This is a genomic window from Exiguobacterium sp. SL-10, assembly GCF_004337025.1.
GTDB lineage: Bacteria > Bacillota > Bacilli > Exiguobacteriales > Exiguobacteriaceae > Exiguobacterium.
In genome coordinates this window covers 113,929-170,835 of record NZ_SJUP01000006.1, presented here as the reverse complement: position 1 = coordinate 170,835, position 56,907 = coordinate 113,929, and the positions used below count along the sequence as shown (strand labels likewise).

General features: G+C 52.6%; 60 protein-coding genes (2 of these 60 cut by a window edge). 51 read left to right on the top strand and 9 right to left on the bottom strand.

Features of this window, described 5'->3' with window-relative positions:
• A protein-coding gene (locus EVJ33_RS09110) for a C40 family peptidase (protein WP_131436418.1) crosses the window boundary here: on the bottom strand, positions 1-456 show its 5' portion. Its footprint begins 246 nt before the window's first position; 456 of the gene's 702 nt are visible here — the first part of the coding sequence; the start codon lies at positions 454-456; its stop codon lies beyond the left edge, outside the window.
• A gap of 377 nt (positions 457-833) precedes the next feature.
• On the opposite strand from EVJ33_RS09110, the gene rho reads away from it, so the two are divergent.
• The 10 genes from rho to EVJ33_RS09060 all read left to right on the top strand — a co-directional run bounded on the left by rho (position 834) and on the right by EVJ33_RS09060 (position 9,054).
• Positions 834-2,174 carry a transcription termination factor Rho gene (gene rho / locus EVJ33_RS09105; RefSeq protein WP_021066108.1) on the top strand — a complete coding sequence of 447 codons (1,341 nt, stop codon included), beginning with the start codon at positions 834-836 and terminating at the stop codon, positions 2,172-2,174.
• 82 nt (positions 2,175-2,256) lie between these two features.
• Complete coding sequence (locus EVJ33_RS09100) at positions 2,257-2,499, top strand: type B 50S ribosomal protein L31 (RefSeq protein ID WP_021066109.1); 243 nt, start codon at positions 2,257-2,259, stop codon at positions 2,497-2,499.
• A 99-nt stretch (positions 2,500-2,598) separates the two neighbouring features.
• A complete protein-coding gene (locus tag EVJ33_RS09095) occupies positions 2,599-3,822 on the top strand; it encodes a cation:proton antiporter (protein WP_131436416.1) in 1,224 nt (407 codons plus the stop codon).
• Between the two features lie 116 nt (positions 3,823-3,938).
• Entirely contained in the window at positions 3,939-4,550 is a 612-nt protein-coding gene (locus EVJ33_RS09090) for a thymidine kinase (protein WP_131436414.1), read from the top strand.
• Positions 4,551-4,628: 78 nt separating this feature from the next.
• Positions 4,629-5,699, top strand: a complete 1,071-nt coding sequence (gene prfA / locus EVJ33_RS09085) for a peptide chain release factor 1 (RefSeq protein ID WP_114165369.1) — start codon at positions 4,629-4,631, stop codon at positions 5,697-5,699.
• On the top strand, positions 5,699-6,571 hold the full coding sequence (gene prmC, locus EVJ33_RS09080; protein WP_131436440.1) for a peptide chain release factor N(5)-glutamine methyltransferase: 873 nt from the start codon (positions 5,699-5,701) through the stop codon (positions 6,569-6,571). Before prfA ends, prmC begins: the two co-directional genes overlap by 1 nt.
• A complete protein-coding gene (locus EVJ33_RS09075; protein WP_131436413.1) occupies positions 6,537-7,547 on the top strand; it encodes an L-threonylcarbamoyladenylate synthase in 1,011 nt (336 codons plus the stop codon). The genes prmC and EVJ33_RS09075 overlap by 35 nt, the downstream gene beginning before the upstream one ends.
• 22 nt (positions 7,548-7,569) lie before the next feature.
• Positions 7,570-8,070 carry a low molecular weight protein arginine phosphatase gene (locus EVJ33_RS09070; protein WP_131436411.1) on the top strand — a complete coding sequence of 167 codons (501 nt, stop codon included), beginning with the start codon at positions 7,570-7,572 and terminating at the stop codon, positions 8,068-8,070.
• A 4-nt stretch (positions 8,071-8,074) separates the two neighbouring features.
• Positions 8,075-8,515 (top strand): ribose 5-phosphate isomerase B, encoded by a 441-nt coding sequence (gene rpiB / locus EVJ33_RS09065; protein WP_071398367.1) that lies wholly within the window; start codon positions 8,075-8,077, stop codon positions 8,513-8,515.
• A gap of 5 nt (positions 8,516-8,520) precedes the next feature.
• Positions 8,521-9,054: a TIGR01440 family protein gene (locus tag EVJ33_RS09060; RefSeq protein WP_131436409.1), complete on the top strand. Its 534-nt coding sequence runs from the start codon at positions 8,521-8,523 to the stop codon at positions 9,052-9,054.
• Positions 9,055-9,089: 35 nt separating this feature from the next.
• Here the strand turns inward: EVJ33_RS09060 and EVJ33_RS09055 are convergent, their stop codons facing one another.
• Positions 9,090-9,875 carry an alpha/beta hydrolase gene (locus EVJ33_RS09055; RefSeq protein WP_131436407.1) on the bottom strand — a complete coding sequence of 262 codons (786 nt, stop codon included), beginning with the start codon at positions 9,873-9,875 and terminating at the stop codon, positions 9,090-9,092.
• 129 nt (positions 9,876-10,004) lie between these two features.
• Between EVJ33_RS09055 and glyA the strand changes: the two genes are divergently transcribed.
• The 10 genes from glyA (at position 10,005) to EVJ33_RS09005 (ending at position 20,465) form a co-directional block, all read left to right on the top strand.
• Positions 10,005-11,258 (top strand): serine hydroxymethyltransferase, encoded by a 1,254-nt coding sequence (glyA, locus tag EVJ33_RS09050; RefSeq protein ID WP_131436405.1) that lies wholly within the window; start codon positions 10,005-10,007, stop codon positions 11,256-11,258.
• Positions 11,259-11,261: 3 nt separating this feature from the next.
• Positions 11,262-12,197, top strand: coding sequence for a hypothetical protein (locus EVJ33_RS09045; RefSeq protein ID WP_131436403.1), 936 nt, complete (start codon positions 11,262-11,264; stop codon positions 12,195-12,197).
• 108 nt (positions 12,198-12,305) lie between these two features.
• Positions 12,306-12,575, top strand: a complete 270-nt coding sequence (locus tag EVJ33_RS09040; RefSeq protein ID WP_131436401.1) for a hypothetical protein — start codon at positions 12,306-12,308, stop codon at positions 12,573-12,575.
• Between the two features lie 70 nt (positions 12,576-12,645).
• A complete protein-coding gene (locus EVJ33_RS09035; RefSeq protein WP_021066121.1) occupies positions 12,646-13,323 on the top strand; it encodes a response regulator transcription factor in 678 nt (225 codons plus the stop codon).
• Between the two features lies 1 nt (position 13,324).
• On the top strand, positions 13,325-14,563 hold the full coding sequence (locus EVJ33_RS09030; RefSeq protein WP_131436399.1) for a HAMP domain-containing sensor histidine kinase: 1,239 nt from the start codon (positions 13,325-13,327) through the stop codon (positions 14,561-14,563).
• A gap of 116 nt (positions 14,564-14,679) precedes the next feature.
• The gene (locus EVJ33_RS09025; RefSeq protein WP_236634582.1) at positions 14,680-15,369 is read left to right on the top strand and encodes a hypothetical protein; all 690 of its coding nucleotides are present in this window, start codon (positions 14,680-14,682) and stop codon (positions 15,367-15,369) included.
• Between the two features lie 128 nt (positions 15,370-15,497).
• Positions 15,498-16,727 (top strand): hypothetical protein, encoded by a 1,230-nt coding sequence (locus EVJ33_RS09020; protein ID WP_131436395.1) that lies wholly within the window; start codon positions 15,498-15,500, stop codon positions 16,725-16,727.
• Positions 16,728-17,089: 362 nt separating this feature from the next.
• The gene (locus EVJ33_RS09015; protein WP_161566925.1) at positions 17,090-18,385 is read left to right on the top strand and encodes an endo alpha-1,4 polygalactosaminidase; all 1,296 of its coding nucleotides are present in this window, start codon (positions 17,090-17,092) and stop codon (positions 18,383-18,385) included.
• Between the two features lie 143 nt (positions 18,386-18,528).
• Entirely contained in the window at positions 18,529-19,158 is a 630-nt protein-coding gene (gene upp / locus EVJ33_RS09010; protein WP_021066126.1) for a uracil phosphoribosyltransferase, read from the top strand.
• A gap of 155 nt (positions 19,159-19,313) precedes the next feature.
• Positions 19,314-20,465: a GGDEF domain-containing protein gene (locus tag EVJ33_RS09005; protein ID WP_236634581.1), complete on the top strand. Its 1,152-nt coding sequence runs from the start codon at positions 19,314-19,316 to the stop codon at positions 20,463-20,465.
• Positions 20,466-20,528: 63 nt separating this feature from the next.
• Here the strand turns inward: EVJ33_RS09005 and EVJ33_RS09000 are convergent, their stop codons facing one another.
• The 4 genes from EVJ33_RS09000 to EVJ33_RS08985 all read right to left on the bottom strand — a co-directional run bounded on the left by EVJ33_RS09000 (position 20,529) and on the right by EVJ33_RS08985 (position 26,149).
• Positions 20,529-22,115, bottom strand: a complete 1,587-nt coding sequence (locus EVJ33_RS09000) for an ABC transporter permease/substrate-binding protein (protein ID WP_131436389.1) — start codon at positions 22,113-22,115, stop codon at positions 20,529-20,531.
• A complete protein-coding gene (locus EVJ33_RS08995) occupies positions 22,112-23,236 on the bottom strand; it encodes an ABC transporter ATP-binding protein (RefSeq protein WP_131436387.1) in 1,125 nt (374 codons plus the stop codon). Before EVJ33_RS08995 ends, EVJ33_RS09000 begins: the two co-directional genes overlap by 4 nt.
• A 193-nt stretch (positions 23,237-23,429) precedes the next feature.
• Positions 23,430-24,752, bottom strand: coding sequence for a (Fe-S)-binding protein (locus EVJ33_RS08990; RefSeq protein ID WP_236634580.1), 1,323 nt, complete (start codon positions 24,750-24,752; stop codon positions 23,430-23,432).
• The gene (locus tag EVJ33_RS08985; RefSeq protein WP_236634584.1) at positions 24,749-26,149 is read right to left on the bottom strand and encodes an FAD-binding oxidoreductase; all 1,401 of its coding nucleotides are present in this window, start codon (positions 26,147-26,149) and stop codon (positions 24,749-24,751) included. The genes EVJ33_RS08990 and EVJ33_RS08985 overlap by 4 nt, the downstream gene beginning before the upstream one ends.
• Before the next feature lie 645 nt (positions 26,150-26,794).
• Between EVJ33_RS08985 and EVJ33_RS08980 the strand changes: the two genes are divergently transcribed.
• From EVJ33_RS08980 to EVJ33_RS08905, 16 genes are all read left to right on the top strand, one after another.
• On the top strand, positions 26,795-27,022 hold the full coding sequence (locus EVJ33_RS08980) for a hypothetical protein (protein WP_114165157.1): 228 nt from the start codon (positions 26,795-26,797) through the stop codon (positions 27,020-27,022).
• Entirely contained in the window at positions 27,019-27,447 is a 429-nt protein-coding gene (locus tag EVJ33_RS08975; protein WP_114165156.1) for an ATP synthase subunit I, read from the top strand. Before EVJ33_RS08980 ends, EVJ33_RS08975 begins: the two co-directional genes overlap by 4 nt.
• Positions 27,447-28,184 (top strand): F0F1 ATP synthase subunit A, encoded by a 738-nt coding sequence (gene atpB, locus EVJ33_RS08970; RefSeq protein WP_021066134.1) that lies wholly within the window; start codon positions 27,447-27,449, stop codon positions 28,182-28,184. Before EVJ33_RS08975 ends, atpB begins: the two co-directional genes overlap by 1 nt.
• A gap of 78 nt (positions 28,185-28,262) precedes the next feature.
• Positions 28,263-28,475, top strand: coding sequence for a F0F1 ATP synthase subunit C (gene atpE / locus EVJ33_RS08965; RefSeq protein ID WP_024370837.1), 213 nt, complete (start codon positions 28,263-28,265; stop codon positions 28,473-28,475).
• Between the two features lie 71 nt (positions 28,476-28,546).
• Positions 28,547-29,074, top strand: a complete 528-nt coding sequence (atpF, locus tag EVJ33_RS08960; protein WP_131436383.1) for a F0F1 ATP synthase subunit B — start codon at positions 28,547-28,549, stop codon at positions 29,072-29,074.
• Positions 29,074-29,607, top strand: coding sequence for a F0F1 ATP synthase subunit delta (locus EVJ33_RS08955; RefSeq protein ID WP_021066137.1), 534 nt, complete (start codon positions 29,074-29,076; stop codon positions 29,605-29,607). The genes atpF and EVJ33_RS08955 overlap by 1 nt, the downstream gene beginning before the upstream one ends.
• Before the next feature lie 18 nt (positions 29,608-29,625).
• A complete protein-coding gene (atpA, locus tag EVJ33_RS08950; RefSeq protein WP_131436381.1) occupies positions 29,626-31,134 on the top strand; it encodes a F0F1 ATP synthase subunit alpha in 1,509 nt (502 codons plus the stop codon).
• Positions 31,135-31,170: 36 nt separating this feature from the next.
• The gene (gene atpG, locus EVJ33_RS08945; protein WP_021066139.1) at positions 31,171-32,028 is read left to right on the top strand and encodes an ATP synthase F1 subunit gamma; all 858 of its coding nucleotides are present in this window, start codon (positions 31,171-31,173) and stop codon (positions 32,026-32,028) included.
• 34 nt (positions 32,029-32,062) lie between these two features.
• Positions 32,063-33,481, top strand: a complete 1,419-nt coding sequence (atpD, locus tag EVJ33_RS08940) for a F0F1 ATP synthase subunit beta (RefSeq protein ID WP_021066140.1) — start codon at positions 32,063-32,065, stop codon at positions 33,479-33,481.
• Between the two features lie 28 nt (positions 33,482-33,509).
• Entirely contained in the window at positions 33,510-33,920 is a 411-nt protein-coding gene (locus EVJ33_RS08935) for a F0F1 ATP synthase subunit epsilon (protein WP_021066141.1), read from the top strand.
• A 172-nt stretch (positions 33,921-34,092) separates the two neighbouring features.
• Positions 34,093-35,289 (top strand): EAL and HDOD domain-containing protein, encoded by a 1,197-nt coding sequence (locus EVJ33_RS08930; protein WP_131436379.1) that lies wholly within the window; start codon positions 34,093-34,095, stop codon positions 35,287-35,289.
• A gap of 200 nt (positions 35,290-35,489) precedes the next feature.
• Positions 35,490-35,708: a DUF1146 family protein gene (locus EVJ33_RS08925; RefSeq protein ID WP_114165150.1), complete on the top strand. Its 219-nt coding sequence runs from the start codon at positions 35,490-35,492 to the stop codon at positions 35,706-35,708.
• 243 nt (positions 35,709-35,951) lie between these two features.
• Positions 35,952-37,253 carry a UDP-N-acetylglucosamine 1-carboxyvinyltransferase gene (murA, locus tag EVJ33_RS08920; protein WP_131436378.1) on the top strand — a complete coding sequence of 434 codons (1,302 nt, stop codon included), beginning with the start codon at positions 35,952-35,954 and terminating at the stop codon, positions 37,251-37,253.
• Positions 37,254-37,330: 77 nt separating this feature from the next.
• A complete protein-coding gene (gene mreB / locus EVJ33_RS08915; protein WP_131436376.1) occupies positions 37,331-38,317 on the top strand; it encodes a rod shape-determining protein in 987 nt (328 codons plus the stop codon).
• 148 nt (positions 38,318-38,465) lie between these two features.
• Complete coding sequence (locus EVJ33_RS08910; protein WP_131436374.1) at positions 38,466-38,570, top strand: DUF4275 family protein; 105 nt, start codon at positions 38,466-38,468, stop codon at positions 38,568-38,570.
• Positions 38,571-39,332, top strand: coding sequence for an SDR family oxidoreductase (locus tag EVJ33_RS08905; protein ID WP_131436372.1), 762 nt, complete (start codon positions 38,571-38,573; stop codon positions 39,330-39,332).
• 133 nt (positions 39,333-39,465) lie between these two features.
• Here EVJ33_RS08905 and EVJ33_RS08900 read toward each other — a convergent pair whose 3' ends face one another.
• Positions 39,466-40,245: a response regulator gene (locus EVJ33_RS08900; RefSeq protein WP_131436370.1), complete on the bottom strand. Its 780-nt coding sequence runs from the start codon at positions 40,243-40,245 to the stop codon at positions 39,466-39,468.
• Positions 40,226-42,037 carry a sensor histidine kinase gene (locus EVJ33_RS08895; RefSeq protein WP_131436369.1) on the bottom strand — a complete coding sequence of 604 codons (1,812 nt, stop codon included), beginning with the start codon at positions 42,035-42,037 and terminating at the stop codon, positions 40,226-40,228. The genes EVJ33_RS08900 and EVJ33_RS08895 overlap by 20 nt, the downstream gene beginning before the upstream one ends.
• A gap of 181 nt (positions 42,038-42,218) precedes the next feature.
• On the opposite strand from EVJ33_RS08895, the gene EVJ33_RS08890 reads away from it, so the two are divergent.
• From EVJ33_RS08890 to EVJ33_RS08875, 4 genes are all read left to right on the top strand, one after another.
• Positions 42,219-44,150, top strand: coding sequence for a sensor histidine kinase (locus EVJ33_RS08890; protein WP_131436368.1), 1,932 nt, complete (start codon positions 42,219-42,221; stop codon positions 44,148-44,150).
• Positions 44,151-44,269: 119 nt separating this feature from the next.
• Complete coding sequence (locus tag EVJ33_RS08885) at positions 44,270-45,043, top strand: flagellar hook-basal body protein (protein ID WP_131436367.1); 774 nt, start codon at positions 44,270-44,272, stop codon at positions 45,041-45,043.
• Positions 45,044-45,054: 11 nt separating this feature from the next.
• Complete coding sequence (locus tag EVJ33_RS08880; protein ID WP_131436366.1) at positions 45,055-45,834, top strand: flagellar hook-basal body protein; 780 nt, start codon at positions 45,055-45,057, stop codon at positions 45,832-45,834.
• A 65-nt stretch (positions 45,835-45,899) separates the two neighbouring features.
• Entirely contained in the window at positions 45,900-46,775 is an 876-nt protein-coding gene (locus EVJ33_RS08875; RefSeq protein WP_236634579.1) for a glycerate kinase family protein, read from the top strand.
• Between the two features lie 27 nt (positions 46,776-46,802).
• On the opposite strand, the gene mscL is transcribed toward EVJ33_RS08875, so the two are convergent.
• Positions 46,803-47,180, bottom strand: a complete 378-nt coding sequence (mscL, locus tag EVJ33_RS08870) for a large-conductance mechanosensitive channel protein MscL (RefSeq protein ID WP_131436364.1) — start codon at positions 47,178-47,180, stop codon at positions 46,803-46,805.
• Between the two features lie 206 nt (positions 47,181-47,386).
• Between mscL and EVJ33_RS08865 the strand changes: the two genes are divergently transcribed.
• The 11 genes from EVJ33_RS08865 to fdrA form a co-directional block, all read left to right on the top strand.
• The gene (locus EVJ33_RS08865; protein WP_029594701.1) at positions 47,387-47,638 is read left to right on the top strand and encodes a DNA-directed RNA polymerase subunit beta; all 252 of its coding nucleotides are present in this window, start codon (positions 47,387-47,389) and stop codon (positions 47,636-47,638) included.
• Between the two features lie 13 nt (positions 47,639-47,651).
• Positions 47,652-48,074, top strand: coding sequence for a 3-hydroxyacyl-ACP dehydratase FabZ (gene fabZ, locus EVJ33_RS08860; RefSeq protein ID WP_131436363.1), 423 nt, complete (start codon positions 47,652-47,654; stop codon positions 48,072-48,074).
• A 12-nt stretch (positions 48,075-48,086) separates the two neighbouring features.
• Positions 48,087-48,536 carry a hypothetical protein gene (locus EVJ33_RS08855; protein ID WP_131436362.1) on the top strand — a complete coding sequence of 150 codons (450 nt, stop codon included), beginning with the start codon at positions 48,087-48,089 and terminating at the stop codon, positions 48,534-48,536.
• 97 nt (positions 48,537-48,633) lie between these two features.
• A complete protein-coding gene (locus tag EVJ33_RS15615) occupies positions 48,634-49,587 on the top strand; it encodes a HAMP domain-containing protein (protein WP_236634578.1) in 954 nt (317 codons plus the stop codon).
• A gap of 12 nt (positions 49,588-49,599) precedes the next feature.
• A complete protein-coding gene (locus EVJ33_RS15610; protein WP_236634577.1) occupies positions 49,600-50,373 on the top strand; it encodes a methyl-accepting chemotaxis protein in 774 nt (257 codons plus the stop codon).
• 63 nt (positions 50,374-50,436) lie between these two features.
• Complete coding sequence (locus EVJ33_RS08845) at positions 50,437-51,486, top strand: C45 family autoproteolytic acyltransferase/hydrolase (RefSeq protein ID WP_131436361.1); 1,050 nt, start codon at positions 50,437-50,439, stop codon at positions 51,484-51,486.
• Between the two features lie 111 nt (positions 51,487-51,597).
• On the top strand, positions 51,598-51,876 hold the full coding sequence (locus tag EVJ33_RS08840; RefSeq protein WP_201739687.1) for a hypothetical protein: 279 nt from the start codon (positions 51,598-51,600) through the stop codon (positions 51,874-51,876).
• Positions 51,877-52,010: 134 nt separating this feature from the next.
• Entirely contained in the window at positions 52,011-54,548 is a 2,538-nt protein-coding gene (locus tag EVJ33_RS08835) for a sensor histidine kinase (RefSeq protein ID WP_161566924.1), read from the top strand.
• Between the two features lie 3 nt (positions 54,549-54,551).
• Complete coding sequence (locus tag EVJ33_RS08830; RefSeq protein ID WP_131436355.1) at positions 54,552-55,235, top strand: response regulator transcription factor; 684 nt, start codon at positions 54,552-54,554, stop codon at positions 55,233-55,235.
• A gap of 124 nt (positions 55,236-55,359) precedes the next feature.
• Positions 55,360-56,601 (top strand): MFS transporter, encoded by a 1,242-nt coding sequence (locus tag EVJ33_RS08825; RefSeq protein WP_131436353.1) that lies wholly within the window; start codon positions 55,360-55,362, stop codon positions 56,599-56,601.
• Positions 56,602-56,613: 12 nt separating this feature from the next.
• Positions 56,614-56,907, top strand: partial view of an acyl-CoA synthetase FdrA gene (gene fdrA, locus EVJ33_RS15550; protein ID WP_201739686.1) — the beginning only. The gene runs 1,398 nt beyond the window's last position; the window shows 294 of its 1,692 coding nt (coding positions 1-294); its start codon is at positions 56,614-56,616; the stop codon falls past the right edge of the window.

The window sequence follows — 56,907 nt, the reverse complement described above, 5'->3', positions numbered from 1 at the left end:
TTTCTTGTAAACGTGACCTGTGTAACCTGAGCAGTCAAATCCAGCAGTTGTCGTTCCGCCGTAACGGTAAGGTGTACCGAGGTACTTCTTCGACTCAGCAACCAATTTTGAACGGGCGCTTGAAGAAGACGTTGTTACTTTTTTCGCAGTCGTTGTCTTCGAGCTCGTCGCTTTCAAGTACGTATACGTCGATGAAGCTGAGATATAACGGTGAGTCCCTTTATAGTTGATTTTGTAGAACGAACCAACTTTACCGAGGTATGTATAGCGTTGGCCTTTGTTCATTTTTGCTGAAACTTTCGATGTGAGCGACGGTGCTGTGCGAATGTTCAAACCGTTAACTTTCGAGTAAGCGAACTTTCCGCTAGCAGCTTCTGCTTGTTCACCTGTTGTGAAAGCAAGACCCGAGAAAGCGAGAGTGGCAGCGACAATGATAGATGCGAAACGCTTTAACATATTGTTTTCCCTCCGTTTTTTAAAATAAAACCCTAAGTGGCTGTATATGGTCGATGTGTGTAAACAAGTTTAGAGCACAAGTTGCGTATGTTACCCGGTTTCCTGTGCAAATAAACTATATCATGCGCAAGACCGATGGCATTTTTCAATCACAAGACAAAAACAGTTTTCTTGTAATATATTTGAAACAATATGCGAGAATAGAGACTTGTTTGTTACATAGGAAGGGGAAAGGCTGTTATGTTTTCAATAACAGGGGAATAGACTGACATAAAGCCGTTTTTCAAACAGTGACGGTTCGATCAAATTGTGATTAGATGAATGAGGACTGAACGTTTACTTTTTAAATATAGAATCATGAAAGACAGGTGACTTGAATGAGTCAAACGACAGAACCGGCTAAAAATTACACGCTTCGGGAACTCGAGACGAAGACGTTGAAAGAATTATATGAGATCGCGAAAGAAGTGAACGTGCCCCAATATCGAGAGGCACGCAAGCGCGAGCTCATGTTTCGGATTTTAAAATCACAGGCTGAATCGAAAGATCTTTATTTCCTCGAAGGCATCCTTGAGATTATCCCGCCGAATCCACAATCCCAAAACGATGGCGGCTTCGGTTTCCTCCGACCAATCAACTACTCTCAATCGTCTGAAGATATCTACATCGCCGCCTCGCAAATCCGGCGCTTTAATCTTCGCAACGGTGACCTCGTGACGGGGAAAGTCCGGAAACCGAAAGAGAACGAACGGTTCCAAGGGCTGCTCAGTGTCGAGGCGGTAAACGGTGAGACGACCGACTCGACCCGGAATCGGGATTACTTCCCGGCGCTCACGCCGATTTATCCGGAACAGCAGATGGTGCTCGAGACGGAACCGAATCACTTGTCGGTCCGCGTCATGGACATGATCGCGCCTGTCGGATTTGGACAGCGTGGGTTGATTGTCGCCCCGCCGAAAGCTGGGAAGACATCGCTTTTAAAAGAGATCGCCAACTCGATCACGACGAACCATCCGAACGTCGAGTTGATCATTCTCTTGATTGACGAACGGCCAGAAGAAGTGACGGACATCCAGCGCTCAGTGCCGGGCGCAGACGTCGCCTACTCGACGTTTGACGAGACACCGGAAAACCATGCCCGGATTTCGGAACTCGTCTTAGAGCGGGCGATGCGGCTCGTCGAACATAAGAAGGACGTCGTCATCTTGCTCGACTCGATCACCCGTCTGACGCGAGCGTACAACTTGTCTGTCCCGCCAAGTGGTCGAACGCTCTCCGGCGGGATTGATCCGGCCGCGTTCCATAAACCGAAGAAGTTCTTTGGGGCGGCCCGTAACATCGAGGACGGCGGCAGTTTGACGATCCTCGGTACGGCGCTCGTCGACACGGGGTCACGCATGGACGACGTCATCTATGAAGAGTTCAAAGGGACGGGGAACATGGAGCTCCACCTCGACCGGAAGCTCGCGGAACGCCGAATCTTCCCGGCCATCGACATCCGTCGTTCGGGAACGCGCAAAGAAGAATTGCTGCTCGGCAAAGGCGAACTCGACTCGCTTTGGACAATTCGTCGCACGATGAACGAGTCACCAGACTTCGTCGATCAGTTCTTGCGCCGGGTCCGCGAAACGAAAACGAACCTCGACTTTTTTGCGGCGCTCGAGGCCGATAAGAAAAAGAGTCGCCGGCCAGTGAAAAAAACGAAAACGGACTTGTAAATCCGTGAACCGGGTGCTATTATATTCTAGTGAACTTTCTCTAGGTTGAAAGAATACTTAGGGCCGAAGGAGTTGAAAAGCAATGAAACAAGGAATCCACCCAGAATACCGTAAAGTCGTATTCATGGACTCGACGACTGAGTTCAAATTCATCTCTGGTTCGACTCGTTACTCTAACGAGACAATCACGATGGAAGATGGTAATGAATACCCACTCATCCGTGTCGATGTATCTTCTGACTCGCACCCGTTCTACACAGGTCGCCAGAAATTCGCATCTGCAGACGGTCGTATCGAGCGCTTCAACAAGAAGTACCAACGTTAATCGTCAACTTGTATGCACACCGCCTAGGGATTGCCCTTGGCGGTTTTTTATTGTCTTCTGATGGGTAAATAGACGAAAGACTGACGTGAGGGGGCTTTTATGGAATTCGTGCTGATTAGTATCAGTTTATTGATCGGGGTCGGCATATTGTCGCAATGGTTAGCCTGGCGCTATCAAATCCCGGCCATCATCGTCATGACGGTCGCAGGTATATTGGCCGGACCGATTTTTGGATTGTTCGACCCGCGCGAGCTGCTCGGTGAACTGTATAGTCCAATCATTTCGTTTGCGGTCGCCATTATTTTGTTCGAGGGAAGCCTCGGCCTCCACTTTAGTGAAATCAATCAATTTCGCCGGTCCATCGTCCGTATCGTGACGATTGGCGTGACGTTGTCGTTCGTCGGGGCCTCACTGTTGATTCAATACGTCGGGGGCCTGCATTGGGTCGTGGCTTGGACGATGGGGGCGTTGTTCGTCGTCACTGGTCCGACGGTCGTCATCCCGTTGTTACGCCAGGCGCATTTGAAAGATCGCGTCGGTGCCATTTTGAAATGGGAAGGGATCATCGTCGACCCGGTCGGTGCTCTCCTCGGTTTGTTCGTCATCCGCATTGGCTATATCGTTTACGAAGGAATGGACTTATGGATGCAATTATTGTTCGCGGGCGCTTGTCTCGTCGGCATCGGTCTCGGTTACTTGTTCGGGCACGTGTTGATGGGTTGGTTTGTCGGTGAGAAAATCCCTCGTTATCTCCGGGCCTCGGTCACGTTGACGGCCGTCTTGATTTTGTTTTCATTGAGTGAATTTATGATGCATGAAGTCGGTCTGCTCGCCGTGACAGCGATGGGGATGACGATGGCGAATACGAAACATCGTGATGAGGAGATCATCGAGGAGTTACAATCATTTAAAGAAGACATCTCGATCTTGCTCATCTCATCGGTGTTTATCTTGTTGACGGCGTCGTTATCACGCGATGAACTGCTCAACATCTTCCAATGGCCGCTCCTGCTGACAATTGCCGGTATTTTGTTTCTCGTCCGTCCGCTCGCGATTTACGGATCGACGATGGGGGTCGGCCTTCCGCTCAGTGAGCGCGGCTTCATCGGATGGATTGCACCGCGTGGAATTGTCGCGATGACGGTCGCCGGTTTCTTCGCAGAGGAAGTGGCGCATCTTGGTATTGCTGACGCGTCGCAAATGCTACCGCTCACGATCGGGCTCGTCTTTATTTCCGTGACATTGCACGGATTGACGATTCGTCCGCTCGCTCGAAAATTGCAGTTGATCGATTATAAAAAAGAAGAAGCGGCAGACGAATGAAGCAAAATCGGGACGGTAGCATGCCGTTCCGATTTTTGTTAGAAGTCAACCCTTTTCCTGTGACCGAAAGATGGTTATAATCGGAAAGCGATTAACGAAGGAGAGGGCGAAGTAGAATGATGCATGTGACGAACCGTTACGGTTGGATTGAAGTGATTTGTGGGAGTATGTTTTCTGGGAAGTCGGAGGAACTCATCCGCCGTGTCCGTCGGGCGCATTACGGTAAAATCCCTGTCCAAGTGTTCAAACCAGCGATCGACGACCGGTACCACGAAGAGAATGTCGTCTCACATAGCGGCAACTCGGTCGTGGCCGTGCCGATTCAATCGAGTCAAGATATGTACGATGCGGTGCGTGAAGAGACGCAAGTCATCGCCATCGATGAGGTCCAATTTTTCGACGAAGGAATCGTCGATGTGATTGAGCAATTGGCGTCAGAAGACAAACGTGTCATCTGCGCCGGACTCGATATGGACTTCCGAGGTGAGCCGTTCACGATGATGCCAGAACTGTTGTCGCGTGCGGAGTTCGTCACGAAGTTGCAGGCGATTTGCCTATCATGCGGAGCGCCGGCTTCGCGGACGCAACGATTGATTGACGGAGAACCGGCTCGTTTCGAGGACCCGGTGATCTTGGTCGGCGCCTCGGAGTCATACGAACCGCGTTGCCGCCATTGCCATGACGTCCCGAATAAACCACGCCCGGTCCGCCATACAGTGGCCGACTGACGTCAACGGACCGCCCCGGCGGTTCGTTTTTTGCTATAATGAAGACAGTTCGATTTGACGGAGAAAGGACGGATCATCATGTTTGACCGTTTGAGCGTATTAGAAGAACGCTATATGCAATTAAATGAGATGCTCGCTGACCCAGAAGTGCTCAGCGATGCGAATAAATTACGACAATATTCAAAAGAACAATCGCAACTCGAGGAGACGGTACAGGCGTACCGCCACTATAAAGAGACGAGCACGGCGTATAAAGAAGCGAAACTCATGCTTGAGGACCGCACGCTCGATGCCGACATGCGCGAGCTCGCCAAAGAAGAGATGACGCTCCTCGAGCCTGAAGTGAAGGCGCTCGAGGCGAAACTGCGTGTACTTTTATTGCCGAAAGACCCGAACGACGACAAGAACGTCATCGTCGAGATTCGCGGGGCGGCCGGCGGGGACGAGGCGGCCCTGTTCGCGGGCGACTTGTACAAGATGTACACACGGTTCGCCGAACGTCAGAACTGGAAAGCCGAATTGATTGACGCCAACTACACAGAACTTGGCGGTTTCAAAGAAGTGACGTTCCTGATCAACGGGACCGGCGCCTACTCGAAACTGAAGTTCGAGAATGGGGCGCACCGGGTTCAACGCGTCCCGTCGACCGAGTCGGGCGGACGCATCCACACGTCGACGGCGACCGTCGCGGTGTTGCCGGAAGCGGAAGACGTCGAAGTACACATCGATATGAAAGACGTTCGCGTCGATACGTTCACATCCTCTGGTCCGGGAGGTCAGTCAGTCAACACGACCCAATCGGCCGTGCGCTTGACGCACATCCCATCGGGGCTCGTCGTCTCGTGTCAGGATGAGAAGTCGCAGCATAAAAACAAAGATAAAGCGCTCAAAGTCCTCCGGGCCCGTCTCTATGACAAGATGCAGAGCGAGCACCTCGAAGAACTGTCGGCACAACGGAAATCTGCCGTCGGAACGGGTGACCGTTCGGAGCGGATTCGGACGTATAATTTCCCACAGAGCCGTGTGACCGATCACCGTATCGGACTGACACTTCAAAAGCTCGACCGTGTCCTCGCCGGGGAACTTGAAGATATCATCGACGCCCTTGTCATGGACGAACAGGCCCGTCTGATGGAGGATGTCGATTGATGCGGATCGCGGCGAAGCTGAAACAAGCGGAACGGGATCTGTTGGCGATGAATCGTGACGCCTCGACAGCAGAGTGGTGGCTCATGCACGTCCTCGACGTCGACCGGACAGGACTGCTCATCCGTTTGTCAGACGAATTGACACCGGAAGAAGAAGCATCGTTTGAAGCAGGGTTCGAGCGTTTGATTGCGGGCGAACCGGTGCAACACTTAATCGGTCACGCCCCGTTTTTCGGACGGATGTTCGAGGTCAATCGTGACGTCTTGATTCCGCGCCCGGAGACGGAAGAATTGATTGAATGGGTCGTCGAGCATGTGCAAGACGTGGCCGATGATGAGATCGTCGATATCGGGACGGGAAGCGGCGCGATCGCCGTCACGCTCAGTCTCGAACTCGGCGTCCGCGTCCAAACGGTCGATATTTCCCGGGAAGCGATCGCTGTCGCGAAACGAAACGCAGCATCACTCGGGGCCGATGTGTCCTTCCATGAAGGAGACTGCCTCACCCCGATTGCCAATCATTCGATTCGCGTCCTCGTCTCGAATCCGCCTTATATCGAGGCGGATGAACTGCTCGACGAGACGGTCGCGAGCTATGAACCTCACCTTGCTTTGTTCGGAGGAGCGGACGGACTCGAGTTTTATCGAAAAATAATCGCCGACTCGATGCGCGTCTTGTGTGCCGATTGGCAATTGATTGCATTTGAAATCGGGTATAATCAAGGACAAGTTGTGAAATCGTACCTGTCCGAACGTTATCCTGAAGCAGAAACGGGTATTTTAAAAGATATAAACGGCAAAGACCGAATCGTCTACGCCGTGAGGGAAGGGATTGCGCATGGAAACGAAATGGATCAAGCCGACAGAAGTTGAGGAAGGGGTACGTCTCTTGCGGACGGGCGAGGTGATCGCCATGCCGACGGAAACCGTCTACGGACTCGCTGGAGATGCGACGAACGATGTCGCTATCAAAAAGATTTTTGAGGCGAAAGGCAGACCGTCTGACAACCCGCTCATCGTCCATGTGGCCTCGGTCGAACAGGCCGAGCATTTCGCGCAAACCATCCCGCCGGTCGCGAGACGCTTGATGGACGCGTTTTGGCCCGGTGCCTTGACCATCATCTTACCGTCGAACGGTCGGGCGTCGTCACTTGTGACAGCTGGTCTTGATTCGATTGGATTGCGGATGCCGGATCACCCGGCCGCACTCGATTTGATCCGCACGTCCGGTCTTGGACTGGCAGCACCAAGTGCGAACCGTTCGGGACGTCCATCCCCGACGTCGGCCCGGCACGTGGCAGATGATTTGACCGGTCGGATCGCGGGTATTATGGATGGGGGACCGACAGGCATCGGTGTCGAATCGACCGTGATCGACTGCACGACGGAACCGGCGACGATTTTACGTCCGGGCGGCGTGACGAAAGAAGCAATTGAGTCGGTCATCGGCCCGGTCATTCTCGATGCCAACTTGAGCGATGAATCAGCTGCGCCACGATCACCAGGAATGAAGTACACCCACTACGCTCCGAGCGCACCTCTTTATTTAGTTGAAGGAGGACGCGACGACCTCATCCGTGTCATTGCGACGCGGCAGGCGGCGGGCAAGCGAGTTGGCGCACTCGTATTCGATGAAGCGACGACCCCGGCTGACGTCACCCTCTCTCTCGGGATTTCGATGGAGATAGCGGCCCGGCGTTTGTACGAGGCGTTGCGAAAGTTTGATGAGACGGATGTGGAAGAGATTTACGTGAATCGGATTGAACCGACGGGAGTCGCTCTTGCCGTCTATAACCGCCTCTACAAGGCGGCAGGTGGTAAAGTCATCCGTCCACAGGAAGAGGCTTAAGGACATAGAGGAGGATCACGCGATGTCAATGAAACGCGTATTATTCATATGTAGTGGCAACACATGCCGAAGCCCGATGGCGATGGCCCTGCTTCGCTCGAAGGTGACGGGGGACGAGTTTGATATTCGTTCAGCCGGTCTTCGGACGATGCAAGGGTTCGACGCATCAGAAAATGCACTCCAAGTGTTGCGTGAACGAGGGATTGAGCTCGATCATGTGACGCAGACATTCGACGACGTCCTCGGACGTTGGGCGGACGTCATCTTGACGATGACGCGGGCGCATCGTGAACAGATTCGGGACACGAATCCGGATTTGGCTGACCGTACGTTCACGTTATATGAGTTCGTTACGGGACTCGAGCGTGATATCAACGATCCGTTCGGAGGGTCGATGAACGTCTATCGCCAAGTTCGAAATGAACTCGAACCACTCGTGAACCGACTTGTGCTAAAATTGACGAATGACGGGTCAAAGGTGACGAAACCACCGAGACGCCTACCAAAGAAGACGGGGGAATGAACGAATGAAAATCGCAATTGGCGCCGATCATGGCGGATTCAACTTGAAGAAAGACATCATCGGACTATTGGAAGAGCTCGGTCATGAGTATAAGGACTTCGGGACACACTCGGCCGAGTCGATCGATTACCCAGACGTGGCCATTCCGGTCGCTGAAGCTGTCGCAGCCGGCGAGTTCGACCGTGGCATCTTGATTTGCGGGACTGGGATTGGCATCGGCATCGCTGCCAACAAAGTGAAAGGCATCCGGGCGGCACTCGTGCACGACTCGTTCAGCGCAAAAGCGACGCGTCAACACAACGACTCGAACATCATGACGATGGGCGAGCGCGTCATCGGACCAGGGCTTGCGATTGACTTGGTGGCGACGTGGCTCGATACAGACTTCGAGGGCGGACGCCACTCGAACCGTGTCGACAAGATGAGCGCTTACGAAACGAAGTGACGGCGATGAAGGCGGAGCTTTTGAACTTGTTGACGGAGTTGCATGAACGGTTTCCGTTAGATGAGGAAAAGATTCTCGTCATCGGTTGTTCGACGAGTGAGGTCGTCGGGAAGACGATTGGGAAAGCCGGGTCGATTGATGTGGCATCGGACTTCATCGAAGCGTTTCTGACGTTTCGCGACAAGACCGGTGTCCATCTTGCCTTCCAAGGGTGTGAACATATCAATCGAGCGCTCACGGTCGAGCGCCGGACGCAAAAACAGTTCGGTTTGACGGAAGTGACGGTCGTGCCGGTCCGCGCAGCGGGCGGGGCGATGGCCGAGAAGGCGTATGAGAGCTTCGAGGCTCCGTGCGTCGTCGAATCGATTCAAGCAGATGCCGGCATCGATATCGGGTCGACGTTGATCGGCATGCACTTGAAGTCGGTCGCGATCCCGGTCCGATTGTCGGCGAAGCAGCTCGGTGAGGCGTATGTCACATTCGCCGTCACGCGGCCGAAACTGATTGGCGGCCCGCGTGCCCATTATCCAGCGAAATAACGAAAGCCGGTCGCGATGACCGGCTTTCGTTTGCGTTATAAGTCTTCACTGAACAAGTAGGAAAGGACCATCGGGAACCGTTCACGCCAAGCGAGCTCGTTATGCACGCCTTCCTCGATGACCTCGAAGCGGATGTGGTCGACTTTGTCACGGAGGAGCGCATAGACGCGTTCGCTCGACTCGAGATACATCTCGTTCGTCGGTCCGTCCGCGGTCGGTTGCTCGACTTCTTTGCGGCCGACATCCATATACAGACGTTCGACACCACTCAAATCGCTTGACTCGATCAACTGCTCGAGCTCGGTCTGGTTGAACCAGAACGCCGAGGACAACGAAGCGACGCGTTTGAAGACGTCGGGATAGACGCAAGCGGCGTAAATCGAGATTAAGCCCCCCATCGAGCTGCCCATCATCGCCGTCTCGTCCGGATTCGTCCGATAGTTCGCATCAATCATCGGCTTCAACTCTTGGGCGATATATTCGATATAAGCCGATCCTTGGCCACCGAGCGCTACGTCTTGGCCGAGCAGGCTCTCGCCGATGTACGGGTTTTCCCACGGGCCGTATTCGTCGAGCCGCATCTCGCCTGGGGCGCTGTCAATGCCGACGATGATCAAGTCACGTTTCGAAGCATCTAAATACTCGCCTGCGCGCCAGCTCATCTTGTAGCTCGCGTCCTCGTCAGCGAACACGTTCTGTCCGTCATGCATATAGAGCACGGGGTAACGTTTGTCCGTCGTGTCGTAATCCGCAGGTGTATAAATCCGAACCGTCCGCTCGCGTTCAAACGGGGTAATCGTGATCTGTTTTGTCTCAATCATACAAATCCTCCTCTAATCGTCTTCTTCATTATGATACCCAACTTGACCTCTGATTAGACGATACCCAAAAAAAGAAGCATATGTTACGATGGGGGTGTTGATTTTTAGACATTCAGAGGGGGTTTCAACATGGTAAACACGACGAAGTTGAAAGTGCAGGATGCGGAATTGTTTGAAGCAATGCAACACGAGCTTGGACGTCAACGCGAGAACATCGAACTCATTGCCTCGGAGAATTTTGTCTCAGAAGCAGTCATGGAAGCGCAAGGCGGCGTGCTCACAAACAAGTATGCAGAAGGTTATCCAGGTCGCCGTTACTACGGTGGGTGTGAGTTTGTCGACGTGGCTGAGAACTTGGCCCGCGACCGCGCGAAAGAGCTGTTCGGTGCAGAACACGCCAACGTCCAACCGCACTCGGGTGCCCAAGCGAACATGGCCGTCTACTTTACAGTCCTTGAAGCTGGTGACACGGTGCTCGGCATGAACTTGTCACACGGTGGTCATTTGACGCACGGAAGTCCGGTCAACTTCTCAGGCGTTCAATACAACTTCGTCGAATACGGTGTGGACAAAGAGACAGAACATATCGATTACGACGTTGTCGCTGCCCTCGCGAAAGAACATAAACCAAAACTCATCGTCGCGGGTGCTTCGGCGTACCCACGGACGATCGATTTCGCTAAGTTCCGTGAAATCGCTGATAGCGTCGGTGCCTACCTCATGGTCGACATGGCCCACATCGCCGGTCTCGTCGCGGCCGGGCTTCACCCGAACCCGGTCGAGCACGCGCATTTCGTGACGACGACGACACACAAGACGCTTCGTGGTCCACGCGGCGGCATGATTCTCTGTAAAGAAGAGTTCGCCAAGGCGATTGACAAGTCGATTTTCCCAGGGATTCAAGGCGGTCCGCTCATGCACGTCATCGCTGCGAAGGCAGTGGCGTTCGGAGAAGCGCTTCAACCTGAGTTCAAAGATTATCAGGCACAAGTCATCAAGAACGCACAAGTGCTCGCGCAAGGGCTAGAAGAGGAAGGGCTCCGCATCGTATCGGGCGGTACGGATAACCACCTTCTCCTCGTTGACCTCCGCGGCATCGACATTACCGGGAAAGCGGCTGAGCACGCGCTCGACGCGGCCGGTATCACGGTCAACAAAAATACGATTCCATTCGATCCGGCATCACCGTTCGTCACGAGTGGGATTCGACTCGGGACGGCAGCGATGACGACACGCGGATTGAAAGAAGATGACATGCGTGAAGTCGCTCGCCTGATCGGACGTGTCTTGACGAACCATGAAGATGAGGCGGTACTCGCCGAAGCGCACGAAGCCGTGCGCACGTTGACGGCGAAGTTCCCGCTCTATCCTGAACGAGGCTGACGAATGGACGTACGGACACTCGCAGATCGGGAACTCGCGGAACTGCCGCTCATCGATATGACAGAATGGCTCGCAAGAAAAGGGGAGCACGACCCGACGTTTCGCCTCGTCGCGAACGAGTTCGGTGTCGTCACGACGCTACTCGACCACGGCTATTATATCGAGGCAAGTGAACGGATCGTACCGCTTCTCGGGATGAAAGTGCCGGCGGCGTTTCATCGGCTCGGGCTCGCGCTCGAAGTGAAAGCGAACGGAAAGAAGGCGGCCAAGCGCCGCTTTCGTTCGTTCTCGCCGGCTGTCATCGGTCACGCGGACTTGTCGGACTGGCGTAACGCCTTCAAATGGGACAAGACTTGGCTCGGCCTGCCGCTCGTCGTCGCACTCGGGCTGGTTGCGCTCGCCTTTTGGCCGGATTCGGCGCCGCCTCCAGTGACGCCGACCGCATCCGACGAACGAGTCATGACAGTGACCGAAGACGAGGCGCTTGCGAAACGGTTAGAAGAACTCGAGCAAGAAGTCGCACGACTCGAGGAAGCGAACGAGGCGTTGCAAACGGAGGATGAGACAGACGAGACGGTCGCGTCGCCTGAGGCACCGGCTGTCATCCCGCTATCTAAAGTCGAGACGCTCGTCTCGGACAAACGATACGAGGAAGCCGATGCGCTTCTCGTCGGCAAAGCGAAAGCCGGGCAGGAGCAGGCGGTCGGGTTTTATCGGTTGCTCGTCGACAACAAGCTCGGCGAAGCGGAGATCGATGACTATGCCGCCTACGTCGACAGTTATCCAGAGTCGGGGTATAAGGCGGACGTTCTATGGATGAAAGGCATCGCCGAGAAGAAGGCCGGGGACGACACGTACCGGACGACGCTCGCCGAGGTCGCCGCCATGGACGGGACGTATTGGGCTCCGATTGCCAAATCGGTGCTCGAAGAAGAATGAGGTCGCAGCGCGCTGTGGCCTTTTTTCTCATCAAATTCTAATCTGTTTCACCGTTCTTTCTCAGCTCGCTCCCGTACAGTAAAGAAAAAGGATAAGGGAGAGGGACATATGCGTTCAACTAGCAGAGGAAAGATTGGAAGATTGATTCGAGGAGTGGCCGTCGGTGCGCTCGCATTGACACTTATGGCGGCAGGAATCGCCGGCTTCTTATTATTCACCTTGACCGGTAACGCTTGGCTTGACGAAATCGCCCAAGTCGGGACCGATGTGGCGTTTCAAGTAGAAGGATTTGAGACGAGGTTTGACCAAATCGGCGACTCGCTCGAGCTACGCGTCGAACAAGCGATTCCGGAAGCGGTTCGCCCGTTTTTTGATTGAGGAATCCGGGAACACATAAATGATGCGTCGGGCGGACTGCTCGGCGTTTTTTTGAGAAAGGATGAACATCATGCCTACGATTCTCGTCGTCGAAGACGATGCTAAAATTGCCAGACTGCTCGAACTTGAACTCATGCATGCCGGTTATCAAGTCGAGGTCGCCCATGACGGGAGGGCCGGGCTCGACCGGGCGCTCACCGGCGGGATTGACTTGATGTTGCTCGACGTCATGTTGCCTCAGATGAGCGGACTCGAAGTCGTGCGCCGCGTCAAAGAAGAGCAGCCGCTCCTCCCGGTATTGATGGTGACGGCACGCGGGGACCGCTACGATAAAGTGAGTGGGCTCGACCTCGGAGCCGACGATTACATCACGAAACCGTTCGAAATGGAAGAGTTGCTCGCACGGATTCGGGCGTTCTTACGGATGCGGCAACACGTCCAAGTTGATACGAGTGAACGGGTCTTATCTTATGAAGGGCTGACCGTCGACGTCAATCGCCACGAAGTAATCTGCGAGGGGCAAAAAGTCGACTTGACCCGACGTGAGTTCGATTTGCTCGTCTATCTGCTCGAACATCCGGAGCGGGTGCTCACGCGCGACCAACTCGTCGAGCATGTCTGGGGTTTCGATTATTACGGAGACACGAACGTCGTTGACGTCTATGTCCGTTACGTTCGAAAGAAACTCGGCGGATCTTGGATTCAGACGGTCCGAGGCGTCGGCTATATGTTGAAGCGTGGTGAATAAGATGAAATTACGGACGAAAATCGCCTTGGCGATGGCGGGGTTCATGTTGTTCCTCCTCATCACCTCGTTCGGCGTCGCCTGGCTCGTCTCACGCCAACAAATCGTCGACGCCCGCTATGACGTCTTGCGCCAAGCGCTCAACTTGCTCGAAGAAGACGAGCGGAATCGGCAAGCCGTCTTGTCGTTGCACGAGGACAGTGTCGTGCTCGAGCGACAAGCGAACGGTGATTGGGGCATCATCGGCGGACAGGCCGAGGAAGGTCTGCGGTTTCCCGTCAATTTTGGCGAACCTGCCCTCGTCGAAGATTGGTTCGTCATCGCGACATCGAACGGGCTCGGCTATGCGTTTCAAGACGCGGCCGTCAGCGAGACGCTCCAGACGCTCGCGACGATTTTTCTCGTCATCTTCTTGATCGCCGTGGCGATGACGTTCGTCTGCAGTCTGTGGATCGTCAGGCAAGGACTCATTCCGCTCCGCCGTCTCGAAACGACGATGGAACGAATCACGGAATCGGGCACGCTCGAGACGATCGATGTGGGCACGAGCCAAGATGAAGTGTCGACGCTCGCGACCGGCTTCAATCAGATGATTGGCCGGGTCGAAGGGTCGATGGAGCAACAACGGCGCTTCGTCGCTGATGTTTCACATGAACTGAAGACACCGCTCACCGTCATCGAAGGATACGCCAAACTGCTCCGGCGCTGGGGACAGAGCGACCCGGCCGTCCGTGACGAGGCGATCGACCATATTTTGACCGAATCCAGACAAATGCGCGAAGACTTGATTGAACCGATGCTCGAGTTGAGCCGTTTCTCCTCACTTGAAGAAGTGGAGACCGAGCCGATCGAGCTGAACGAATTGGCCGGACAATTGACCGAGCGGTTTGAACGATCGCATGGGGTCCACGTGCCAATCGAGGCGATGGGAGCATGGCAGGGGCATCGCGATTCGTTGCAACGGCTCGTCATCATCTTCATCGACAACAGCTTGAAGTATGCGACTGACACGAGCGTGACGATGACGCCGGATCGCATCGAAGTGCGCGACCATGGGACGATGCTCAATGAGGAGGACCGGGCACGGTTATTTGATCGGTTCTATCGACTTGATGAGGCACGGGACCGGAGTGGTAGCGGACTTGGTCTCGCCATCGCCAAGGAAGTGGCGGATTTGAACGGATGGACGGTCGGCAGTTATGCGAACGCGCCGGACGGCAGCGTCTTCTACGTCACAAAATGACAAAACTTTCGCAGATTCTCATCATTTTCTAATGGAATCCTCGTGGTGCTGTAAGGTCACCGTTCTATGATGAAGATGTAGAACAAGTTCACCACATGAAACGAGGAGGAAACATCATGAAATTAATCGGATGGATATTAGGAGTCGGGTTGGCGGTACTAGCCGTCGCCGGAATCGGGTTGTATGTCGCGAACGAAAAGACGGACACGGTCATCGTTCCACGCGCGGTCGATAGCGTGAACAGCGGAACGAATGATGCCGCAGACGATGCGCAAGATGATGCGAGTCAAGAAGCAGCCACTTCGTCAGAAGGATCAGCATCGAACGATACACCGGTCCGTTCGGTCGATGACGATGATTATGAATTGTATGGTACCCTCGTCAGCCTATCAGACCGTGACGTGACGATCAGCTTCAGCGGTAAAGAATCGACGTATCCGCTCGCGGACCGTCATGAGATTGACGACGATACACCGAAAGCAGGGGACCGCGTCAAATTGGAATTCAATCAAAACGAGGAAGTGAAGGAAGTCGACCGTGAGAGTGACGACTTCGACATCTACGGCACGTTCGTCAGCCTGTCGAATCGTGACGTGACAATCGAGCGTGACGGCAAGTCAGAGACGTTCAAACTCGCGAGCCGCTACGAGCTTGACGACGAGGCGCCAAAAGCCGGTGACCGTGTCAAACTCGAGTTGAACCTTCAACAGCAAGTGAAAGAGATTGAACGTGAGGATGACCGGGATGATCAAGATAATCAAAGCGACGATCAAGATGACCAAGCCGACGACCGAGATGACGACTAAAAAAATGCCACACAAGTGGCATTTTTTGTGTGTTCTTCTAACTGTATAAGAAATTATTATTGTATGATAAAGTGAAAAAGAAAATTTTAGGTGATAGTGCCCAAATATATGTGAAAGGAGCGAGCGGGATGAAAGATGTGATTAGGTTAATCGGGTTAGCTACACTCTTATTGAGCGGGTGCGGGGTGAACGAAATCAACGCGCTCAATTTGCGACCATTGTCGACGTACGCGATTCAACAAGATCAAAACGTCCCGTTGACGTCCGCGTTAAAGTCGCGATTATTGAACTATTGTGAACAAAAACCGACAGGCGTGTTGCCGATACGCCGGGCCGAAGTGGCGACAATCACATTCCGTCATCCTTTCTACAACGAGTTGGGCAGCAAGACCATTAAATATTGGCGGAGCGGGGACGCTCGCTACGTCTCGTGCTTGAACAGTAACGAGCAAAACGCACGCGTCTTCCTGACAGATGAAATCGTAGAGTTCGAGACTGCCGTTACGGCGAATCTTCTTGAAATCGATGTCGGTGACACGTTCTCGTTCATTCCCGAACCGAACGGCGAAAACGTGTTACAGTCTTTCTCAGTCAATGAAGCGCACGAGACGATGATCCCAGGTTCTGTCTTCCGTTACCATACGCCGGACCGGGGTGCGCTCCACGTCGCGTACGAAGTCTTTCAGGATGGTGTAGCGACAGGTCAATTGATCGAGCCGAAATTATTCGTCTTCGAAAGTGGCAAAAATGAAGGTTTTGCGTTCTTAACGCAATTGGCGGATCAACGGATTGCGCTCCAGATTGGAAGGGAAGATGCGTGGGAACGTACCGTCTTCTCATCCCTTTTCACTGGCGAACACGTCGCCATCGACTCGTTAGAAGTTGTTTTCCCATCAGATTCGAATGCACGTCGACTCTTGAAGCGGGTCGTCCTATCCAGTGCACCAATTGGAGAAATCACCGAGCAGGCATCGACCGAGTTGTCAGAACGTTATGGGACCGTGATCGAAGTATGGGGGACGGTGAAACGTCCTGGAGCCGGTGAGTTGACGATTACATCGGAGCAAAAAAAGTCGATGCGTTTGGCGACATATGAGACCGAGACAAAAATCGCGCATCTCGGTGGTCCGAGTACGAGCGACCTGTTTGAATTGTTATCGCATGTGAAGCCGAGTAGTAAAGAACTGACCGGGGAACAATGTGGCACAATCGCGGTTTATGAGCAATTGACCGAACAACGGTTTGACGTCTGGATGGAGGAAGGGGAAGATACCCTTCAATTGATGGATATCGAGACGAAACAGGTTTACTTGATTGATCGACTCGAATTAGAGTCGATGCTGGATACGTACATATGACCAAATAACTTATTCTATTACCCGTTTCATGACACTTTCATGTCGTGAAGCGGTTTTTTGTTGTCAAATTGACACTATGTTTTCGTAAAAAACTATCCTATAATTTTTTTTGCGAAGGTTCAACATTACATATACGAATCCGATACATTCATAAAACACACAGCACTAACCTTCTCGTCATTTGAATAAACAGAAAAGGGGGAGCAACGAGACACAACTCCATTCAACTATCATCGTCCGTCACCACGTTTTGTCAGTCATCAGGAGAGGAATAGGTAGTGAAATTGAAAAAGTTAATGATGTCTCTAACGGTAGTGTTGTTGATTGTTAGTCTGAACATGTCTAAAACGGGGGCGCAAACCATGAACCCACTCGACGGTGTGAAGAACTATCAGGTGTATTATGGCCATCCAACTGAAACGATTTTAAAAGATATGCAGAACTACGATCTCGTCATCATTGAGCCGCTCCATTACACGAAAGCGCAAGTGGAGCAAATCAAAGCGCGCGGGACAAAAGTGCTCGGTTATATTAGCGTCATGGAAGTCGCGACATGGAACACCGGTCTCATGTCAAAACTTCAGTCAGGGGACTTCTTTACGCGTAACGGACAACGTGTCCATTACTCGGAATGGGACTCGTACTTGACGAACATCGCCTCGCCACATTTCCAAGGATTACTCCTTACGGAAATCCAGAACCAAGTCATCTCCAAAGGCATCGATGGCGTGTTCATGGACACGGTTGGTGATATCGATAACGAACATTTGAACAATCCGACCGTGCTCAAGCAGCAACGGGACGGTCTCGTCAACTTCTTGAAACAAGCGCGGGCCCGCTATGGGGATATCGCCATGGTTCAAAACTGGGGCTTCGATACACTTGAAACGTCGACGGCACAATACGTCGACGGCATCATGTGGGAGAGCTTCAACGCCGATACCATCAAGAGTGACGCGTGGTCACAAAACATGATCGAGAAATTACAAGCGGTCGATGCATCGCATTCGGTCAAGACGCTCACGATTTCGATGCGTCAAAGCGCCGACAGCCACAAGCTCGCCAAAGATTCTGGGTTCATCCACTTCCATGAAGCAGATGCTTACGTGAACTGGAACGCGGGGCTCGTGACACGGACGACAGATGCGACACCGGCGTCAGTCGCGGTAGCACCGGCAACGAAGCCGGTGGAAACGACAGCGCCGAAGCCGGTGGAAACGACAGCGCCGAAGCCGGTGGAAACGACAACGCCGAAGCCGGTCGAAACGACAACGCCGAAGCCGGTCGAAACGACAACGCCGAAGCCGGCTGAAACGACAACGCCGAAGCCGGCCGAAACGACAGCGCCGAAGCCGGTCGAAACGACAACAACGAAGCCTGTGACAGAAACGGCAACAACACCAGTCGCCCAACCAACGACAGCGCCAACGAAACCGACTGCGTCGACGAAAGACCAGACGTCGTCAAAAACCGAGTCGACACAAAAGACAAAAGCCGAGTTGAAGCAGGAAAAGAAAGAGAAGAAAAAGGCGAAGAAACACGCGAAAAAATATGCGGTCAAGCATGAAACGTCAAAACACCACCACGCCGCCAAAGGCAAGATGTGCGAAAAAGTAAAGCACAAGACAACCGGGTTTCTAAATTTCTTCAAATTCTAATCGATATGTAACCTGAAGCCCGAAGGATCGATTCCGCTCCTTCGGGTTTCGTCTGACCTCTTAGAAAACAGAAGTTGACTCTACCTTTCTCAGAAAAGTTAGGGTACAATGCTCAAGAGAGATTGAGAGAGGAGTGAAGCATGATGGGCAAAGTACACGTTTATGACCACCCATTGATTCAGCACAAGATGACGATTATGCGCAAAGTAGAGACGGGGACAAAGCAGTTCCGTGAACTCGTAGACGAGGTTTCGTCACTCATGGCATATGAAATTACACGCGACCTTCCGCTTACTGATGTAGAAATCGAGACACCTGTCTCTGTATCGACACAGAAGATGATTGCCGGCAAGAAATTGGGAATCGTCCCAATTTTACGGGCGGGCCTTGGCATGGTGGATGGCTTCCTCAAAATGATGCCGAACGTCAAAGTCGGTCACATCGGTTTGTACCGTGACCCGGAGACGCTCGAGCCGCACGAATACTATCTCAAGTTGCCGACGGACGTTACAGAGCGTGACTTCATCGTCGTCGACCCGATGCTTGCGACAGGTGGTTCTGCCGCTGACGCGATTGCCGCGCTTAAAAAGCATGGTGCCAAGTCGATCAAACTCGCTTGCCTCTGCGCAGCCCCTGAAGGTGTGGAACGTGTTCAAGCTGAACACCCGGACGTCGAAATCTATCTCGCCGCACTTGACGAGAAGTTGAACGACCATGGTTACATCGTCCCAGGACTCGGTGACGCAGGTGACCGGTTGTTTGGAACAAAATAAGATTGAGCTCGATGAAGAGGATCCAAGTGGTCCTCTTTTTTTTGTGGAATGTGCCGTGAACGATTGAAAATAGTTGAGGTGAAGCGAGTCACGACCGATAGTAGAAAAGGAAGGGACCACATGAAGGTCCGATTATGAAAAAGGGAAGAGACGCCGTGCAGACTAAATTCTCGCTACTACAAAGATATTTACTCATCTCCTTGATGGCGTTGTTTTTAACGAGCGTCTGGAGTTATAGCGCGTTTCAAGACATCGAGCAGGAGAACCGACGGATCGTCGAAGAGGCGATTCCGATCGCGAACGCCGCCTCAGAGTTGCTCCGTCTGTTGCTCGACCAAGAGCTGTCGGTCCGTGGCTATACATACAATCAAGATACGCTGTCGCTCGAACAGTACGAGGCGACGAAGCGCTCATTAGCAGAGACGATTCAAATCATAAACGAACTCGACGACCGTCATCCTGTCATGCAGGAATTGATTCAAGACGAGGCGATGCCGCTGATCCACCAAATGGAGATGTTCCACAAATCGCAAATCCGGCTTGTCGAGTCCGGAGACATCGACATGGCGAACGCGCGTCGCTACAGTGGCATTGCCTATATCAACCAATTTCGGGACGTCGATGCGGCGATTCGTGAGGAGATCGACAAAATCATCCAACAGGCGTCACTTCGTAGTGACACCGCCTCGAGCTCGGCGAAATGGGTCATCGTGATTGTCGTGGGAATTGCATTATTATTGTTGATGACATTCATGCATACGTTCCGACTTGAACGGAGTAAACAAGCACTCATCCATCGCTCGCTCCATGACGCGTTGACCGGCATTTGGAATCGTCGTGCCTTCGACGAACGGTTCGAACGGATGTGGGATGAAGTTGCGGAAACCGGCGACGTGATTGCCCTCTTATTGCTCGATATCGATGCGTTCAAGATGTACAACGATACATACGGGCATTTGGCCGGAGACGCTTGTCTCGAGCGAGTGGCGACAACAATCGCCAAGGCGGTCGGTGAAGACGGCATGACAGCCCGGTACGGCGGAGAAGAGTTTGCCGTGTTGCTCCGTCCACGTCACGCCCGACAACCGAAAGAGATTGCCGAATGCATCCGCCAAGCGGTGCTCAAACTGAACATCCCGCATGAAGGTTATCAACCGCTTCGGAAAGTGAGTGTCAGTATCGGTGTCGCCGAGCACGCGCCTGCGCAGGATAGCGAGAAAGCTGATTTGATCGAGGCGGCCGATCGGGCGCTCTATCAGGCGAAGCGGAGCGGGCGCAATCGCGTCTCGGTCGGGAAAGCCGTCTAGCGTCCATGGACGCAAAAAGACGACCATTCCGTCAGTCACGGGATGGTCGTCTTTCGCATATGCTTATTCTTCGATTAATCCTTCTTCGATGAGGAAGTCGCGGGCGACTTTCTCTGGACGTTGTTTTTCGACGTCGGCAAGATAATTGAGTTCTTGCATCGTCTCGTCCGTGATTTTTCCACTGAGCAAGTTCAATACGTCGGCGAGCTCTGGATGCTCGGCGAGCGTCTCTTCGCTGACGATCGGCACCGCATAATACGGTGGGAAGAACTGTTTGTCGTCCTCGAGAACGGTCAAGTCGAAACGTTTGAGCAATCCGTCGGTCGAGAAGCTGTCGATGGCGTTACTCTCATTGTTCATGAGTGCTGTGTAGCGAAGTCCGCCGTCGACCGGTTTCACGTCTTGGAAGTTGAACGGGTATGCCTCTTTCAAGCCGAGGTATCCGTCCTCCCGGTTAGAGAACTCGATTGTCGGCCCGAAGACGAGCTCATCGCTCACAGCTGCGAGGTCGGAGACGGTCTTCAAATCGTACGTGTCGACATCTTCTTGTTTGACGGCGATGGCGTACGTGTTATTGAAGCCGATCGGGTCGAGCGTGCGGATATCAAAGCGTTCTTGCACTTGCGTCACGACTTTGTCGTAGACGACATCGGGGTCGTTCTCGACTTCTTGTTTCAATACGTCGACGAACAATGTGCCCGTATATTCGACATATGTGTCGATTTCACCAGTACGAAGTGCGCTGAAGGCGACTTGCGTCCCGCCGAGGTTCAGTTGACGTTTCACATCGAGGTCGGTCTTGTCTTCAATCAAATCGGCGACCATGTTCCCGAGAATCAATTGCTCGGTGAAGTTTTTCGAACCGACGACGATCGTATCGTCTTCACGGGTGAAGGCGTAAATCGAACCGGCGAGGAGAAGGGCGAACGCCGTCGCGATGACGATGAGCGGTTTCGTCACTTTCTTCGCCGAGCGGCGCGTCTTTTTCTTCATCCGGCCGTCCGCGAGGACGATGCCGTTCGGGGCAACTTTATATTCGATGCGGCTGACGATGAAGTCAATCAACAAGGCGAGCAATCCGGCCGGAATGGCACCGGCAAGGATTTGGTTGTTATCGACGGTCTGAATCCCGGCGAAGACAAGATAACCAAGACCGCCGGCTCCGACGAACGCCGAGATGGTCATGAGTCCGACGGCCGTGACCGCCGAGATCCGAATCCCGGCCATGATGATCGGAAGCGCGAGCGGAAGCTGGATCTTACTCAAAATTTGGCGATCGGTCAGGCCGATGCCTTTGGCCGACTCGAGCGTATCGCCCGGAATGCTCGACAGTCCCGTGTACGTGTTTTTCACGATTGGGAGGAGCGAGTACAAGACGACCATGATAATGGCCGGAGTCGATCCGATCCCGATGAATGGAATCAAAAACCCGAGAAGCGCTAAACTCGGTACGGCTTGGACGACGCTCGTCAGACCGAGAATCGGCTTGGCGAGACGCGGGACCCGTAAGATGAGAATCCCGAGCGGTACCCCGAGTAAGACCGCGAGCGAGACGGCGAAGACCGTCAGTTGTAAGTGTTCGAGCAAGAGCGTCCCAATTTGGTCGGTGTTGTTCGTGAAGTAATCGAAAAATGATTGAATGGCGTTCATAGCGTTTCCTCCTCTTGCATGAATTGCTCACTGAGGACGGAAAGCAAGCTGCTACGTGTAATCAAGCCGTGAAGCATCGAACCGTCGACAACAGGAAGGTACCCTTGGTCGCTCGTGTTCATGACGTCTAAAATGTCGAGGAGTGAGTCCTCGACCGAGACGAAGGCATAGTTCGTGTTCATGACTTCCTCGAGCCGCTTCGTTTTGTCTTGGATGCTGTGAACGTCCTTCAATTTGATAAGCCCTTGGAGGACGCGATCACGGTCCGTAATCAACAGGCTGTCGACTTTGCGTGAACGCATGATCTCGATCGCTTGAAGCACGGTCCGTTTCCCGCTGATCGATACTGGATCGGTGATCATGATGTCTTTCGCCTTGATGTATTCAGGACTGTTCCAAATTCGATTCTTCCCGATGAATGACTCGACGTATTCGTCTTTCGGGTTCCGGAGAATTTGTTCCGGAGTATCGAACTGGACGATTTCTCCATCGCGCATGATACAAATGCGATCGGCCAGCTTGATCGCCTCATCCATATCATGGGTGACGAACACAATCGTCTTTTTCACTTCTTCTTGAAGATTGAACAGCTCTTCTTGGAGGTCATTTCGCGTGACGGGGTCGAGGGCACTGAACGGTTCATCCATTAAAATGACTTCCGGATCGTTCATGAGGGCTCGGGCGAAGCCGATACGTTGTTGCTGCCCGCCGCTCAATTCGCTCGGATAGCGATCGATGAACTGATCCGGGTCGAGACCGACCATGCGGAGCAGGTGTTCGGTGCGTGCGTCCATGTCTTGTTCGGCGTGTCCTTCGAGACTCGCAATCAATTGGATGTTTTCGCGAATCGTCATATGCGGAAAGAGGCCGGTCTGTTGAATGACGTACCCCATCTGGCGCCGCAGTTCGATCGGATCCATTTTGCGTGTGTCTTGTCCGTTGACGATGATCGTGCCTTCGGTCGGCTCGATTAAACGGTTAATCATTTTGAGTGATGTTGTCTTTCCACAGCCGGATGGGCCGATAAAGACGACGAGTTCACCTTTGTTGATGGTGAGGTTCATCTCTTTCAAGACGGTCGTGTTCTTGAATGTTTTTTGCACTTGTTTAAATTCAATCATGCATTCACCCTTTTCAGTAATTATTTTCACATAACCTTATATGCCCGTTGTCGAAGGATTGTAAACATTATTTTTGAAAAAAGCGTTTAAACGTTGAATAAAGCGGGGATTACTACTTCTGTTTTTTATAATAGGACAACAGAAAAAGAGAAACGGCCCCCTCGGATAAGCGAGCCGTTCCTCTTGATTGTAGTTAGGATGGCATCGCTTCGACGAGCAGGTCCGCCAAGTGGACGGCGCGCATCGAGTCGGTCCCATGTTCTTGAATTCCAAGTTGCATCTGCATGTGACAGCCCGGGTTCGATGTCACGATTGTTTGTGCCGCCGTGGCGTTGACATGTCCCATCTTCATCTCGAGGATGTCGTTGGCGATGACGGGTTGCAACAGATTGTAGACGCCGGCCGAGCCGCAACAGTGGTCGGCGTGTTGCTGTTCGATATAGACGGACCCCTTGATTGCCTGGAGCAATACCCGCGGAGCGAGCGCGCCTTTTTGGACGTTGCGCAGGTGGCACGAGTCTTGGTACGTAATGACTTGCTCCGGAAGCGTGAGCGGTACGCGGTCGAGGAAGCCGACCTCAAGCAAAATCGAGGCGAAGTCTTTAATCTTGGCCGTGAACCGTTCCGCGCGTTCGGCCCATTCCGGGTCGTGCTTCAACAGATGGTCATAACCGATGAGGAACGCCCCGCAACCGCCTGCGTTCGTGATGATGTAGTCGACGTCCTCGGCCTCGAACGCGGCAATATTCTGCTTGGCGAGCGTGACGGCGCCCGTCTGTTCGCCGGCATGGCCGTGCAACGCCCCACAACATTGCTGCGTGTTCGGGATGACGATGTCGCAACCTGCCGCTTGGAGCAGTTTGATCGTGTTCGCGTTCGTCTCATAAAACATCGTATCCATCAAGCAACCGCTGAAGAAGGCGACCCGGGCCGTCGGTGAACCCGTCGCTCGAATCCGCTCGGGACGACGTCTTCGCTCCGTCTTCGGCGGGACCGTCGGTAAAATCGTCTCCATCTTTTGAAGCTGGTCCGGGAACCAGTCGAGGATGCGGAGTTTATGGGTGAGCGTCTGGACGCCGGACTGTTGATAAAAGCGAAGGAAGCCCGTCGCCGTCTCCATCTTTGCTTTGTTCAAGAACAGTCCGTCAAAGACGACTTTCCGGACGATTCGTTCGCGGACCGGCATCTGCCCGGTCGCGCGTTTGTGATCGGTGATGGCGGCCCGGGCGTCCTCGAGCAAGACGCTATAGCGCACCCCGGCCGGGCATGCCGGCTCGCAGGCGAGACAGCCCAGACATTCGTTGAGCGTCTTCTCGACGCCTTCGTCCGGTTCGATCAAACCATCGACGACCCCTTTCATGATGGCGATGCGGCCGCGCGGGGAGGCGGACTCGTCTTTCGAGCGGATATACGTCGGGCACGTCGGCAGGCAAAAGCCGCAGCGCATGCAACCGAGCATCTCTTCATAGTCGAGCTTTTCGGTCATGCGGGTAGCGAGTTCGGGCGACTGCTTCATGATGTGCCTCCTTGGACGATACGTTTTTTCGCCGCTTTGGCGAACATCTTCTGCGGGTTCATGATGCCGTGCGGGTCGAAGGCGAGCTTGATGCCTTTCATGACGTCAATCCCGGCCGGTCCGAGCTTCCATTCGAGATAGGGGGCTTTCATTGCCCCGACCCCATGCTCGCCGGTGATCGTCCCGCCGAGGTCGAGCGCGGCAGCGAAAATATCGGCGAACGCCGCCTCGACACGTTCCATCTCCTCATGATTTCGGGCATCGGTCGAGACCGTCGGATGCAGGTTGCCGTCCCCGGCGTGGCCGAACGTGGCGATTTGAATGTCGTACGCCCGGCCGATCGCTTCGATGCGTCGGACCATCTCAGCGATCTCGCTCCGTGGCACGGTCGCATCCTCTAAAATCGTCGTCGGGCTGAGGCGGGCGAGGGCGGACAAGGCGATGCGACGCGCATATCGGAGCGTTTCGGCATGTGCCTCGTCCCGGGCCACTTCGACCGATAAGGCGCCTTCTTCTAAACAGACGGCATGCATCGCCTCGATGTCGTGCCGGACGACGTCACGCGGGCCGTCCTGTTCTAATAGAAGGAGAGCGCCGACGTCAGTAGGCAATCCGATGTTCGCATACGCCTCGACGACCTCGATCGTCTTCTTGTCCATGAACTCGAGCGTCGCCGGAATAATCCGGTTCTCGATGATGCGGCTCACCGTTCGGGCCGCGCTGTCCAAGTCCTCGAAATAAGCGAGCATCGTCTGTTTCGTCTCAGGGAGTGGGATGAGCTTGAGCGTCGCTTGTGTGATGACGGCGAGCGTTCCTTCCGAGCCGACGAGGAGACGCGTCAAATCGTACCCGGCCACGTCCTTGGCGAGCTTTCCGCCCGTATGGAGCACGTCGCCGTTCGGGAGCACCGCTTCGAGCGCGAGCACGTAATCGGCCGTCACGCCGTACTTCAATCCGCGCAACCCGCCCGAATTCTCGCTAATGTTGCCGCCGATTGTCGAGATTTTCATCGAGCTCGGGTCCGGTGGATAGAACAGGCCTTTCGCCTCGACGGCTTCCGCTAGGTGGGCGGTGATGCATCCCGGTTCGACCGTCACCGTCAAATTCTTCTCGTCAATCTCGCTGATGCGGTCCATATGTCGGAAGTCCATGACGACACCACCCGAGAGCGGCGTCGTGCCGCCGGCGAGATTCGTCGCCGAGCCACGGGGGACGATCGGGACCCGGTGTTCGTGGCACAGCCGCAACACGGCCTGTACATGTTCGGTCGAGCGGGGGGCGACAATGGCGTCTGGCATCGCTTGATAGTTTGGTGTCGCGTCAAACGAATAGGCGAGTCGGGTCGTCGGATCCGTGAAGACGACATCGGCACCGATTTCCTCACGTAATTGATTCATCCAGTCCATGGTAGTTCCTCCTCACACGCATCAACATTCTCATGATGCGGGCGTCGGTTTCGAAAGTCACAAAATCGACACATTTTTAGATAGCGCTTACATCGTAATCGTAGCCATTCGAACTGGTATTGTCCACCCATTTCGGCTTGATGGGAAGGGATTTCCAGACGAGTAGGCGGGCGAAATCGCCCTGTGATATTCATCACTACAAATTCATCAGAACCCCTCGACATGACAAAAAGATAATCGGTATACTGATACAGGACGATGTAAACGATTTCAAAATCGGGTCAACGTTCGTTTCAAAACCTTTTGTGAACGTAAGCCGTTTGTCATTGTGTTTTCCAAAACGTGGAGGTATAACTGAACTATTCTTCATCTGATTCGCAATGTGAAATGTTATAAAGTCAACATTTTTATTTCACGGTTTCTTCATACTTTTTTAAAATTTAATGATTTTAATTTAGTTTGTGAACTGCGTAAAAGCCTTGATACACCTTGATTTAAAGCGCTTTTATAATTGTGAAATCCATTGACTTCTTATGCCATTTCCAGTACTCTGAACTTGTGTGACTTTTGATGGTCACGCGAGTGTGAATTCGATGGAGAAGACGGAAAGCTCGGCAGCTCGAAAGGGGGATTTGGATGACGAAAAAAGACAATCGTTACCTATCCTACGCCTCGCTCGCCTCTCAAATTTCGACCGCGCTCGCTGGACCGATCGTCATCGGTTATCTCGTTGGCCAATACGGGGCGAGACGTGAATTTTGGGGCACGTTTGGTTGGAATGTGTCGGTGCTTCTCGGAATGGCTTTCGGGATCACGGCGCTTGTTCTCACCCTTCGAAGTTTACTGACAGGAGAGGACGAATGAAGCTAGAACAAACGGAACTACAACAAGTGCAAGCAGACAGAAAAGCACAACAGCAGTTGATGAAACGCTATACGAAGTGGTTTATCGGATGGTTCGCCATTCTCCTCATCGGAGCGCTCATCGTCCCTATGTACAAACCGGTATTTCTCGGTTTGTTCCTAGGTGGGGTCGCCAGTCTGATCATTCTACATATGCAGAATCGAAGCGTCATTCGCATGTTTGACGTCATCGAACATGGACGACGCCCAAAGTCGCACGGGACTGTTTCAAGGATGGCAGTCGGTGCACTAGCCGTGATAGTCGGTCTCTTTTATGAGGATCGAGTATCGCTGATCGCGGTGGTAACTGGTCTAATCGCCGGCCACATCATACAATTTGGCGAGTTCACACTTGCCCAGCTCAGCAGGAAAAGAGGTGAATACTAATGGGTCATGAGTTTCCCACATATTCTCTACAACTCGGAGATTATACGTTATATGGGAGCTGGACGAACGTCATTACGGTGCTGATCGCATCACTACTCGTATTTACGTTTGCCGTTTGGGGAACGCGACGCTTGGCTATGAAGCCGACGGGTAAGCAGAACTTAATGGAATTCTTCGCAGAATTCACACGCGGGATTATCTCGAGTGCGATGGACTGGAAGACAGGTGGCCGTTTCATCGGGTTTGGAATGACGTTGATTTTGTTCATTCTCTTCTCGAACTTGATGGGTCTACCGTTTAACGTCATTTCTGGTCACTATCTATGGTTCAACTCACCGACGGCCGATCCTTACGTCACGTTGGCATTGTCGACACTCGTCGTTGCAATGTCGCACTATTACGGCGTGAAGCTACACGGTTTGAAGCACTACTCGGCGGAATTCGTGAAGCCGGTCTGGTTCTTATTGCCGATCAAGCTCATCGAGGAGTTCGCGAACACCTTGACGCTCGGTCTGCGTCTTTACGGTAACATCTTTGCCGGTGAAATCATGATTACCATCATCTTGGGACTCGCAATTACCGCAGAAGGGGCACTTAACCCGCTCGGTGCTGTGTTCGCAATTCTCCCAATGATTTTATGGCAAGGTTTCTCAATCTTTATCGGGGTTATCCAATCCTACATTTTCCTGACGCTTGCAATGGTGTACATCGGGCATAAAGCTTCTGCCGAGCATTAATTCGGACAGGTCTCGCCAAAGCGTTGAACAAAAAAACTATTTACTTAACTTTTAGGAGGAATATACACAATGGAACAAATGAATCTTCTCGCAACAGCACTCGTTATCGGTCTTGGAGCACTCGCGGCTGGTATCGGTAACGGTCTCATCGTATACGGAACAGTACAAGGACAAGCACGTCAGCCAGAACTCAAAAACGAACTTCGTCAAACAATGTTCATCGGTATCGGTTTGGTTGAAGCCCTCCCGATCATCGGTGTGGCTGTCGGTTTCCTTCTCCTCAACTCTTGATTACGAGTTAACGAGAACAACGTAAGAGGGAGCGTGTCTCCCTCACTTATTTAGTCAAGAGGAGGGTATGCATGGATACGATGATGATTGCAGCTGGTGCTGGCGGCGAAGGCCTCCGCATCCTGGATATGATCTTTACACTTTTCACATTCCTCGTACTCTTGGCCCTGTTGAAGAAATTTGCTTGGGGACCACTCCTTGGAATGATGAGACAGCGTGAAGAGTATGTAGCGAACGAAATTGAACTCGCTGAAAAGAGCCGCAAAGATGCGGAAACATATGTAGTCGAACAACGTGACGCGCTCAGCGCCGCACGTACAGAATCGAAAGAAATGCTTGATTCAAGCCGTCGTCAAGCAGAAGCGGAACAAGCACGCTTGGTGGAGCAGGCGCGTTTGGAAGCCGAACAAATCAAGATCGAGGCGGGTAAAGCGATCGAACGTGAGCGTGAGCTCGCGAAACAATCGCTCCAGACCGAAGTTGTCACACAGGCGCTCTCGGCCGCACGCCACGTCCTTCAGTCAGACCTCAAAGGCGACGAAGCGAAACAACGTGCCCTCGTTTCAGACTTCCTGTCTAAAGCGAAAGGTGCTAACTGATGAACACATCGTTAGCAAAACGCTATGCCAAAGCGCTCTTCGACTTAGCGCGGGAACAAGGCACGCTCGACCAAGTCGAAGCGGAAGTGCGTCTGCTCGATGAAGTGCTCCACGCGACTCCTGAACTCACGGACCTCTTAACGAATCCGGCGATCAGTGACAGCGAGCTTGCACAGCTTTTAACACATAGCTTTGGTGACATGACAGATATCGTGCTCAACACACTTCTCGTCATGGTCGAAAACGACCGTGCGAGCGAAGTTCGCGGCTTGTCGCGCTACGTCCTAGATTACATCAACGACTACCGTGGCATCGCCGAAGGGTTCGTCACGAGTGCTTACCCGTTGTCGGCAACAGAGTTGAAAGAAGTCGAACTCGTCTTCGGTCAGAAGATGAACAAGACGCTTCAATTGAAGAACGTCGTCGATGAAGACGTCATCGGTGGACTCCGTGTCCAGATCGGCTACACGACGTATGATGACACAATCGAAAACAAACTAACACGCCTCGAGCGTGAATTGTTGAATGCGTAAGAAATAGGGGTGAATTCAATGACGATCAAAGCTGAAGAAATCAGCGCCCTGCTAAAAGAGCGGATCGCTTCGTACGGTTCTGAAATCGAAGTCAGTGAGACAGGTACAGTCATTCAAGTAGGTGACGGTATCGCTCGTGCATACGGACTCGATAACGTTATGGCGGGGGAACTCGTAGAGTTCTCTAACGGCGTAATGGGCTTGGCGCAAAACTTAGAAGAAGGTAACGTCGGGATTATCATCCTTGGCGACTACAAAGGCATCAAAGAAGGTGACTCAGTAAAACGTACGGGTCGCATCATGGAAGTTCCAGTCGGTGAAGCGCTCCTCGGACGCGTCGTCAACCCGCTCGGACAACCAATCGACGGTCTCGGACCGATCGTGACGGACACATACAACCCGATCGAGCGTAAAGCTTACGGCGTTATGGCCCGTAAGTCAGTTCACGAACCGCTCCAAACTGGAATTAAGGCGATTGACGCCCTCGTACCAATCGGTCGCGGTCAGCGTGAGCTCATCATCGGTGACCGTCAAACTGGTAAGACTTCGATCGCAATCGATGCGATCATCAACCAAAAAGAAGAAAACATGATCTGTATCTACGTCGCAATCGGTCAGAAAGAATCGACTGTCCGTGGCGTAGTTGAGACGCTCCGTCAAAACGGCGCCCTCGATTACACGATCGTTGTTTCGGCATCGGCTTCACAGCCTGCCCCACTTCTTTACCTCGCACCATTCGCTGGGGTATCGATGGGTGAGTACTTCATGGACCGCGGACAACACGTCCTCGTCGTGTATGATGACCTCTCGAAACAAGCGGCAGCTTACCGTGAGCTCTCGCTTCTTCTCCGTCGTCCTCCAGGCCGCGAAGCCTACCCAGGGGATGTCTTCTACCTCCACTCACGCCTTCTTGAGCGTGCGGCGAAGTTGAACGACGAACTCGGCGGCGGTTCATTGACAGCCCTTCCGTTCATCGAGACACAAGCGTCGGATATCTCGGCTTACATCCCGACGAACGTAATCTCGATCACAGACGGTCAAATCTTCCTTCAGTCGGACCTCTTCTTCTCAGGGGTACGTCCAGCGATCAACGCCGGTCTCTCGGTATCGCGTGTAGGTGGTTCGGCTCAAGTGAAAGCGATGAAGAAAGTTGCCGGTACGCTCCGTCTTGACCTCGCGTCATACCGTGAGCTCGAAGCGTTCGCCCAGTTCGGGTCGGACCTCGACAAAGCGACACAAGCGAAACTCAACCGTGGACAACGTACGGTTGAAGTCTTGAAACAAGACTTGAACGCACCGCTCTCGGTCGACAAGCAAGTCATCATCATCTACGCTCTCACGAAAGGTCATCTCGATGACGTCCCAGTCGAAGACATCCGTCGTTTCGAAACAGAAATGAACGCATGGCTCGACCAAAACCGTGCGGACCTCTGCCGTGAAATCCGTCAAACAGGAAACCTTCCTGCTGACGAGGCGATGGTCGATGCACTTACGGAATTCAAAAAGACGTTCTCGCCATCGGTTTAATCCGGTGACGAGCGTCTATTAAGGTGGTGAATCGAAATGGCATCATTACGTGAGATCCAGATGCGGATCACCTCGACCCAAAGCACGAAGCAAATCACGAAAGCGATGAACATGGTGTCGGCCTCGAAATTGAACCGCGCTCAAGGGAGCAACGCCAACTTCAAGCCGTACATGACCAAGTTGCAGGAAGTCATCTCGTCGATTGCTGGCGGTACTTCAGGCGCAACACACCCGATGCTTCAAGTCCGTCCCGTCAAACGGACCGGCTATATCGTCATCACGTCAGACCGCGGACTTGCTGGTGGATACAACGCCAGCGTCCTTCGTGACGTGTATCGCGAGTTGAAAGCCAAACACGGTTCAACAGACGAATACCGTCTGTACGTGATCGGGAAGGTCGGCGTTCAGTTCTTCAAGGCTCGTAACATTCCGGTGTACAGTGCCATGACAGGCTTGAACGACCAGCCATCATTCGTTGAAGTCGCAGAGATCGTCAAACAGACGGTCGGCGCGTTCAGTGAAGGCGAGATTGATGAATTGAAGCTCTGCTACAACTCATTCATCTCTGTCATCAGCCAAGAAGTGAAGATCGATCGATTGCTTCCGCTTGGGAATATCGAACAGACCGCATCTAATGTGATGTATGAATACGAACCAGAAGAAGAAACGATCTTAGCAGCGCTCCTCCCGCGTTACGCGGAAGGACTCATCTATGGCGCGCTCCTCGATGCGAAAGTATCGGAGCACGCGGCTCGGATGACGGCGATGTCGAACGCGACAGACAACGCGGATGAACTCATCCGTGGACTCAAGCTCAAGTTCAACCGCGCGCGTCAAGCGGCGATCACACAAGAAATCACAGAGATTGTCGGAGGTGCGGCTGCGCTTGAATAAGCGCACGCCCTCTAGATTGTAGGAGGCTAACACGATGAACGAATACGGCATGAAAGGCCGCGTAGTCGCAGTCATGGGCCCAGTTATCGACGTTAAGTTCGACAACCACTTACCGAACATCTACAACGCCCTTAAAGTCACGCACGTGGCTGAATCGGCGCAAGATGTCAGTGTCGACTTGACGCTCGAGGTGGCGATTCACCTTGGGGATGACACGGTCCGTACGATTGCGATGGACTCAACGGACGGCGTTCGCCGCGGCATGGAAGTACTTGACTTAGGTTCACCGATTTCAGTACCGGTCGGAGAAGAGACGCTCGGTCGTGTCTTCAACGTACTCGGTAACCCGATTGACGATAAAGAAGTGTCACCGACTGTCCGTCGGTCACCGATTCACCGTCTCGCACCGACGTTCGATGAGTTGTCGACAAAAGTTGAAATCTTGGAAACAGGAATCAAAGTCGTCGATCTTCTCGCACCATACATCAAAGGTGGTAAAATCGGCCTCTTCGGTGGTGCCGGTGTAGGGAAAACCGTTCTCATCCAGGAACTCATCAACAACATCGCGCAAGAGCACAGCGGGATTTCTGTATTCGCAGGAGTCGGTGAGCGTACGCGTGAAGGAAATGACTTGTTCCACGAGATGACGGACTCAGGCGTTATCAAGCAAACGGCGATGGTCTTCGGTCAGATGAACGAACCACCGGGCGCGCGTCTTCGCGTAGCCTTGACGGGTCTTACAATGGCTGAATACTTCCGCGATGAGCAAGGACAAGACGTTCTTCTCTTCGTCGATAACATCTTCCGTTTCACACAGGCAGGTTCGGAAGTTTCGGCCCTTCTCGGTCGGATGCCATCTGCCGTAGGTTACCAGCCAACACTCGCAACGGAAATGGGTATGCTTCAAGAGCGGATCACGTCGACAGCGAAAGGATCGGTTACATCGATCCAAGCCGTATACGTACCAGCCGATGACTATACTGACCCGGCTCCAGCGACAACGTTCGCTCACCTTGATGCAACGACTAACTTGGAGCGTCGTCTTTCGGAGATGGGGATTTACCCAGCCGTTGACCCGCTCGCATCGACTTCACGTGCCCTCTCGCCTGACATCGTCGGACCAGAGCACTACGAAGTAGCCCGTAACGTGCAGCAAACGCTTCAGCGTTACAAAGAACTTCAAGATATCATCGCAATCCTCGGTATGGACGAGTTGTCTGAAGACGATAAGCTTACGGTTCACCGTGCTCGTCGTATTCAATTCTTCTTGTCACAAAACTTCCACGTGGCTGAGCAGTTCACAGGCCAAAAAGGTTCGTACGTACCAGTTAAAGAGACAGTTCGCGGCTTCAAAGAGATCCTCGATGGTAAACACGATGATCTTCCAGAAGATGCATTCCGTCTCGTTGGTCCAATCGAAGACGTCATCGAAAAAGCGAAGACGTTGGTCTAAGACCTACACGGAAGGGGGAAACTAGACGATGAATACTCTTCACGTCAACGTCGTCACCCCGGATGGTGCAGCCTATGAGGGCGAGGCACGGATGGTCGTCGCAAAATCGGTGACTGGTGAACTCGGTATCTTACCGAAACACATCCCGATGGTGACACCGCTCGATATCTCAGTTCTCAAACTGCGCCACGAAGATGGTGGACGCACGCTGATCGCACTCAGCGGCGGTTTCATGGAAGTTCGTCCCGACACGGTGACGATCTTAGCTGAAACAGCCGAAATGGCGGATAAAATCGACTACGACCGTGCTTCTGCGGCGAAAGTTCGTGCCGAGCGTCGTCTTCAAGACACGAAGCTCTCGGATCTCGAATTCCGCCGTGCGGAGCTCGCGCTCAAAAAAGCGATCAACCGCTTGAGCATTCGCGATATTAAAGAATAACCGACATCTCTCCTGTAGCCGCAGGAGAGATGTTTTTGTTTATGCATCGAATGAATCACGTTCCTTCTATATATAGGTCCAAAGTATCAAAAGTTTTACGACCAAATAGTGGAAGATAGGCCATGCTTATCCGATAATATAGAAGGGAACTACGGTAAAGGAGCTAAAGGGAATGAAAGTTTATGTGGCACGCCAACCGATCTTTGACCAAAAATTACGTGTCTGTGGCTATGAACTGTTGTATCGCCGCAGCGAGAAAAATATATTTGAACATGTCGACGACGCCCTTGCGACTGCCGACGTGATTCACAACGCCTATCTCGTCTTTAACTTTCGGGAGTTGACGGAAGGTACGCGGGCGTTCATCAATTTTCCACAAAATTTGATTGAGAGCGAAGTGCCAGCCTTGTTGCCGCGACAGACACTTGTCATCGAAGTACTCGAACACGTCGAGCCGACGGAAAAAGTCTTGGCGGCGTTGCGTTCGTTGCGCCGGAAGGGGTATACGATCGCCTTGGATGACTTCGTGTTCGAGGAGAAGTATCGACCGCTGATTGGACTCGCTGATATCATCAAAATCGATTATCAAGCGACACCGATTGACCAACAGAAGCGGTTAATCGATGCGCTCGGGCATCGCGTCGAATTTTTAGCGGAGAAGATTGAGACACCGTTCGAATATGAAATCGCCAAGAACCTCGGCTATCACATGTTCCAAGGTTATTTCTTCAGCCGGCCGACGGTCGTCCACGGTGCCGAGGTTCATCCGCTCCGACACACGCTCGTCGAAGTATTGAAAGAGCTCGATGCACCGGAACCGAACTTCCGCCGCATCGCCAGTCAAATCGAACGGAGCGTCGACTTATCTTATAAGATGCTGCGCTCGGTCAATACGGTTTATCAAAAAGGGCGACATACGATTCAATCAATCGAGCAAGCCGTCGCCCGAATCGGTCTTGATGAGATGCGGCGCTGGTCGTATTTGATGCTGCTTCGTGAACTGCAGACGTCCGAATCAAAAGAGTTGATCAAACAGAGCGTCATCCGCGGCAAGATGATGGAACTGATTGCTGCCGAGACATTGCCGCGCATGACAGCGTTCGATGCGTTCATCACCGGAATTTTCTCGTCGCTTGACGTCATTTTAGACGAAGAGATGCAGTCGCTCGTCTCGGAGCTTCCGGTCGAACCGGTCGTCAAAGCAGCGTTACTCGGAGAAGGCAACGAGTTGCGTGGCTTGCTCGAGATGGTTCTCGCTTACGAGCAGTTGACGGTGCCTGTCGAGGAGGCCGCGCCGGACTTGTCATCTTACTATGTCGAGGCGATTCGATGGAGTCAAACGTATGATGGTGAAATGAATAATGTTTGAAATGTTGAAGGGACGTCAATTACTGTACTAAGGCCATGCGCCGGTTGACGTTCCTTTTTTTGTATGCGGTTTATGGAGAGAAAGCGAGTTGATCGGATGAACCCATTCCACCACTCACTTCAATGCTAAGTCTTTTTTTCTCTGACGCGACATGCTATGATTAAAAATGGTACGAATTTTTGAAAAGAGGGGAATCGTCGATGCTGAACACCGTGTTATCGCTCGTCATTTACGTCGTTGCGATTTACGTCGCTTGGTGGGCACTCATGCCGGTCAAATGGGACCGCGTGCTCAATCAAGTGAGGAGTCCGCAAGCAGCTGTCTTGCGCGTCCTCGTGGCCGTCGTCTTCGGTTCACTAATCGCCCAGTTCTTTTTGGAGTATATCCGATTGGCCCAGGCGCTCGCACCATTACAGTAGGCGGGAGAATGATTACTAAACTGTAATCCTGCTGTAACGTTTCCTATATGTTTATCGTGTAGGATAAATTCGTCTGACATGACGAATTTTCATCAGAATTTTATGAGTGCTATTATTAATTTTATTCTCTCTGGTGAAGCGTCACGTTTTACAAACCATCCTAGTAATCGACATAACCACATCCGGTGACGGATATCGACGTATAAAACAAAAAAACAACGAAGTTGGAGGACAAAGAGAGATATGAAGGATTTGATTGTAGTCCGTGGAGGACGTAAATTGTCAGGTACTGTGCGTGTTGAAGGAGCTAAAAACGCCGTACTCAAAACATTGGTTGCCACTCTTTTAGCAAGCGAAGGAAAGTCGGTACTTCAAAACGTACCACGCCTCGCTGACGTGTACACGATTAACAAAGTTCTTCGTCACCTCGGTGCAGAGGTTGCGTTTGACGAAGCAAATAACGAAGTCACTGTCGATGCGTCGGGCACAATCAAAGACGAGGCGCCGCTTGAGTACGTCCGCAAGATGCGTGCGTCGATCCTTGTCATGGGTCCTCTCCTTGCTCGTCTTGGACATGCGCGTGTTGCGATGCCAGGCGGATGCTCAATCGGGTCACGTCCGATTGACCTCCACTTAAAAGGATTCGAGGCTATGGGCGCGAAGACGGTCATCGGCAACGGTTTCGTCGAAGCTTCAGTCGACGGTCGTTTGAAAGGTGCGAAGATTTACTTGGACTTCCCATCTGTGGGCGCGACAGAAAACATCATGATGGCGGCAGTCCTCGCTGAAGGGACGACTGTCATCGAAAACGTCGCCAAAGAACCAGAAATCGTCGACCTTGCCAACTTCTTGAACGGTATGGGCGCACACGTCCGTGGTGCCGGCACAGAAACGATTCGAATCGAAGGCGTGGATAAACTTCACGGAGCTGAGCATTCCATCATCCCTGACCGCATCGAAGCGGGTACGTTCCTCGTTGCTGGAGCCATTACAGGCGGCGACATCGAAGTCATCGGTGCTGAGCGCGAGCACCTTCGTCCGCTCATCTCGAAGATGGAAGAAATGGGCGTCAAGTTCGAGGATACATCAGAAGGGATGCGCGTCATCGCACCGGACGTATTGAAACCGGTCGACGTGAAGACGATGCCACACCCTGGTTTCCCGACTGACATCCAAGCACAAATGATGGCGCTCGTCTTGAAAGCAGGCGGCACATCAGTCATCACGGAAACCGTGTTCGAGAACCGCTTCATGCACGTGGAAGAATTCCGCCGTATGAATGCAGACATTAAAATCGAAGGACGTTCAGCGATCATCAAAGGCGGCGTTCGCCTCCAAGGTGCTGAAGTCGTCTCGACCGATCTTCGTGCCGGTGCCGCGCTCGTCCTCGCTGGACTCATCGCGGACGAAGAGACACGCGTCGGCGATCTCTATCACATCGACCGTGGCTACGTCGACTTCCACAAGAAGCTTCAAGCACTCGGCGCTGACATCGAACGGATTCAAGGAAACGTTGAAGTTGCCGAAGAAATGGTCAAGAACTAATTTATAGACTCATAGGAGCGAGGAGAGACTCTTCTCGCTCTTTTCAATGAAGTAACGAACGGAGGAACCTACACACCATGTTTTCAAAAGATATCGGGATTGATTTAGGAACAGCAAACGTCGTCATCCACGTCAAAGGTCGAGGCATCGTCCTCGATGAGCCATCCGTCGTTGCCATCAAGCGTTCGACAGGGAAAGTGCTCGCTGTCGGGACGGAAGCGTATGAGATGGTCGGCCGTACGCCAGGCGACATCGTCGCCATCCGTCCACTGCGTGATGGGGTCATCGCTGACTTCGCGACAACCGAAGAGATGCTTCGTCATTTCGTCGAGAAAATCCAAGTCCGCGGTTTCTTTGGCGGGATTCGTATGCTGATCTGTACACCGGCGAACGTGACACCGGTCGAAGCAAAAGCGATCCGTGAGGCGGCTGAGAAGGCCGGTGCGAAAGAAGTCTTCCTCGCCTTAGAGCCGAAGGCAGCAGCGGTCGGTTCGGGTATGGATATCTGGAAGCCGGTCGGACATATGATCGTCGACATCGGTGGTGGGACGACAGACGTTGCCATCCTTTCGATGGGCGATATCGTCTGCGGCGAAACGATTAAAATCGCTGGAGACCGTTTCGATACGGATATCCTCCGCGCCATCAAGGACAAGCATAAGCTCGTCATCGGTGAGCGGACAGCCGAGCAAATCAAGAAAGAGATTGCGACGGTCTTCCCGGGCGGCCGCAACGAGACGATGGATATCCGCGGTCGCGACATGGTGCGTGGGCTTCCACGTACGGTAACGATCACGTCGGAAGAACTCCGTGAAGCGATGGCCGAATCGGCGAACGAAATCGTCGAAGCGACGAAACGCGTTCTTGAGCAAACGCCTCCGGAACTCGCGGCCGACATTATCGACCGCGGCATCATCATGACAGGCGGCGGCTCGCTCCTCCACGGCATCGATCAGCTCGTGGCCGAGCGTGTCGGGTTGCCGGTCATGATCGCCGAAGAGCCGACGCTCAGCGTCGCGCACGGCACGGGCATCATGCTCGAGCACTTGGATCGGTTGAAGTAATATCATCTAAAGGTATGGCGTCTGCGGGCGTCCTGCCTTTTTTGTGTCCAAAACTGTTCGGATTTCCTGGAATTGGATAGACTGAAGAAGGGAGGGATGCAGATGAATCCATTGATCGATCGGCTGACCGCGAGGGGATTATGCGGATGTGTATATCGTCGACCCAGCCTATACATGGACGTTTGTTGTTCCGCATGAAGCGGACTGGGGCCCATACTTCCTCACTAAATCAGGTAGAAAAGGGGATCATTGAATGACACGACCCATTACACTCATCACCGGTGTTAGCCGGACGCAAGGTATCGGAGCAGCCGTCGCCAGAAAACTCGCTGCAGCAGGGCATGACTTGTATGTGACGCATTGGAGCCCGTTTGATGGGACGGAAGGCGTCGGGGCCGAACCAGACTTCATTGACGGTTTCGTCGACGAGTTACGGGCATCAGGAGCCCGCGTCGCACATGAAGCGTACGATTTAGCGTCTGGAGACGTAGAAGGGCTGCTCAATCGCGTCGAGGCTGTGCTTGGGACTCCGAGCCGTTTGATCAACAATGCGACGTATGAGCGACATGTGAGCGTCGATACGTTCACGATGGAGACGCTACGTCGTCATTATCTCGTCAATAACGAAGGGACGCTCGGTCTGACGTTCGCCTTCATCGAACGATATAAACAGGCCGGGCATACGGACGGACGCATTCTGTTTATGGTATCCGGGGGAGCGGATGCATCCAATTTGGCCTATATCGCCACGAAAGGTATGTTGATTGCTATCACGCCAGCACTGGCCAATGGAGCAGGACAGTACGGGATTTCCGTGAATGCGCTCGACCCAGGACCGACCGATACGGGTTGGATTGATGACGCGCTCCGTGAGCAACTCATACCGGTATTCCCACATGGACGCGTCGGCACACCTGAGGACACGGCCCGCTACGTCGCTTTTCTCATGGGGCCGGACGGGGCGTGGGTCAACGGACAACATCTTCATGTCGACGGGGGCTTCGTCGGACGTTAAAAAGAGCTTGTCCCATAGATAGGGACAAGCTTGGGTTGTGAACGAACCGATTCGCCAAACAGCGAGTTGGTTCGTTTTTTGTATTTGATGAAAGGATGAGCGGATAAGATGATGTTGGTCGACAAGCTCTTTTTCAATGCCACGTATAGTCTTTATCGACAAAGAGTCGGGCAGCCAAATCCGTTTGTGGGAATGGCTTGCGCTTCGCGTCCAACCAATCATGGTAATCGCATAGACAGGCGTCGTCCAAGTGAAGCGAATACCCGTTGTTGATCGTCTGGACGGTGATGCTCAAATCGTACTCGGCGAGCGTCTTCTTTAACCGATAGACAAGATTATAGACGTTATGGAGTGCACGTTGCGGCTCATCGATGTCGGGATAAAGCGTCTCAGCGATCAACCACTTGTTGACGACTTTATCGCGATGGAAAATCAAATAAGCGAACAGTTCCTCGGTCTTTTGCGTCGGCCATTTGACGAGGTCGCCGTCTTGCGTCTTGACCGAGAAATGATCGAGACATTGAATCGTACACGTCCGGTGACGCTCAGAGGTAAATGTCTCGGTATAACGTTTCAAGACGCGCGGGATGAGATTGTGAATCATCTGTTCGGTAATCGGCTTGAGCAAATAGTGCGTCGCCTGTAGGTTGAACGCCTCGATTGCGTATTGGCTATGCGCCGTCGTGAAGACGACTTGTGTCGTCTCAGGCAAGTGTTTGGCAAAATCGAGACCGTTCATTTGGGGCATCTCGATATCAAGAAAGACGAGGTCGACTTCTTGATTTGCGAGAAATTCGAGTGCTTGGAACGGATCTTGGAACGACCCCATCCATTTCAAGTTCGGTTCGGCTTGGATGAGGCGTTCCATCATCCTTAAAATATGGTGTTCATCTTCAATCAAGATCGTGCGCATGTTGCTCGTTCATCCTCTCTCGTTTTGGGAGTCGGATATGCACATGCGTGCCGACTCCTGGTTCAGAATTTAATTTAAACGTGGCACCTGGTATGAAGTCGATCCGATTCTTGACGTTCGGGATGCCAATTCCGTTCGATCGTCTTAAGTGAGGTGCCGGGTTGAACCCGATGCCGTTGTCGGCGATTCGGATCTCAATTGCGTCATCTGAAGATTGTACTGATAGCATGAGTCGTTTGATACCTGTTTGTTTCATCAACCCGTGTTGGACCGCGTTCTCAACGAGCGGTTGCAATAACAACGGTGGGATTGAGGCGTTGAGGACGGATTCGTCGATATCTTTCGTGATGGTGAACGCGTCATTGAAGCGCGTCTGCTCGATCATCAAATATGAATCGATGACGTCGAGTTCTTGACCGAGTGAAATATCAGTCTCGGTGCGTCCGTTCTCGAAAATGAAACGGACGTACGTGCTCAAATGACTGAGTAAACGTGCCGCCTCGGTCGGCGCCGTATAACAAAGCGCAATCACATTCCCAAACGTGTTGTATAGAAAGTGCGGCTTGATTTGGGCGTTGAAAAATGAAATCTCACTCTGTTTTGCGAACGTCTGCACTTCTCGTTTCTGTCGCTTATCCGTCGACAAGTGAATCGGGAGCAAGGTGAACATGAGCAAGAAGTAAATGAGCGACATGACGCTCGTATACAGCTCTTGATTCGGATGCTCAATCAGAACGTTAATCAACTGTCCGACATAGCCGATGATAAGTGAAATCGTGAACACGAGAAACTCGAACGGATAGCCGTCGTCTTTTCGTTCGAACAGCCAATTGATGTTCAGCCCGGTCCAGAAAAACGTGATGAACAGGACGTAAACCCAAGGGAATTGGTCAAAGGTCGCGTGCGCATCTTCAGGCAGCACCAAAGCGATCAGACTGAACGCATAGAGCGGGTAGGATGCGTATTTCAAAAAGTGCCGAAACGGGACACGTTCGAGACGTAACGCAAAGTTGATTAACATCGCGACGCTTAGGAGTGCCGTCATCAAATTTAACTTATGGGCGAACACGTAAGACATCATAGGGACGATTTCGAATACAATCATTTGATCACTCGTCATAAGCGAGACACTGACGAGGAAAAAGAACGCAGCCCCATATAAATAGAGGGATTCCTTGCGGTGGAACAGCCAAACGATTGCGTAGAATGAAAAAATGAGGAGCGAGATGAGGATGATCACGAACTCATAACTGAAGTATTGATTATGGTAGGTCATCATATTGCTCGTTGGACCGATGAGAAGACTATCGGAAATACCAGTCGAGAGCTCATTTGTCTCAGCCGTTTGAATCGTCAAACGAAACGTCGGCGTACGCGTATCCAAAAGAACGAGATAGGCATGCCGAGGGTCTTCATCTGTCGATGCATAGACCGGTGAGACAGTTTCTCCATCAATGAGGAGGTTGACGTGTGGGTGGTTACGCGGTACACGCAAAGCGTATTGACCGGCTGGAAGTGAAATGTCAGCTTCATAGGTTGCCATTTTATGTGGTGTCACATGTGGGATTTGTCGATAAGACTCGCGGGCGACTCGCTCGAGCAGGCTCGATTGAAAGCGCCACGTCCCGTCGAGACGCATGAGTTGTTCAGTCACACGAGAATCGGTCAAATCGGCCGTTCCTTGTGTGACAGTGACTGAGTCGTCGATCGTCTGTCCGCGCGTCAAGGCGTAGCCGCCTGCGAGCGCGAAGAAGATCATCAACACGACCAGCCCAATCGATTTAGGGGTCATCTGCATATTCCCTTCGTGATTTGTGAGTTTCTTGTGAGAAACGAACGATATACTGACACTAATCGTTCACATATAAACGTGACGAATGTTTTCTTATCGTACACGAAACTGACTTTTTTGAATAGCCGAACATACTGACTTATCCAATCTGACAATCCCCCGATATGAAAGAAGGCCACATATGAAACGCTGGATCGAACAACGAATTAGCCGCCAAGTGCTCACCGTGTTTTACGTATTGATTGCCTTAATCACGTTGACGTCACTCGGCACATACTTTTATACCCAACAGGCGATCCGCGAAACGACAGTCGAGCTTGAGCGCATCAGTGAACAACGATCGCGGGCGACCGATTTGTTTGAGACATGGCAGTCGATGCAATACGAGATGCGAGGGCACGTCTTGCTCGGAGAAGATGCGTTACTCGCTGAAGTCAAACGAGCCCAGGACCGAATCGACGACCAGACGAGCTGGTTCGAACAAAACGCTGCGACGAACGAAGAGACGACGTTCGCAGAAGAGGCGCGGCTATTGTTCACGATTTATACTTCTCGTGTCATGCCCGGACTGGAACGTTACGTCGTTGCTAAAGCGAACGGCGAGGTCGACGAGCCGTTCTTACAGATGGCAACGGTCGGCCAACTCATGCCGAGCAACGCATCATCGAATCAGACGCGATTCAAACTTAATTCAAATAGTGCGGCCGATATGAGCGCGAGCATCGTCGATATGGAATCGGTGTTCACGGACTATCGGTCCGACCTTGATTTTCAAGAGGCGGGACTGCGTGAGCAGTTATCGGAACAACTTGCGAAAGCCCAGTGGATATGGTTGCTCATCCTACTCGGTGCCTTGTTCATTCTGTTCATCAGTTTGCAACCGTATATCGTTCGTTTGACGAAACAGCTTGAGGCACTCATCACGAACAGTGAGCGGCTCGCAGTCGACCCGCACGCGACGCTCGTCCCGATTGATCCGCTCCAAAACGAGGTCGGTCAACTGTCGAAATCGTTCACGGAGATGTCGAGCTCGTTGATTCACCAACATGATGAACTCGAGAAAGAACGCGAGAAGACGGCCCGGATTCTCCATACGATGCGAGATGCCATCGTCTTTGTCGAAGTGGACACGAATCGACGCTTCGCCAATGAGGCGTTGTTCGATTTGTATAACCAACCATTTCCATTTGGAGACCGTCAAAGCTTGTATCCGATTGATGCGTTTTACGAACCGTTCATGGATCAAATTGATGATCAAGACGGCCTCAATCGGTTCACGCACCGGGCTAAGAACTGTGGAATTTTTGATGAGACGTTTACGTATTCGATGCAAGGGGGAAGACGTATCATACGGATGTACGCCGAACCGATTGAACTGCAGGACGAACGTTTCGGCGTGATGTTTGTGTCGCGGGACGTGACGAAGGAGATTGAAGTCGACCGCTTGAAGACGGAACTCGTCGCAACGGTGTCTCATGAGCTTCGCACGCCGCTCACATCGATTCTCGGCTTTACCGAACTGCTTGAACATCGTCACGTCGACGAAGAGAAGCGGAAACGCTATTTGAGCATGATTCACAGTGAGACGACGCGGCTCGAGCGGCTCGTCAGCAACTTGCTTGATGTTCAAAAGATGGAGGCCGGTAAAGCGGAGCAAGACTTTAAAGTCGAGAGTTTGTTCGAACTATTGTCGGACGTTCTCGAGATTCATGCCGGTTCGACTGAGTTGCATGCGTTCCATTTCGATTGTGATGAAACGCTTCGCGTCTCAGGAGACCCGGCGCAACTGCGCCAAGTATTCTCAAACATCTTGAACAACGCCATTAAGTATTCACCTGACGGCGGAAATATCGCCGTCAACGTCTCGTGCGAGGACGATGTCATCCGGATCGCCATCGAAGACGAAGGCATGGGTGTGGCACCCGCAGATGCCGAACGACTATTTGATAAGTTTTACCGTGTCCAGAACGAGCAGAGTCGCAATATTGGAGGCACCGGCCTCGGACTCGCCATCTGTAAAGAGATTATTGAATCGCACGGCGGGACGATCAGCGTCCGTTCGGAACTTGGAAACGGGACGACGATGATGGTCGAACTTCCGATTGTCGCTTGATGCAAAACCACTTCACGGCGAAGTGGTTTTTTTAGTTTTTTTTAAAAAACGGTGAATGAAACGTTCATTTGGTACGATATACAGAGTGAAGACTTTGAACGATGAAAGGAAGACGAACCATGCTACGCGGATTATATACGGCGGCGGGCGCGATGAACGCGCTCCAGCGCCAACAAGAGATTTTGAGCAATAACCTCGGTAACGTCCGGACGCCTGGATTCAAGGCGTCAAACGGCGTCGTCCGTTCGTTCCCGGAAATGTTGCTCGCCCAAGTAAGTAACCCCGGCAATGCGCGCTCGCGCGTCCAAGGTGAGGTCGGCACGTTATCGACCGGCGTTTACCTGCAAGAGACGATGCCCCGGTTCTCGAGCGGGAGTATCTCGGAGACGGGAAGCCCGACCGACGTATATATGAAGGTGCCGGCTGATGCGACGGGTGCTGCCATGTTCGCCGTTGAACAGAACGGCGAGACGCTCTATACGACGAACGGCCGCTTCGCGGTCGATGAGGAGCGCTTCTTGCGCTCAGCGGACGGAGGATACATTCTCTCGGACGCAGGAGAACGGATCCAGTTGCCGTCAAGTGAGTTCACGTTGTCGGTCGATGGTCAAATCACGTCGCTCGGTCAGAACGTGGCGACACTCGGAGCCGTCCAAGTCAATGATTTAGCGACGCTCGAGCAGGTCGGGAACGACTACCGGGTCAACGGAGACGCTCCACCCGCTGCGAACGTCCAGTTCCAACAAGGATTTATCGAAGAGGCGAACGTCGACCTTGATCGGACGATGGCCGATTTGATGACGACGTACCGTCAGTTCGAGGCGAACCAAAAAGTCGTCCAAGCGTATGACAAGAGTGCCGAGCGGGCCATTGAGATCGCTCGGATTCGTTAAGGAGGAAGCCCATGCAATCGATTTATAACTCGGTCTCGTCGCTCACCCAGCTTCAGCGTCAACTCGACGTGACGGGCCATAACATCGCCAACGTCGATACGGCCGGCTATAAGCGGGAACAGACCCACTTCGCCTCGCTCTTGTCGCAGGCGTATGACAATCAACCGCGCGCCGAGCTCGAGGTCGGTCGCGATACGCCGAACGGGATTCGCATCGGCGTCGGCGGCCACGTCGCTGATATTAGCCAACAGTTCAATATCGGCCAGATTCGCAAGACGGACCGTGCCCTTGACGTGTTCTTGAAAGCGAGCCGCCAGTTCTTCGCCGTCGAGACGGAGAACGGCGTCGGATTGACACGCAGCGGGAACATGCAACTCTCGGTCGGTGACACGACGACGCTCGTCGACGTGAACGGCAACGCCCTCCTAGGTGCAGATGGCAACCCGATTGTCATGCCGAACGAGGCGACGGAACACCGCGTCCGTCAAGACGGCACGGTCGTCGCCAGTGTGAACGGGGTCGAGCAAGAGTTCGGGCGTCTCGATATCGTCGAGGTGCGCAACACGTCGGCACTGCGTCCACTAGGTGACAACGTCTATGCCGCCGACTTGACAGCGGACGTTGACCGTCCGCTCGGCAATCTGTTGATGGAAGGGACGCTTGAATCGTCGAACGTCGATTTGACGAAAGAGATGACCGACATGACGATCACGCAACGCGCCTATCAGATGAATTCACGGGCGTTGTCGATGAGCGACCAGATGATGGGGCTTGTGACGTCACTCCGTTAATCACAGACCGTTCTTCTTCGGAAGGGCGGTTTTTGCGTTACACTGAAATAGTAGGGGGGATGGACATGCGGCTTGAAGCGGAACGAGAGGCTGTGGTCGAAGTCGCCGAGGCGTCCGGGCTCACACTCGTCGATTCGCTCGATCCGTGGCGCTACAGTTCGTACGGCACGGGGATGCAAATCTGGCAAGCGCTCGAGCGTGGGGCGACACGCATTACCGTCGGACTCGGGGGCAGCGCGACCGTCGACGGAGGAAAGGGATTGCTCGAGGCACTCGGTGTCCGCTTCCTCGATTCAATGGAACACGTCATTGAACCGTTCCCACATCAGCTCGAACGTGTCGTACGAAGCGATTGGTCACAACTGATTCCAGAAGCGCGCCATATCGAGTGGCGCATCGCCTCGGACGTGACGAACCCACTCCTTGGACCAATGGGGGCGGCCGCCGTGTTCGGACCCCAGAAAGGATTGGTCCCGCAAGACGTCGCGAGTTACGAGGAACGACTTTCCGCATTCGCCCGTTGTTTCGAACGCGACTTGACCACGCGGCCTGGGGCAGGTGCGGCCGGAGGCGTCGGCTTCGCGCTCTATCAGCTCGGTGCCTCATACGTGAGCGGCATTGAAGAAGTCATACGTTGGTCGAACCTGGAGGAGAAGCTGCGCACGGCCGACTGGTTGATCACCGGGGAAGGCCGGTTCGATGAACAGTCACTCCACGGGAAAGCGCCATACGGGTTGGCGCGTCTCGCCCACACACACGGGATTCCGACGCTCGTTTTCGCCGGGCAAACAGACTTGGTTGCGGTGCCAGAGGTCGGTATCAAGGCCGTGTTCCCAATTGTTTCCCGGGTGATGACGCTCGAGGAAGCGATGCAACAAGCGGAACGACTCCTCACGAATGCCGTCAGCCGAGTGATGTCGATCCTCGACAAAAACGCCTGAACCGACTTCGGTTCAGGCGTTAACACGTTATGGACGCTCTTTTAACAAGTCACGAATTTCTGAAAGGAGTTGTTCTTCACGTGACAGTTCCGGTTCGGGTGCCTCTTCGACCGCTTTCTCACGTTTCAGACGGTTCAACGTTTTGACCATCATGAACAAGGCGAAGGCGATGAGGAAAAACTTGATGACTTCTTGCAGAAAGTTCCCGTACGTCACGTTCACGCCGAGCACCGACACCGCGAGCGTCGAGAAGTCGATGCCGCCGATGAGGATGCCGAGGAATGGCATGAAGATGTCGTTGACGAGCGACGTGACGATGGCCGTGAAGGCGGCCCCGAGGATGAAGGCGACGGCCAGGTCGATGACATTGCCTTTGATTGCAAACTCTTTGAACTCTTTCCACATAAAAATAAACCCTCCTAAATGATGAATACTCTTACGGTAGCACAGCATAGATGGAAGCGGACAGTATTTTTCACATAAGCGTCGCCCTTGCCCTAGGCCGGGCGCTTGTTCGACGTATGGTAGATACGTTACACTTAAAGAGAAATCATGCTACAGTTTTATTACCTGGTACTAATATGTTATAATTAATTCAGCTGAAAGGATGTATGGACGTGGCGAACGAAGAACAAAACGGCTCGGAACAGACCGAGTCTAAAGAGCGGACGGAGCGGAAACGATTATCGAATCATCGACGTTTCCCGATCTTGTTACGCGTCATCGTTGTCCTGTTGTTGGCTTTCGTGATGCTTGCGATTGGGGCCATCATCGGGTACAGCGTGATTGGCGGAGGCGAGTGGAAGGACGTGTTCAACATCGACACGTGGCGCCATATCACCGATTTTTGGCTAACATCATAAGGGTGGTGGAACCATGTACACGATTGAACAGATTAAAGAAGTGATTCCGCATCGGTACCCGTTTTTGCTCATCGACCGAATTCTTGAAGTCGAAGAAGGCAAACGGGCCGTTGGATTAAAGAATGTGACGGCGAACGAAGAGTTCTTCAATGGACATTTCCCAGACTATAACGTCATGCCTGGCGTGTTGATTGTCGAGGCGCTCGCGCAAGTCGGGGCGTTCGCGATGCTCAAGCAAGAGTCGAATCGCGGCAAGCTCGCGTTCTTCGCAGGCATCGATGGATGCCGCTTCAAACGTCAAGTCGTCCCGGGTGATCAATTGCGCCTCGAGGTCGAGATTTTGAAAGTGCGCGGACCAATCGGTAAAGGGCGCGCCGTGGCGACAGTCGATGGAGAAATTGCTTGTGAAGCAGAACTCACTTTCGCCTTGAAGTGAGGAGAGAACGAGATGCGCGTATTGGTGATTGCCTTGATTCTCGGATTGGCGGCCATCGTCGGTTGTCAACAAGTACAAGAGGACCCGGCCGAAGAAAACGTCGTGTTCGAGCAGGACGTCGATGATGCGATGATCGACAAACGGGCCGGTCAATCAGAATCGATTGCGGTCTCGCTCGAGCGGACGAACAGCTCGACGATGCTGTTCACGATTCGGATGCTCGAAGACCGCCGTCTCGATCCGACGACGATCATCAGTTATGAAGTCGACGGCACCCGTGTCCCAATCCCGTTCGGTGAACTTGTCGCTGAACGCGAAGGGGACGTGCGGACGTACGTCTATCAAGCAGATTTGAACCCTGACCTATTCGTCACCGAGACACTCCCCCTCTTCCATATCGGAGAAGAAGGCGAGGCCGAGGTCTCGATGCCGCTCGAGGTTGTGGATTCGACAAATGAATGAACAAACGGATGATTTTTGTCGAAAATCATCCGTTTTTTTGTGGACTCTTTTCGCCAGTCGTCCGATATAGGGGGTAAGGACGAATGGAGGGAATCACATGAAACGAAACAAACCACAGTCACTGCAGACGCGAATTTTGGCGATGATGTTGGCATTCATCACGCTGCTGATCGTCACATTCGGCGTGTTGCAGTACGTCAGCACGAAGCATACGGTGCAGAGCTCGATGCAGGCAGTCCTGTTGGCGGACGGGGCCCGCATCAGCGAGGCAATCGACACGGAAGCGTATGCGACTTTTTTACAGAATCCGACGAAAGATGAACAGTTCGAGCAGTTTCGGGAACAGCTCGACACATATCGGACGCAAATCGGGGCGATGTACGTGTACACACTCGCAGCTGACGGCGAAGAACTTCAAATCATCGTCGACGGCATGAGCGCGTCGGACGCCGTCGATATCGGCACACCGACGACAGCGACGTCATTCGCGGACGCGAGAGCGGCGTTTGAAGGTGGGACCGTCACGACACCAATCGTCGAAGACCCGGAATACGGGGACTATATGACCGTGCTCGTTCCAATCAAACAAGGCGGAGAAACCATCGGCGTCCTCGGAATCGACAAAGGGGCGAGCGACGTCGCCGCGGTGACGGAAGACGTGCTCCAAGAGAGCTTGCCGCCGATCCTCATCGGGCTCCTCATCTTGCTTGGGATCGCCTCGGTCATCATCTGGCGTTACCTCGGCTGGAAACTCCGTCCGCTCCGTGAGCTCGAACGCGTCGCGACGCACATCGCGAGTGGCGACTTGGCGACGGCAGCTCGTGAGATGGACAACATTCAGTTGAAGGCGAACGACGAAATCAAGCGGCTCACCGCTTCGATGGATCAGATGACGAAGATGCTTCGTGACTTGATCTCCGGATTGCAGTCGTCAGCTCAGACGGTGCGCGATGAGAGTGGCAACGTGGCGAGCATTTCAGAAGAAGTGAACGATGCCTCGCGCCAAATCGCGTTCACGATGGAAGAAATCGCGGGCGGCGTCGAGAACTAGAGCGTTCTCACAATGAAACTGTACGGACACATGAACGAGTTCTCGGGACTCGTCGACCAGACGGCACACGACGGAAGCGGTGTGAGCGAACAAGCGGAAGTCGTCAGTCGCGTGACGGCCGAAGGGCTCCTCCTCATGGAGGATGCCGTCGGCAAGATGACGAACATCCATCTGCAAGTACGCGAGTCACAAGGCCAAGTGAAAGACTTCGAGCAACAGGCGGACGAAGTGACGGCGCTCGTCACGATGATTCGTCAAATTTCGGAACAGACGAACTTGCTCGCCTTGAACGCGGCCATCGAAGCGGCCCGTGCTGGCGAACATGGGAAAGGTTTCGCCGTCGTCGCTTCCGAGATTCGAAAGTTGTCGAACAGTGTGGCCCGGTCGGTCAGTGAGATCTCTGAAATCGTCGGCAGCGTCAAACGGAACTCGATCGCGCTCGGTGAGGCGTTCACGGACAGCATGCACGCCGCCGAGGACGGCAAGCGGACGCTTGAAGCGACGAAGCGAGCCTTCAATGAGATCGAGCAGAGCGTGCGCGAGATGCAGCGCCTGACGAACTCGATGCAAGGACAACTTGGACGCGTCAAGACGAACCAAGACGACATCAAACGCGGTCTGTCAGACATCGCGTCCATCTCGGAAGAGAGTACGGCCGGCAACGAGGAAGTGGCCGCCTCGACGGAACAGATGTCGGCGACGAGCGAGACGATGAACCGGCTCGTCAAAGATTTGTCGCATACGGCCGAGGACATGCAACGCATGAGCCGACAGTTCAAGTTGTAAACAGTCTCAAGTCAGACAGACCTCCGTTGCGTCCGTTATACTAGGCGCAAGGGAGGTTTTTTCATGCAACGTGTCTCAAGTGAACTCACACAATTCCGCGGCAGTCACTACGACTTTGGCCGCTTTCAAGGTACTTATATTAAGCGCAGCAAACTGCTCGAGAACCGGACCGACCAGTGGAAGCTCCGCGTCCCGCGCTTTGAGATCGACGAGCGCGAGGCGAAGCAGGCGTTCGACCGGTTCGCTCCGAAGATTTGGGAGGAACTGCTCGGTCTGCAGGACGAGCTCGAGTTGACGCTCGCTGACACGCTCCTTCACTTCGGTCATTTCCGGGTCAATAATCCGGTCAGCGGCTGTTCGATTTTGACGGGGGACAACTTCCTCGTCCGCAACTATGACTATCACCCGATGACATACGACGGACGCTATAACGTGTTCCAACCAGACGAAGGCTACGCCGTCATCGGGCCCGTCTCGCGTGTCACTGGCCGGATGGACGGGATGAACGAGAAAGGGCTCGCCATGGGTTATAACTTCATCAACCGCCGGCGGCCTGGAGATGGGTTCGTCTGCCAGATGATCGGCCGAATGATTCTCGAGACGTGCGCCACGGTCGAAGAGGCGGTCGATCTGCTGCAAGAGATTCCGCACCGCGGCTCGTTCACGTATGTCGTCCACGACAAGTCGTCGAAGACACGCGTCATCGAGGCGACACCGCGCGACATCCGTGTCCGCGAGTCGAATATCTGCACGAACCATTTCGAACTGTTGCAGCACGAGAATCGCTACCATCTTGATGATTCAACACGTCGGATGATGGAAATCAAGATGTATCAACATATCGTCCAGGACGCCGAGAGTGCGTTCCGGCTCATGAATGACTCGGACAAGGGCGTTTTCTCGGAGCTGTACAAGAGCTGGGCCGGTACGATTCATACGGCGGCCTACTTCCCGGAGACGCTCGAGACGTGGTTCGCCCTAGGCGGCGACCGCGACCCGGTCATCTTCGATTTTCAGGAGTGGCTCGACGGCAAGGACTTTGAGTTACATGCCCTCGACGGAGAGATCGCGACCGATATCGAGTTCGCGAACACGGTCCAACTTTGGCGATAACGAAAAACAAGTAGCGATACCGTGTCGCTACTTGTTTTTGTTCGTTTGACGCACGTCAGGCCGCACTGTTTTCCGTAAAACCGGGAATACAACAAACAGGAGGGATTTATGATGAAACGAATCGGATTACTAGCTATCATGCTCAGTTTGATTGTCGTCCTCGGCGGCTGTGTGCCGGGCGACGGGACGTACACGACCGACCCGGCCGGCTTCTTTTGGGGCGTCTGGCACGGGTGGATCGCACCGGTGTCACTCGTTTTAGGACTATTCAATGACACATATCGCGTCTACGAAGTGAACAACACCGGTTGGTTCTACGATTTAGGTTTCTATATCGCCATCATCAGCGGGTTTGGTGGCGTGGCGGTCACACGAAAGAGCCGGGGATAAGTCAAAAGAGTTGGCCATATATGGTCAACTCTTTTTTTGTCACGACATCGCCATAACAAAAACATAAAAAAATCGGAGGAGTATCTAAAAAAAGTATAAACCGTGCTACTCTTTTTTTATAGGTGGTGATGAACATGATGCGGCAGATTCGAGCGATGCGAGAAACGTTTAGAGGCAGACTGTTATTTGATTTTATCTTACTAATTCTCGTCTCAGGCTTATTCTCACTATTGATTTATTTGGCGGACACGGTCCAGAACGTAAAAGAAGAATTCGCTCAACAAGACATCGCGACGAAACAGATGCAATCGATTGTGTACGACTATATCGAGCAAAGTCGCCAAGTCATTCAAACGGCTGCGGTCAATATCAGTCTATCTCGAGAGACGGGTGCGTCGGTGGAGTGGGAGCAAGCGATGCTCGACAACATCAAACGCCATAATTCAAGATTTGAAAATTTGTACATTGCCGATTCATCGGGACAGACGATCGCCTTCTCTCCGATGACGAATGAGGATGGGGTCTCGAACATTGGATTGGATTTCAGCAATCGATTTTACTTCGAACGGATTCAAACGAGCGAGACGACGTATGTGTCGCACGTGTTTCAAGGAAGAGGCGGGAGTCGCAAACCGCTCATTGTCATTGCGACTCCCATTTTTAATGAACGAGAAGAGATGGAAGGATACGTGTTAGGTGCACTCAACCTAGAAGGGATTGGCGAGACCCTGATTGATAACAATTTTAACGAGTTACAATACCCGGTCGTCGTCGATGACCGCAATCAAATCGTCTTTCATCCAGACGACTACCCGTTGACAAAAGTGAAAGCGATTGCAACGAATCCGAACGAGTCGGGAGATCCGCTTTGGGGAAATGTGTGGCGTGTGTACGATGAGGAAACACAACAATCACAACTTGCCACGTATGCAGAAGTCCCGACATATGAGTGGACGGTATGGATTGCGCGTCCTGTGAATAGCATCATATCCGCCATCGCCAAAACGTTACTCCCGAATACGATTCTGTTTTTAATCGTAGCAACGATTATGCTCGTGCTCGGATTGGTATTGTCACGAAAACTCAATCAGTCGTTAGCCGACTTCGTAAATCAGACCGAATTGATGGTCGACCGTGCCGAGGCACCGGATGTGGTAACCCATTTGACTTCGATTCAGGCTCCGAAAGAAATCATTGGACTGGCCAAACAATTTGCCGTGATGGCGGATGATGTCCGGGCGGGACAAGAGAATTTGAGACGATTGAACGAGGCACTCGAAGAAAAAGTGAAAGTGCGGACGCATGAATTAGAGCAAAATAATCTAGAGTTACAGGCGCTGAATCAATTCATGACGTCGTTCCGTCATGCACCGGACACGATTGCGCTTGTCCAGAGCACGTTGCGGGAGGTATCTGCCATCTTGCCATATCCGTTGTTCGTCTCGCTACCGGACCAGGTTATCTCAAAAGATGCGATTTTATCGCAAGAGAGCTTGTATGAATTTATCGAGACCCAGCAAGACGCCTACCGGTTTCAAGTCAATGCGCTGTATTACGGGGGACAGGCCAGTGGCATGCTTCTCGTTGGGCTGACGATGAATCAGACGATTTCGAAGCGGGAAGACATTTTTCTCCACACGTTAGCGGACGCATTCTCGATGTTACTCGACAATAAGCTTCTCGTTGACGAGACGACGAAGCAAAATGCGTTATGGCATGCGACGTTGAGCAGTATGTCAGAAGGTGTCATCGTCTTGAATGAGGCAGGGGAAATCGAATACGTGAACCGTTTCATGGAAGTCTATTTTGACTTGTACGCATCGAGCCGTGCTGACGATTGGCAGCAACTCATGGATGAACATATGGTGGGGAATGCGCCGCTGCGCTTATTGCGAGACGAGCAGATTTTCCAAGTCCAACCGTTCTCGGTCGTCGATTCCTCTGATTCGATTGGACAAGGTTACATCGTGCGGAACGTGACACGGGAAGTCGAAATCGATCAGTTGAAGGACAACCTCATCTCACTCGCTTCGCACGAGTTCAAAACGCCACTCACGAACATCCGTGGAAGTGTCGAGACGTTGATGCGGGAAGATGTGACGTGGGAAGCGTCCTTCCGCCATGAATTGTTGCATGGGATTCAAGAAGATTCCCAACGAATCCGACAACTGATCGACGATTGGCTCGACATCACGAAAATCGAATCTGGCAACTTCCCGGTCGAGATCGAGGCGGTCCTGTTGAAACCTTATGTCGAAGGCATCATTCATGAACTTCAAATTGATACGTATACGACTTATCATTTGCAGGGACCAGCCGTCGTCGAAGTCGACTTCAATCGATTCCGACAAGTGCTCGTCAACTTGCTGACCAACTCGGTTCGGTATAGTGACGGTCCGCCAACGATTCAAATTCGGACTTACGAATCTGACAACACATGGACCCTCATCCTCGAAGATCAAGGGATCGGCATTCGCCAAGATCACTTGGAACGGATTTTTGACCGTTTTTATCAAGTCGAAATGAAGTCGACGCGACGTAAAGGCGGGACCGGGCTTGGTTTGGCAATCTGTAAAGGAATCATTGAAGCCCATGGCGGAAAGATCTGGGCGGAGAGTGAATTGGGTCGAGGCACTCGATTCTATATTGAGTTACCGAAAGGAGAAGAATAAATCATGCAGACGATTGCGATTGTAGAAGATGAGAAGAAAATCGCGCGATTCGTGGCAGCCAATTTATCGTCGCTCGGTTACACGGTCCATGATTACCCGGACGGCTCGTCTTTTTTAGAGGATGTCGAGCGCCGTCAAATTGATTTGGTACTGCTCGATATCATGATGCCGCATATGGACGGTTTTGAGGTTTTACGCCGTCTCCGCACCGTCTCAGACGTCCCGGTCATTTTACTGACGGCGCGGAGTCAGGCGAAAGATAAAGTCGACGGGTTGAATTTAGGAGCAGATGATTATTTGACGAAGCCGTTTGCGTTGGAGGAGTTGTTTGCTCGGGTGAAAGCTGTGCTCCGGCGTTCGAGCGTGACCGAAACGCGCGACAATACGGTCGAGATCAAAGGGGTAGAAATCGATCGCTTGCGAAATCGGGTGTTTCACCAAGGACAAGAAGTCAAATTGACTCAAAATGAATTTTCTCTTCTGTTAGAGCTCGTGAAGCATTTAGATCAAGTCGTCCAACACCGTGAGCTGCTTCAAGCCGTTTGGGGACCAGAATATGGGGGAGAAGTGGAATATTTGCGGGTCACGATCGGTCGGATTCGTAAGAAATTAAAATCGGCCGGAGCGATGGGGGCGGCCGATCAACTGAAAACGTATCCGGGCATCGGATACGCCTTACTCTCGTAAGCGCCTTAGGGCGCTTTTTTTATGGAATTGTTACGGAGACCCTCTTTCTGTTTATGCGTTTCTTATGGGGTGAGACGTAAAGTAAACATGTAAGCGATACCAAAAATAGAAAGGAAGTAACCCCATGAGCACATCCCCAGTCTCTCAACCCGTTTTAGAGGCGAAGAGAGAACGCATCCCGTATTGGTGGAAAGTCGTCGCCGTCTTTTTCTTAGGTTGGATGTTTATGTATGCCGACCGGACCATTTTGAATCCGGTCATGCCGAACTTGGCGCAAGAATTCGGATTGAACAACGCACAACTCGGTTTGATCAACAGTGTCTTCTTCCTCACGTACGCTATCGCCCAAATTCCTTCCGGTTCACTCGGCGATAAGTTTGGACGTAAACGCATTTTAGTGCCTGGTTTTATTCTATTCGGACTCTTTACCGGTATCACCGGACTCGCTACAACCTTTCTCTTATTCATGATTGCCCGGGCAATCACAGGACTTGGAGAAGGAACCTACTACGGTCCGCAATATGCGCTATCATCGGAAGCGATTCCGAAACAATTTTTGACGATTGGAACGGCCATCATCAACAGCGGGATGGCACTTGGTATTTCGCTCGGTTATATCTCATCGAGTTACTTGACGCTCGAACTCGGAATGAGTTGGCGGACACCGTTTTACTTCATGACGATTCCAACAATCTTAACCGGAATTTTGATTTGGTTCGTCGTCAAAGAGAAGCGTCCAGAACGTGTCGAAAACACAGCTGATAAATCTGACTTCAAGATCATAAGCCTATTTAAAAATCGCAACTTGCTCGCAACATTCGTCATGGTCTTCTGTTCACTTTACGGCTTCTTCATGATCCTCACGTGGCTCCCGCAATACCTGCAAGTGGAGCGTGGTTTCCAAGGAAGCGATGTCGGTTTCATCTCGTCACTCGTCCCATGGGCCTCTATCCCAGGTGCGTTATTAATCGGTTACCTGTCGGATAAGATGGGCAAGAAAAAACCACTCGTATTCGTACTTGTACCATTATCGATTGCATCAATCTTAGCAGTCGTCTTCGTCGAGAGCACACCGCTCCTGTTCACGGCGCTCATCATCTACGGATTGACTGGGAAGTTAGCGCTCGATCCGGTCCTCCTCTCATTCGTAGCGAACAACGCTCCGAAAAAAGTGTACGGAACCGTGTTCGGTGTCTATAACTTCGTCGGAATGACGTCGTCGATTTTGGCCCCTTACCTCACGGGATATTTGGTCGACCAATCTGGATCGATGCAAACCGGATTTTACTTGGCAGCAGTCTTACTCGTCATCGGAATGATCGCGATGCTGTTCACAAAAGAAACCGTCAAACCGACGGAAGCATAAGGAGAGAACCGTATGTTGACAACAATCATTCAAGAAAACACATATCAGGACTCGGTGACGTTGATGGTGTTATCGAACCACGTCTCAAGTCTCGAAGGCATCAATAAAGTCTCCATCATGATGGGGACCCCTGCCAACCTTGATATTTTCAAAAGTACTGGATTCTATACAGAAGAGTTAGAGGCGGCGACGCCACAAGACATGTGTATCGTCGTCGATGCAGAAACGGATCAGACGGAACCGCTCTTGGCTGCGATTCATGACTTTTTGAACAATCAAACGAAACAGGATTCGGGAGATAAGAAA

Excerpts from the sequence above, each read along its gene's own strand:
- rho (WP_021066108.1), top strand. The coding sequence starts at position 834 with ATGAGTCAAACGACAGAACCGGCTAAAAATTACACGCTTCGGGAACTC.
- EVJ33_RS09100 (WP_021066109.1), top strand. The coding sequence starts at position 2,257 with ATGAAACAAGGAATCCACCCAGAATACCGTAAAGTCGTATTCATGGAC.
- EVJ33_RS09095 (WP_131436416.1), top strand. The coding sequence starts at position 2,599 with ATGGAATTCGTGCTGATTAGTATCAGTTTATTGATCGGGGTCGGCATA.
- EVJ33_RS09090 (WP_131436414.1), top strand. The coding sequence starts at position 3,939 with ATGATGCATGTGACGAACCGTTACGGTTGGATTGAAGTGATTTGTGGG.
- prfA (WP_114165369.1), top strand. The coding sequence starts at position 4,629 with ATGTTTGACCGTTTGAGCGTATTAGAAGAACGCTATATGCAATTAAAT.
- prmC (WP_131436440.1), top strand. The coding sequence starts at position 5,699 with ATGCGGATCGCGGCGAAGCTGAAACAAGCGGAACGGGATCTGTTGGCG.
- EVJ33_RS09075 (WP_131436413.1), top strand. The coding sequence starts at position 6,537 with ATGGAAACGAAATGGATCAAGCCGACAGAAGTTGAGGAAGGGGTACGT.
- EVJ33_RS09070 (WP_131436411.1), top strand. The coding sequence starts at position 7,570 with ATGTCAATGAAACGCGTATTATTCATATGTAGTGGCAACACATGCCGA.
- rpiB (WP_071398367.1), top strand. The coding sequence starts at position 8,075 with ATGAAAATCGCAATTGGCGCCGATCATGGCGGATTCAACTTGAAGAAA.
- EVJ33_RS09060 (WP_131436409.1), top strand. The coding sequence starts at position 8,521 with ATGAAGGCGGAGCTTTTGAACTTGTTGACGGAGTTGCATGAACGGTTT.
- EVJ33_RS09055 (WP_131436407.1), bottom strand. The coding sequence starts at position 9,875 with ATGATTGAGACAAAACAGATCACGATTACCCCGTTTGAACGCGAGCGG.
- glyA (WP_131436405.1), top strand. The coding sequence starts at position 10,005 with ATGGTAAACACGACGAAGTTGAAAGTGCAGGATGCGGAATTGTTTGAA.
- EVJ33_RS09045 (WP_131436403.1), top strand. The coding sequence starts at position 11,262 with ATGGACGTACGGACACTCGCAGATCGGGAACTCGCGGAACTGCCGCTC.
- EVJ33_RS09040 (WP_131436401.1), top strand. The coding sequence starts at position 12,306 with ATGCGTTCAACTAGCAGAGGAAAGATTGGAAGATTGATTCGAGGAGTG.
- EVJ33_RS09035 (WP_021066121.1), top strand. The coding sequence starts at position 12,646 with ATGCCTACGATTCTCGTCGTCGAAGACGATGCTAAAATTGCCAGACTG.
- EVJ33_RS09030 (WP_131436399.1), top strand. The coding sequence starts at position 13,325 with ATGAAATTACGGACGAAAATCGCCTTGGCGATGGCGGGGTTCATGTTG.
- EVJ33_RS09025 (WP_236634582.1), top strand. The coding sequence starts at position 14,680 with ATGAAATTAATCGGATGGATATTAGGAGTCGGGTTGGCGGTACTAGCC.
- EVJ33_RS09020 (WP_131436395.1), top strand. The coding sequence starts at position 15,498 with ATGAAAGATGTGATTAGGTTAATCGGGTTAGCTACACTCTTATTGAGC.
- EVJ33_RS09015 (WP_161566925.1), top strand. The coding sequence starts at position 17,090 with ATGAACCCACTCGACGGTGTGAAGAACTATCAGGTGTATTATGGCCAT.
- upp (WP_021066126.1), top strand. The coding sequence starts at position 18,529 with ATGGGCAAAGTACACGTTTATGACCACCCATTGATTCAGCACAAGATG.
- EVJ33_RS09000 (WP_131436389.1), bottom strand. The coding sequence starts at position 22,115 with ATGAACGCCATTCAATCATTTTTCGATTACTTCACGAACAACACCGAC.
- EVJ33_RS08995 (WP_131436387.1), bottom strand. The coding sequence starts at position 23,236 with ATGATTGAATTTAAACAAGTGCAAAAAACATTCAAGAACACGACCGTC.
- EVJ33_RS08990 (WP_236634580.1), bottom strand. The coding sequence starts at position 24,752 with ATGAAGCAGTCGCCCGAACTCGCTACCCGCATGACCGAAAAGCTCGAC.
- EVJ33_RS08985 (WP_236634584.1), bottom strand. The coding sequence starts at position 26,149 with ATGAATCAATTACGTGAGGAAATCGGTGCCGATGTCGTCTTCACGGAT.
- EVJ33_RS08980 (WP_114165157.1), top strand. The coding sequence starts at position 26,795 with ATGACGAAAAAAGACAATCGTTACCTATCCTACGCCTCGCTCGCCTCT.
- EVJ33_RS08975 (WP_114165156.1), top strand. The coding sequence starts at position 27,019 with ATGAAGCTAGAACAAACGGAACTACAACAAGTGCAAGCAGACAGAAAA.
- atpB (WP_021066134.1), top strand. The coding sequence starts at position 27,447 with ATGGGTCATGAGTTTCCCACATATTCTCTACAACTCGGAGATTATACG.
- atpE (WP_024370837.1), top strand. The coding sequence starts at position 28,263 with ATGAATCTTCTCGCAACAGCACTCGTTATCGGTCTTGGAGCACTCGCG.
- atpF (WP_131436383.1), top strand. The coding sequence starts at position 28,547 with ATGGATACGATGATGATTGCAGCTGGTGCTGGCGGCGAAGGCCTCCGC.
- EVJ33_RS08955 (WP_021066137.1), top strand. The coding sequence starts at position 29,074 with ATGAACACATCGTTAGCAAAACGCTATGCCAAAGCGCTCTTCGACTTA.
- atpA (WP_131436381.1), top strand. The coding sequence starts at position 29,626 with ATGACGATCAAAGCTGAAGAAATCAGCGCCCTGCTAAAAGAGCGGATC.
- atpG (WP_021066139.1), top strand. The coding sequence starts at position 31,171 with ATGGCATCATTACGTGAGATCCAGATGCGGATCACCTCGACCCAAAGC.
- atpD (WP_021066140.1), top strand. The coding sequence starts at position 32,063 with ATGAACGAATACGGCATGAAAGGCCGCGTAGTCGCAGTCATGGGCCCA.
- EVJ33_RS08935 (WP_021066141.1), top strand. The coding sequence starts at position 33,510 with ATGAATACTCTTCACGTCAACGTCGTCACCCCGGATGGTGCAGCCTAT.
- EVJ33_RS08930 (WP_131436379.1), top strand. The coding sequence starts at position 34,093 with ATGAAAGTTTATGTGGCACGCCAACCGATCTTTGACCAAAAATTACGT.
- EVJ33_RS08925 (WP_114165150.1), top strand. The coding sequence starts at position 35,490 with ATGCTGAACACCGTGTTATCGCTCGTCATTTACGTCGTTGCGATTTAC.
- murA (WP_131436378.1), top strand. The coding sequence starts at position 35,952 with ATGAAGGATTTGATTGTAGTCCGTGGAGGACGTAAATTGTCAGGTACT.
- mreB (WP_131436376.1), top strand. The coding sequence starts at position 37,331 with ATGTTTTCAAAAGATATCGGGATTGATTTAGGAACAGCAAACGTCGTC.
- EVJ33_RS08905 (WP_131436372.1), top strand. The coding sequence starts at position 38,571 with ATGACACGACCCATTACACTCATCACCGGTGTTAGCCGGACGCAAGGT.
- EVJ33_RS08900 (WP_131436370.1), bottom strand. The coding sequence starts at position 40,245 with ATGCGCACGATCTTGATTGAAGATGAACACCATATTTTAAGGATGATG.
- EVJ33_RS08895 (WP_131436369.1), bottom strand. The coding sequence starts at position 42,037 with ATGACCCCTAAATCGATTGGGCTGGTCGTGTTGATGATCTTCTTCGCG.
- EVJ33_RS08890 (WP_131436368.1), top strand. The coding sequence starts at position 42,219 with ATGAAACGCTGGATCGAACAACGAATTAGCCGCCAAGTGCTCACCGTG.
- EVJ33_RS08885 (WP_131436367.1), top strand. The coding sequence starts at position 44,270 with ATGCTACGCGGATTATATACGGCGGCGGGCGCGATGAACGCGCTCCAG.
- EVJ33_RS08880 (WP_131436366.1), top strand. The coding sequence starts at position 45,055 with ATGCAATCGATTTATAACTCGGTCTCGTCGCTCACCCAGCTTCAGCGT.
- EVJ33_RS08875 (WP_236634579.1), top strand. The coding sequence starts at position 45,900 with ATGCGGCTTGAAGCGGAACGAGAGGCTGTGGTCGAAGTCGCCGAGGCG.
- mscL (WP_131436364.1), bottom strand. The coding sequence starts at position 47,180 with ATGTGGAAAGAGTTCAAAGAGTTTGCAATCAAAGGCAATGTCATCGAC.
- EVJ33_RS08865 (WP_029594701.1), top strand. The coding sequence starts at position 47,387 with ATGGACGTGGCGAACGAAGAACAAAACGGCTCGGAACAGACCGAGTCT.
- fabZ (WP_131436363.1), top strand. The coding sequence starts at position 47,652 with ATGTACACGATTGAACAGATTAAAGAAGTGATTCCGCATCGGTACCCG.
- EVJ33_RS08855 (WP_131436362.1), top strand. The coding sequence starts at position 48,087 with ATGCGCGTATTGGTGATTGCCTTGATTCTCGGATTGGCGGCCATCGTC.
- EVJ33_RS15615 (WP_236634578.1), top strand. The coding sequence starts at position 48,634 with ATGAAACGAAACAAACCACAGTCACTGCAGACGCGAATTTTGGCGATG.
- EVJ33_RS15610 (WP_236634577.1), top strand. The coding sequence starts at position 49,600 with ATGAAACTGTACGGACACATGAACGAGTTCTCGGGACTCGTCGACCAG.
- EVJ33_RS08845 (WP_131436361.1), top strand. The coding sequence starts at position 50,437 with ATGCAACGTGTCTCAAGTGAACTCACACAATTCCGCGGCAGTCACTAC.
- EVJ33_RS08840 (WP_201739687.1), top strand. The coding sequence starts at position 51,598 with ATGAAACGAATCGGATTACTAGCTATCATGCTCAGTTTGATTGTCGTC.
- EVJ33_RS08835 (WP_161566924.1), top strand. The coding sequence starts at position 52,011 with ATGATGCGGCAGATTCGAGCGATGCGAGAAACGTTTAGAGGCAGACTG.
- EVJ33_RS08830 (WP_131436355.1), top strand. The coding sequence starts at position 54,552 with ATGCAGACGATTGCGATTGTAGAAGATGAGAAGAAAATCGCGCGATTC.
- EVJ33_RS08825 (WP_131436353.1), top strand. The coding sequence starts at position 55,360 with ATGAGCACATCCCCAGTCTCTCAACCCGTTTTAGAGGCGAAGAGAGAA.